Source organism: Streptomyces sp. NPDC002088, from assembly GCF_040296605.1.
Lineage (GTDB): Bacteria > Actinomycetota > Actinomycetes > Streptomycetales > Streptomycetaceae > Streptomyces.
In genome coordinates this window covers 1-56358 of sequence record NZ_JBEOXO010000038.1, presented here as the reverse complement: position 1 = coordinate 56358, position 56358 = coordinate 1, and the positions used below count along the sequence as shown (strand labels likewise).

Genomic DNA, 56358 nt, shown 5'->3' with positions numbered 1-56358 from the left:
CACCGTCACCGGTTCGAAGCGGCGGATCGCGCGGGCGACCGACGCCCAGGCGATGCGGGAGGCGGCGAGGTCGTCGGGGTCGTCGAAGGTGGGGTTGGGGCCGGGCCACGCCATCCAGGTGCGCTCGTGCGGGGTCCATTCGGCGGGCATGCGGAAGCCGTCGGCGGCGGGGGTCATGGGGAGTCCTTCGCTGAAAAGCGTGACACTTCTCTCGGATGTGTCACAGTTACAGAAAGTAGAGGCGGTTGAGGGAGACGGACTCGGCGGGCTCGGAGCGCAGCGGCTCTCCGTCCAGGGTGACCAGGCCGGTGCGCTGGTCGACATCGACCGCTCCGGTACGGGAGTTGCGGCGCAGGTCGGCCGGACCGATACCGCGAGTGCCCCGTACGGCGACCCTGCGTCGGCGGGTCGGCATCCTGTCGTTGCCCTGGTCGAGGGCGGCCCGGGCGACGAAGGCGACCGAGATGTCGGCGGGTGTCGTGCCGTGCGCGCCGAACTGCGGGCCCAGCACCAGGGGTTCGCAGGTGTCGGTGGCCGCGTTGGGGTCGCCGACCACGCCGTACGCCGGGAAGCCCGCCTTGAGGACGAGCTGCGGTTTGGCGCCGAAGTACTCCGGCCGCCACAGCACGATGTCGGCGAGCTTGCCGGTCTCGATCGAGCCGACCTCGTCCGCGAGGCCGTGCGCGATGGCGGGGTTGATGGTCAGCTTGGCGATATAGCGCAGGACTCGTTCGTTGTCGTGGTCCTCGGGGGCGCCGAACTCGGCCTTCATCTTCCCGGCCATCGCGAACGTACGGCGCACGGTCTCGCCCGCTCGCCCCATTCCCTGCGCGTCCGACGAGGTGATGCCTATCGCGCCCAGGTCGTGCAGCACGTCCTCGGCGCCCATGGTCCCGGCGCGGATGCGGTCGCGGGCCATGGCGGCGTCGCCGGGCAGGTCGGTCTTGAGGTCGTGGACGGAGACGATCATGCCGTAGTGCTCGGCGACCGCGTCCCGGCCGAAGGGGAGGGTGGGGTTGGTGGAGGAGCCGATGACGTTGGCGACTCCCGCCATCTTCAGCACGTTCGGCACATGACCGCCGCCGCAGCCCTCGATGTGGAAGGCGTGGATGGTGCGGCCCTCCAGGACCCGGAGGGTGTCCTCGACCGACAGGCACTCGTTCAGCCCGTCGCTGTGCAGGGCGACCTGGACGTCGTGCTCCTCGGCGACACGCAGCGCCGTGTCCAGCGCCCGGGTGTGGGCGCCCATGTCCTCGTGCACCTTGAAGCCGGACGCGCCGCCCTCGGCGAGGGCCTCGACCAGCGGGGCCGCGTCGGAGGAGGAGCCCCGGCCCAGGAAGCCGATGTTGACCGGCCAGGCGTCGAACGCGTTGAACGCGTGCCGCAGCGCCCACGGCGAGTTGACACCGACGCCCCACACCGGCCCGAACTCCTGCCCGATGATCGTGGTCACGCCGGAGGCGAGCGAGGCCTCCATGATGCGCGGGGACAGCAGGTGGACATGCGTGTCGACGGCCCCGGCGGTGGCGATGAGCCCCTCGCCGGACACGATCGACGTACCCGTGCCGACCACGACGTCGACCCCGTCGAGGGTGTCGGGGTTCCCGGCCCGTCCGATCGCGCAGATCCGGCCCTCCCGGATGCCGATGGAGACCTTCCGGATCCCCTGCACGGCGTCGATCACGACGACATTGCTGATCACGACGTCACACGTGTCGCGCACGGCGGCCGCCTTGAGGTGGAGGCCGTCGCGGGCGGTCTTGCCGAAGCCGGCGAGGAACTCGTCGCCGTACTTCTGGGCGTCGGATTCGACGCGTATGGTCAGCCCGGAGTCGCCGAGGCGGACGCGGTCGCCGGCGCGCGGGCCGTGGGTGGCGGCGTACTCGTACGGATTCATGCCTCTGCTCCCAGATATCCGCAGGCGGCGGCCCTGCGCAGGGCCTCTTCCCGCGCCCCCGGCGCGTCCAGCGCCCCGTCGACCAGACCGGCGAAGCCGATCGCGATCCGGTCGCCCCCGATCGGCACGAGCCCGACCTCGGCGCTCTCCCCCGGCCCGAAGCGCACCGAGGATCCGGCCGGGACGGCCAGCCGCATCCCGTAGGCCCGTTCGCGTGCGAAGTCCAGGCGCGGGTTGGCCTCGAAGAAGTGGAAGTGGGAGGTGACGGAGACCGGGACGGTCGCCGTGTTGGTCACCGTCAGTCGTACGGCCGCCTCGGGCTCGGCGTGCTCGGGCCCCGGCAGCAGCGCGCCCGGGGCCCGGTCGCCCAGCCCGCCGCCCCCGATGGGATCGCCGACGATCGCGAGGCGCGCGCCGTCGTCGAAGACAGCCTCGACGTGCACCTCGGTGACGACGTCGGCGACGCCCGGCAGCACGTCGTGCGGGCCGAGCACGGACCGGGCGGCGGCGATGGCCTCCGCGAGCCGTTTCCCGTCCCGGGCGGCCTCGCAGACGGTGTCCGCGATGAGCGCGGTCGCCTCCGGCACGTTCAGCCTCAGGCCGCGGGCCCGGCGGGCGCGGGCCAGTTCGGCGGCTCCGAACAGCAGCAGCCGGTCACGTTCGGTGGGGGTCAGCCTCACGACGCGGCACCTCCTTGTCTTCGTCTCTTTAGAGCATCACTCTAAAGTGTGGTTTCGCGCAACCGAGGTACTTCCGACCGATGCGTGAGCACGCCACATTGAATGTCACTCAAATCACGTCGAAGGACACCGACCGGGTGTGGACGGCCGGGGCGGTACGCGACAGGGCCGCCGCGGACACGGAGTCCGGGGCGGCCCTGAACGTGATGAGCGGCGAGGCTCAGCCCAGCTCGTGCATCCAGCCGTGCTTGTCCTCGGCCGTGCCGCGCTGGATGTCCAGCAGGGCCTGGCGCAGCTTCAGAGTGACCTCGCCGGGCTCGCCACCCGACTGCTGCCACTCGGCACCCGTGCTCCGCTTGACCAGGCCGACCGGGGTGATGACGGCGGCCGTGCCGCAGGCAAAGACCTCGGTGAGGGTGCCGTTCTCGGAGTCGCACTGCCACTGGTCGACGGAGACGCGGCCCTCCTCGGCCTCGTAGCCGAGGTCACGGGCGACGGTCAGGAGGCTGTCGCGGGTGACGCCCTCCAGGATGGAGCCGGTGAGGGTCGGGGTGACGATCTTGTTCCCATAGACGAAGTACAGGTTCATGCCGCCGAGTTCCTCGATCCACTTGCGCTCGACCGCGTCGAGGTAGCAGACCTGGGCGCAGCCCTCGGCCGCGGCCTGGGCCTGGGCGAGCAGGGACGCGGCGTAGTTGCCGCCGGTCTTGGCGTCGCCCATGCCGCCCGGCACGGCGCGGACGGTGTCCTCGGAGACCCAGATGGAGACGGGCTTGACGCCGCCCGGGAAGTAGGCGCCGGCCGGGGAGGCGATGACCAGGAAGAGGTATTCGTTGGCGGGCTTCACGCCCAGGCCGACCTCGGTAGCGATCATGAAGGGGCGCAGGTAGAGGGACTCCTCGCCGCCGTGCGCGGGCACCCAGTCCTTGTCCTGCTGGACCAGGAGGTCGCACGCCTCGATGAAGGTCTCGACCGGCAGCTCGGGCATCGCGAGGCGGCGGGCGGAGCGCTGGAAGCGCTTGGCGTTCTGGTCCGGGCGGAAGGTGGCGACGGAGCCGTCGGGACGACGGTAGGCCTTCAGGCCCTCGAAGATCTCCTGGGCGTAGTGCAGGACGTTGGTGGCCGGGTCGAGCGGGATCGCCGCGTACGGAACGAGCTGGCCGTCGTGCCAGCCCCGGCCCTCGGTCCACTTGATCGTCACCATGTGGTCGGTGAAGTGGCGGCCGAACCCGGGGGCCGCCAGGATCGCGTCGCGCTCCCTGGCGGAGAGCGGGTTGGCGGAGGGCTTCAGCTCGATCGTGGGCGTCGTCATGAGTAGGTGTCCTTCACCGGTTGTAGTGACGGGCCGCGCTCACGCCCGCACGGCCAGTGGCCAGTGTTAGGACGTCCGAGCATTCCCTCATACCGCGGCTCCGCGTTCGATTATCGCGCGGGGCATGCGGCGGAAGAAAACGGGGTGAATGCGGCCCAGTGGTTGATGGTGGCACCCGGCGAGGCATACGAAAAGCCGCCGGGTGCGGATGCGACCCGGCGGCTTCGAAAGGGTTCGAGGTGCGCGGCGGGTCAGCCGGCTACTCGTACGGAGAGGGCGTCACCGATCTCGGTGGTGCTGCGGGCGGGCAGCGCGCCGCGCTCCGCGAGGTCGGCGGAGACCGCGTCCTCGATCCGGGTCGCCTCGGCCTCGTAGCCGAGGTGGCGCAGGAGGAGGGCGACGGACAGGACCGTGGCGGTGGGGTCGGCCTTGCCCTGGCCTGCGATGTCCGGGGCCGAGCCGTGGACCGGCTCGAACATGGACGGGAAGTCGCCGGACGGGTTGATGTTCCCGCTCGCGGCGACGCCGATACCGCCGGAGACCGCCGCGGCGAGGTCGGTGATGATGTCGCCGAAGAGGTTGTCGGTGACGATGACGTCGAACCGCTCGGGCTGCGTGACCAGGTAGATGGTCGCCGCGTCCACGTGCATGTACTCGGTGGTGACCTCGGGGAACTCCGCGGCCACCTTGTTGAAGACATTGGTCCACAGGTGACCCGCGAAGGTCAGCACGTTGTTCTTGTGGATCAGCGCGAGCTTCTTGCGCGGGCGGGCCTGGGCACGGGCGAAGGCGTCGCGGACCACGCGCTCCACACCGAAGGCCGTGTTCACGGAGACCTCGGTGGCGACCTCGTGCTCGGTGCCCTTGCGGATGGTGCCGCCGTTGCCGGTGTACGGGCCCTCGGTGCCCTCGCGGACCACGACGAAGTCGATCTGCGGCTGGCCGGCGAGCGGGGTGGCCACGCCCGGGAGCAGCTTGGACGGACGCAGGTTGACGTGGTGGTCGAAGGCGAAGCGGAGCTTGAGCAGGAAGCCGCGCTCCAGGACGCCGGACGGCACCGACGGGTCGCCGATCGCGCCGAGCAGGATGGCGTCGTGCTTCTTGAGGGCGTCGATGTCGGCGTCGGTGAGGGTCTCACCGGTGGCGTGGTAGCGCCTGGCGCCGAAGTCGTACTCCTCGGTCTCCAGCTTCACATCCTGCGGAAGGACTGCGGAGAGGACCTTGAGACCCTCGGCCACGACCTCCTGGCCGATGCCGTCACCGGGAATCACTGCGAGATTGATGCTGCGAGACATGTCCGGCACCCTACTCCTCGTCCCATGGAATGACACACGACGTCCGCCATACGGACAGCTTGTCGACCATTTCGAGGTGCGGCGCGGGGCGTAGGGCCCCGCACCGCACCCCGGCGGGTGCGGCTCCCGGTACTAGGGGTTCGGTGCAGGGGTCGATACAGGGCGTTCGGTACAGAGGTTCGGCTCAGTGGCCGGTCTCGCCGCCGTTGTCCCGGCGGTCGAGGGCACGCTGGAGAGCGGCTGCGGCGTTCTTGCGGTCGGACTCGCTCATGCGGGAGACGTGACGGACTCGGCGGCGGACGGTCGTCTCGGCCATGGGAAATCGACTCCTTCGAAACCGGGAGTGCGGAACGGGTTACGAGACGCCGGAAGGGGCGGGGAGCGGAGCCGCAGGGGTTGCCTGCACGGGGCCCGGCTCACGACCGCCATTCGCTTGATCGAGCGAGACGTTCGGCTCCTACAAAGCTAAGCGAGGAGCGCGCTCCTGTCTCTACAATTACTCGGACTTCCTACTATCTGAGACGGCGGCTGCGGGACGACGGGCCCGCAGCTCCCTGATCAGGGCGCGCACGGCTGCCGTGGCGGCGAGTTCGGGGGTGGTGACGTAGCCCACCTGGCGGGTGGGGCGCTCCGTTCCGAGGTCGGTGATCCCGACCGAGAGCGGCGCTCCGGTGAGGGAGAGCGCGGGCATGATGGCCATGCCGAGACCACTGCTCACCATCGAGAGCACCGCTCCGTCGTCCTCGGCGCGCACGGTCGCCGCGGGGATCCAGTCCTGCGCCGCCCACCACTGGCGCGTGTAGGAGGAGCAGTTCTCGGTCCAGTCGACCAGGGGCAGGGCGCGCGGGTCCGGGTGACCGGCCGGGTGCACCAGGGCGTACGGCTCCTCCAGCAGTACGTCGCCGATCAGTTCCGGCGGGATCGGTGAGCTGGTGCCGATGGTGGCGATCCCCAGGTCGGCCCGCCCCGCGGTCACCTCGCCCGCCGTACCGGGGCCCACCTCACGCACCACGGTGACTTCCGCCTCGATCCCTGGGTGCCGCGCGGCAAGCCGCTCCAGCACGGGCGGCAGCAGGTACAGGGCGGCACTGCGGAAGGCGGCGATCCGCAACGGGCCGGCGACCTCCCCGGCCGCCACGCCCCGCGTCTCGGCGACCAGCACCTCCAGCATCCGCAGGACCCGGCGGGCGTGGGCCACGGCCCGGGTGCCGGCGGCGGTGGGCCGGGCGCCGTACCGTCCCCGCTCGAACAGCACGACGCCCAGTTTGCGTTCGATGCCGCGCACCGCGTGCGAGACCGCGGACTGGGTGGTCCCGAGCCGGACGGCCGCCGCCGAGAAGCCTCCCTCGCCGGCCACCGCCACCAGGGTCCGCAACTCCCGCGGCGCAAGATCGACCGTGTCCACGCCCGGCTCCCACCTGCCACTATGAGGACGCTTCATGGATCGCCCCGTTCCATGAGCGCAACCCCCTGCCCACCCCGCGCATTCCTCCCTACGGTCCCGTCCCATGACCGACACCGCGCTCACCGTGCACCAGACCGCCCGCCCGGCCGGCTTCCCCACCCCCGCCCACTTCCGCTTCGCCGAGTCCCCCGTCCCCGAACCGGCCGCCGGCACAGCCCTGGTCGAGAACCTCTACTGGTCCGTCGACCCGTACCACCGCGAAATGATGGACGGTGACTTCGAGTTGGACGCCCCGCTGGAGGGCCGCACGCTCGGCCGGATCATCGCCTCGCGCGACCCGGCCCTCCCGGAGGGCGAGATCGTCTTCCACCGCCGGGGCTGGCGCACCCACGCGGTCGTCCGCCCCGAGGAGGTCAGGCGCCTCCCCCACCACGACGGGGTGCCGCTGTCCGCGTACCTGAGCGTGCTCGGCGGTACGGGCCTGACGGCGTACGTCGGCCTCACCCGGATCGCCCGGCTGCGCGAGGGCGACGACCTGTTCGTCTCCGCCGCGGCCGGCGGCGTCGGCACCGCGACCGGCCGGTTCGCCCGGCTGCTGGGCGCCGGCCGGTTGGTCGGCAGCGCGGGCACGGCGGCCAAGGTCCGTCACCTGACCGAACAGGTCGGCTACGACGCGGCCTTCGACTACCACGAGGGCCGGGTCTCCGACCTCCTCGCCGAGGCCGCCCCCGGCGGCATCGACGTGTTCGTCGACAACGTGGGCGGCGACCATCTCGGCGCGGCGGTCGGCGCGCTACGGGAGCGCGGGCGGGTGGTGCGGATCGGCACGGTCGGGCAGTACAACACGCCGGACGCACCGCCGGTGCTCTTCAACCACGCCGACGTGGTGGAGAAGAGTCTGCGCATCGAGGGTTTCCTCGTGCGCGACTACGTCGACGTACAGGAGGAGTTGTACGAGTTCGCCGTACCGCATCTGCTGAGCGGGGCCCTGGCGCTCGACGAGACGGTGGTGGAGGGCTTCGAGCGGATCGTGGAGGCGTTCCTGTTGATGCTGCGGGGCGGCAACACGGGCAAGATCCTGGTGCGGGCCGCTACCTGACGGCCGTCACCCGACGGCCATCACCCGGTGATCCGTCACAGCACGTCGCCGTCCCGCCAGTCGAAGACCAGCTCGTGGGCGGGGTCGAGCGACCCGGCGAGCGCGGGACGCACGAAGGTGCTGCCCTCATCCTCCGGCAGGCGCACCACGCCGTCCGGGCCGTGGGCGGCGATCCGGCCCGCCCACACCTGCCAGCCGCGCGCCGCGTACAGGCGCGCCCCGGCGTCGCTCGCCGAGACCGCGCCGACGTCGTAGGCCCGGTCGACCACCCGTTCCAGGGCGCCCATGACCCGGCCGCCCAGGCCGGTCCGGCGCGCGTCGGCCCGTACGGCGACGGCCTCGACGTACCCCACCCGCAGCCAGCGCCCCCGGTGCCGCACCCGCCGCATGATCACCGCCCCGTGGGCCGCGAGCCCGGCCCCGTCGTACACCAGGGCGTGCACACCGCCGAGGCAGTGGTCGTAGTCCTCGTCGCTGAAGTCCCCGTCGAAGGCGACGTCCAGGAGATCACGGACAGCACGGAGTCCGGCGGGGGCGAGGTCGGCGGTGTGGGCGATGCGTAGACGCGGGGCGCGGAGAGGGGGAATGCGGGGGCGCGGGGTCACCGCAGCAGTATCACGCTCAGCCGCTCAGAACGCCCTCGCGACCGCTTCTCGGAAGCCTTTCGGGTCATTGGTCCAGACCATATGCCCGGCCTCCGGAAGGGTCACCCTGCGTACGTTCGGCAGGGCCCGTTCCAGGGAGTCCACGGCGGTGCGGGGCCGGATGTCCCGGGCTCCGTCGACGATCGTCACGGGCACGTCCAGGGAGCGACAGGCGGCGTACAGCTCCGGGGTGCCCCACACACGCTTCCGCTCGGCGTTGAGGGCCTTGTTGCACTCGTCGTTGATCGCGAACCACGGGTCGGCCATCCGTCCGGCGTACTCCAGCGCCCGCTCGCGGTCCTCGAACTCGACCGACCACTGGAGTACGGCCCGTTCCCGGTCCTCCGCCTCGGTCCGCCGCGGACGGTTCGTCAACTCCTGCCAGCGGGCAAGCCGCTCGGGGTGGTCGCCGAGCCGGGCGCGGAAATTCTCCACGAAAGCTTCGTGCCAGTCGGCGTCCGGCCCGATGCCCGTCCCGGCCACGTAGACCAGCGCGCTCACCCGCTCCGGATGCGCGAGCGCGTAACTCAGCGCCAGCTGCGCGCCCCAGGAGTGGCCGAGCAGCGCCATGCGGTCGAGCGCGAAGTGCCGTCGTACCGCGTCCAGGTCGGCCACGAACCGCTCGCTCGTCCACGGCCCCGCGCACCGCTGCGACCGCCCGCATCCGCGCTGGTCCCAGCGGACCACCGTGGCCAGGTCGGCGAGCAGTCCGGCCGCGTCACCGAACATGTCCCACAGACCGGGGCCGCCGTGGCACAGCACCAGCGGCTCGCCCGCGCCCGACCGCGACGCCCACAGGACCACCCCGTCGTCGGCCGTCACGGCAACCGTCTCCGTCTCGCTCTCCGTCCAGGTCATGGGAAGGAGTCTGCCCGCACATCCGCCCGTACGCCCGTACGCCCGTCCGTGCGGACACGCGAACGGGCCGGGTCGACGAAGACCCGGCCCGGCCCGTTCCACGGGGGGGGTGTCAGCCCATGTGCGGGTACGTGTAGTCGGTCGGCGGGACCAGCGTCTCCTTGATGGCGCGGGTCAGCGTCCAGCGCATCAGGTTCTGCGGGGCGCCGGCCTTGTCGTTGGTGCCGGAGGCACGGCCGCCGCCGAAGGGCTGCTGGCCGACGACGGCGCCGGTCGACTTGTCGTTGATGTAGAAGTTGCCGGCCGCGTAGCGCAGCTTCTCCATCGTGTACGCGGCCGCCGCGCGGTCGCCCGCGATGACCGAGCCGGTCAGCGCGTAGTCGGAGGCGGACTCCATCTGGGTCAGCATCTCGTCGTACTTGTCGTCCTCGTAGACGTGCACGGCGAGGACAGGGCCGAAGTACTCGGTCGTGAAGACCTCGTTCTCCGGGTCGGTGCACTCGATGACGGTCGGGCGGACGAAGTAGCCCACCGAGTTGTCGTACGAGCCGCCCGCGACGATCGTGCAGGCCGGGTCGTCCTGCGCCCGGTCGATCGCCGCCTTGTTCTTGGCGAAGGCACGCTCGTCGATGACCGCGCCGATGAAGTTCGAGAAGTCGGTGACGTCACCCATCGTGAGGTAGTCGACCTCGGCGGCGAACTCCTCCTTGAACCCGGAGTTCCAGATCGACGCCGGGATGTACGCCCGGGAGGTCGCGCTGCACTTCTGGCCCTGGTACTCGAAGGCACCGCGGGTCAGCGCCGTCTTCAGGACCGCGCGGTCGGCGCTCGGGTGGGCGACGAGGAAGTCCTTGCCGCCGGTCTCGCCGACCAGGCGCGGGTAGGAGCGGTACTTCTCGATGTTGGTGCCGACCGTCTTCCACAGGTACTGGAAGGTCTTGGTCGAGCCGGTGAAGTGGATGCCGGCGAGGTCGCGGTGGACCAGGGCGACCTTGGAGACCTCGATGCCGTCGCCGGTGACGAGGTTGATGACGCCCTTGGGCAGACCGGCCTCCTCCAGCAGCTGCATCAGCAGCACGGCGGCGTGGGTCTGGGTCGGGGACGGCTTCCACACGACGACGTTGCCCATGAGCGCGGGGGCGGTGGGCAGGTTGCCCGCGATCGCCGTGAAGTTGAACGGCGTGATCGCGTAGACGAAGCCCTCGAGCGGGCGGTGGTCGAGGCGGTTCCAGACGCCCGGGGAGTTCGCCGGGGGCTGCTCGGCGAGCAGGTCACGGGCGTACTTGACGTTGAAGCGCCAGAAGTCGACGAGCTCGCAGGGGGTGTCGATCTCAGCCTGCTGGGCGGTCTTGGACTGGCCGAGCATGGTGGAGGCGGCGAGGGTCTCGCGCCAGGGGCCGGCCAGCAGCTCGGCGGCGCGCAGGATGATCGCCGCACGGTCGTCGAAGGACATCGCGCGCCAGGCGGGCGCCGCGGCGAGGGCCGCGTCGATCGCGTCCTGCGCGTCCTGCTGAGTGGCGTTGCGGTACGTACCGATGACGGCCTTGTGGTTGTGCGGCTGCACGACCTGGAAAGCCTCGCCGCCGCCCATCCGCTTCTCGCCGCCGATGGTCATCGGCAGGTCGGCGGGGTTCTCGGCAAGCTCCTTGAGCTTGACCTCGAGGCGGGCGCGTTCGGGCGAGCCGGGGGCGTAGCCGTGCACCGGCTCGTTGACGGGGGTGGGGACCTGGGTCACAGCGTCCATGAGTTCCGTAACTCCTTAGTGAGCGGTGTTGTCGAGCGGTGTGGGCGGGCTCAGCCCTTGCTGACCATCGATCGGACGAAGAAGCGCAGGTTCGCCGGCTTCTCCGCGAGACGGCGCATGAAGTAGCCGTACCAGTCAGTGCCGTAGGCGGTGTAGACGCGCATGCGGTGGCCTTCGGCGGCCAGGCGCAGGTGCTCGTCGCTCCTGATCCCGTACAGCATCTGGAACTCGTACTCGTCGAGCTTGCGCCCGGCCAGCCGGGCGAGCTCCTGGGCGATGCTGATCAGCCGCGGGTCGTGGGACCCGATCATCGGGTACCCGTCGCCCTCCATCAGGGTCCTCAGGATCCGGACGTACGCCTTGTCGATCTCGTGCTTCTGCTGGTACGCGACCTCGGCGGGCTCCTTGTAGGCGCCCTTGACGAGGCGTACGCGGCTGCCGGCCTCGGCGAGGCGGCGGGCGTCGGCCTCGGTGCGGAAGAGGTAGGCCTGGATGACGCAGCCGGTCTGCGGGAAGTCCTTCCGCAGCTCCTCGTGGATGGCGAACATCGAGTCGAGGGTGGTGTGGTCCTCGGCGTCGAGCGTGACCGTCGTACCGATGGCGGCGGCGGCCTCGACGACGGGGCGGACGTTGGCGAGCGCGAGCTCGTGGCCGCCCTGGAATGCAGAGGCGGGCCCGGAGGGCCCTCGGTTGAGGGTGGTGGTGGGAGACGGGAGGGCCTGGCCGAACATCGACAGCTTGACCGACATCTCGACCTTCTCGCCGAGTCCGAGCTCCTGGAGCCGGCCGACCAGCTCCAGGTAGGCGTCCCGCGCGGCGGCGGCCTGCTCCGGGGTGGTGATGTCCTCGCCGACGACGTCCATGGTCAGCTCGAGACCCTTGGCGGTCAGGTCCTCGATGATCGGGACGATGTCCTCGACGGCCTCGCCGGGGATGAAGCGGTCGACGACCTGCTTCGTCACCGGGGCCGCCGAGATCAGGCGTCGCATCCGGTCGCTGCGCGACGCGGCGAGAATCACGGGACCCAGCACGGGGCACCTCCACAGAAAAGCACCAGAACGGCCGCTGCCCGACGATTCGGGAACGGCACGGAGAACCACCGTGAAACCTAAGGATCCCTCCGATCCTCGGCCATCGACAGCTGTCACGCATCCGTGCCCGGGATCTCAGACAGATGTATGAAGGGCTCTCGGAAATGCGGGAGAATGCCCGGGTGACGTCCGAATACAAGGGTGATTACCAGGAGCTGGTGGACGAGATCTCGGAGCTGCTGGACGCCCCGGCGACCCTGGAGAACCGCAACTTCGAGCTGATCGCCTTCGGGGCCTACGACAGCGAGGGCGACCTCGATCCCTCGGCACTGGACCCGGTGCGCACCCGTTCGATCCTGACCCGGCGTTCCACGGCAGCGGTCCGGACCTGGTTCGAGGGCTTCGGCATCACCCGGGCGACCAGCCCGGTCCGCATCCCGCCCACTCCCGAAGCGGGGGTCTACCGGGGGCGCATCTGCCTTCCCGTACGCCATCGGGGTGTCGTTCTCGGTTACGTCTGGCTCCTGGACGACGATCCGGGCCCGAGCGAGCGGCAGCTGGCGTCGGCGATGGCGGTCACCGGACGGATCGGCGCGCTGCTGGCGGACGAGGCCGCGGCCGGCGCGGACCTCACCCGGGAGCTGCGGGCGGTGCTGACGGCCGAGGGGGGCTGGCAGCACGACATGGCGGTGGCCGAGCTGCGCACCGCCCTCGGCAACCGCGCCGACGGTCCCCACACGGTGGTGTGCGTGACCCCCTGGCCCTCGGCCGACCCCGACGACGCACCCTCCGTGCGTACGCTGCCGGGCGCGACGGCGCTGTGCACGGTGCCGTGGGGATCAACGGCCCAGTCGCTGGCGCTGCTGGTACGGCTGCGGTCGACGGAGACGGTGACGCCGGCGGTGTCGGCGGCGGGGCGGTTGCTGGAGCGGGCGGGTGGCAGGCCGGTTTCCGCCGCCGGGATCGCCGCCCCGCGACTGGGACTCGCCGAGCTGAGGACGGCCTGGCAGGAGGCGACCGGGGCTGCGCTGGCGGCGCTGGCGGAGCCGCGGTTCGGCCCGGTCGCCGAGTGGGCGCGGATCGGCCCGTACCGGCTGCTGACCTCACTCCCGCGGCAGGCGGCCCACGACCCTGCCGTGGCCCCGCTGCTCACTGCGGCCCACCAGGAACTGGCCCGCACCGCCGAGGCCTATCTCGACTGCGCCGGCCAGGCGGGCCGCACGGCCGCCCTGCTGGGCATCCACCGCCAGACCCTCTACTACCGGCTGTCGCGCGTGGAACAGCTGACGGGCCTGGACCTGGACGACGGGGAGGACCGGCTGCTGCTCCACATGGCGCTCAAGAGGGCGCGGCTGTGAGGAGGTTCGCCGTGGACATCGCCTGGCGCCGAGGCGAGGAGTGGGACTTCCCGCTGCCGGGAGCCTGGCCGGGGCGGCCGCACGTGCGGAACGGGGAAGCTCCACCGCCCGGGTTCAGCCGGCCGCCTCCGCCCCCGCGATGACCCGGCGCAGCCCCTCGGTGAGCTGGTCGGCGTCGGTGGCGGTGCCGGGGTCGAAGAGCCACTGGACCATGAGGCCCTGGAGGAGGGTCTGGTAGAGGCGGCCCTCGGTGTCCACGGTCTCGGGGTCGACCTCGGCCTCGGGGATGTCGGTGAAGAGGGGGATGATCCCGGACCGGCCCTCCTCCTGCGCCTCGGACAGCAGGGCGCGCACCTCGGACATCCGGTCCCCCTGGAGGACCAGTTCGAAGCTGAGCAGCCAGAGCGCGCGGGCCTCGGGAACGGTCCGGATGATGGCCGTCCAGACCTCGCGGAACCGCTCCAGCGACCCGGCCGGCGTGCGGCCCTGGCCTTCGGCGCCACCCTCCCCCGGCGGCGGACCGAAGGCGGCCCAGGTGTCCCCCATCTCCTCGATCAGGGAGACGTACGCCTGCACCAGCAGGGCGTCCTTGGAGCCGTAGTGGTAGCCGATGGAGCCGAGGTTGGTCGCTGACTCCTTGACGATGTCGCGCGCGGTGGTGCGCAGGAAGCCCTTCTCCAGCAGGCAGCGCTTGGCGCCTTCGAGCAGATCCTCACGGTGTCCCATGCCCGGGAGCCTACCCGGCCTCAGACAAGCGTCCTAGACAAACGATTTACACAATCGTCCTAGACAGGCGTGTAAGACGACCGTACATTGCGGTGCATGACGCAATCGACGCAACGCTCGTCCTCCCCCGCCGTCCGTGCGGGCCGCCGTGAATGGACCGCGCTCGTGGTGCTGATGCTCCCGCTGCTGCTGGTCTCGATGGATGTGTCCGTCCTCTACTTCGCCGCCCCCGCGATCAGCGCGGACCTCCACCCGACCGGCGTCCAGCAGCTGTGGATCTTCGACGTCTACGGCTTCGTACTGGCCGGACTGCTGATGACGATGGGCGCGCTCGGCGACCGCTTCGGGCGTCGCAGGCTGCTGCTGGCAGGCGCCGCCGCCTTCAGCGCCGCCTCGCTGGTGGCCGCGTATGCCGACAGCGCCCCCACCCTGATCGCGGCCCGCGCCGTCCTCGGCATCGGCGGCGCCACCCTGATGCCGTCCACGATGGCCCTGCTCCGCACGATGTTCACCGACCCGGGACAACGGGCGAAGGCGATCGGCCTGTGGTCCGGGGTGATGACCGGCGGGATCGCCCTCGGCTCGGTGCTGAGCGGCGTGCTGATCCACTTCTTCTGGTGGGGCTCGGTCTTCCTGGTCAACCTGCCCGCGATGGCCCTGCTGCTGGTGCTCGGGCCGGCGCTGCTGCCCGAGTCCCGGGACCCGCGTCCGGGCGGCTTCGACTGGCCGAGCGTGCCGCTGTCCCTGGCGGCCGTCCTGCCCGTGGTCTACGGCCTGAAGGAGATCCCCTCGGAGGGCTGGCACGCCCGGTACGTCGTCCCGGTCGCCGTCGGTCTGGTCTTCGTGGCCTTCTTCGTCCGGCGCCAGCGCACCGCCGCCGCTCCGATGATCTCCCCCGCGCTGCTGCGCGGCCGGGGCTTCACGCCCGCCGTCGTCCTCAACCTGGTCGCCTCGTTCGGCGTGATGGGGTCGGCGATCTTCACCACCCAGTACCTCCAGGCCGTCCTCGGTAAGAGCGCCCTGGAAGCGGCCCTGTGGGCGCTGCTGCCCTCGGTGCCGATCGGCGCCGCCGCGCCGCTCGCGACGACGCTGGTGCGGCGGGGCGTGCACCGGGCGTACCTGGTGACGGCGGGGTTCGCGGTCGCCGCCGCCGGATACGGGCTGCTGACGTTGGCCGGCACCGACGCGCTGTGGACGGTGCTGACCGCCGCCGCCGTGCTCGCCTGCGGACTGGTCGTGGTGGTCTCCCAGATGACCGACCTGGCGCTCGGGGCGGCGCCGGTGGAACGAGCGGGCGCCGCGTCCTCCCTGCTGGAGACGGGCGCGGAACTCGGCGGCGCCCTGGGGATGGCGATCCTCGGCGCCGTCGGCGCGGCGGTCTACCGGCGGGGCGTCCCTGCCGGTACGCCGGACGAGGCCAAGGAGACCCTGGGCGCGGCGCTGGCCGTGGCCGGCCGACTGCCGGGGCGCGCGGGAGACGCCCTGGCGGAGGCGGCCCGGTCCGCGTTCACCGACGGGATGCACGCGGCGGGGATCGCGGGGGCGGTCGTCCTGGCGGGGGCGGCGGTGGCCTCGGCGCTGACCCTGCGGCGGATCCACGTCCGGGAGGAGGAGGCCTCGGCGCCGGACCTCGCCGCGTGAGACGTGAGAGACGGGAACGCCGGGCGGCCCCTGAAGGCAGGGCCGCCCGGCGCGCCGCGTGTCAGTAGCGGTCTACGGCGGTGAGATCGATGTCGATCGGGAAGGGCACCTTCAGCTCCAGGCGCTCGTGGTGGATGCCCGTGGGTACGTACACGTGGTTGGCGTTGTCCAGTTCGTAGACGTACACCGTGGGGCGGCGCTTCTCGGCGCGCTCGACCCGCCAGAAGTGGGGGATGCCCGCGCGCGCGTAAAGCTGCGGCTTGCGGTCCCGGTCCCGGTCCTCGGACTCGGGCGAGACGACCTCGACCACGAGGAGGGCGTCGGCCGCCGTATATCCGGTCTCCTGCCCGTCGTGCGGGTCGGAGGCCTCGGCGCGAATGACCGTGAGGTCGGGCTCGGGGCGGTTGCGCGGTCCGAGGGTCACCGTCATCTCGCGGCGGACCAGCAGTCCCTCAGGGGTCTGCGTGTACAAGGCGTGTTCCAGAACGAACAGCACCGCTGCGTGAAAGCTGCTCTGCGGCGTCACGAAGACCAGGCTCCCGTCGATCAGTTCCGTGTGCGGCGGGAGTTCCGGGATACGGTCGAGGTCGTCCGCGGTGAATCCGCCCGGCGGCGGAAAGGCCCAGGTCGGCAGCGATTCGGCAGTCATGGTTCCTCCCATGGGCGCAGTCAACCCGGATGACCCACTGTAACGGGGCGGTCTCGTCCATCTTGCCCCGAAAGAATGAACAAGGCGCCGGGCGCCCGACGTGAGTCGGGGGCCCGGCGCCTTTCCGCGGCTGCGGGGTGGATCAGACCAGGTTCACCGATCGGGCCGACGTCGCACCGATCTCCGCCGCGACCTCACCCAGCACCCCGGAGGACACCGTGTCGTCCACGGTCAGCACCGCCAGTGCCTCGCCACCGGCCACCGCACGGGAGACCTGCATGCCGGCGATGTTGATCCCGGCCTCGCCGAGGATGCGGCCGACCGTGCCGACGACGCCCGGACGGTCCTCGTAGCGCAGCACCACCATGTGGTCGGCGAGCGCGAGATCGACGTCGTACTCGCCGACCGCGACGATCTTCTGAAGGTGCTTCGGGCCGGCCAGCGTGCCGGAGACCGAGACCTCCTCGCCGTTGCCGAGCGTGCCACGCACGGTGACGACGTTGCGGTGGTCGGGCGACTCGGAGCTGGTGGTCAGGCGCACCTCGACGCCACGCTCCTGAGCGAACAGCGGGGCGTTCACATAGGAGACCGTCTCGGCGACGACGTCCTCGAAGACGCCCTTGAGCGCCGACAGCTCCAGCACCTTCACGTCGTGCTGGGTGATCTCGCCGTACACCTCGACGTCCAGGCGGACCGCGACCTCACCGGCGAGCGCGGTGAAGATGCGGCCGAGGCGCTCGGCGAGCGGCAGACCCGGCTTGACGTCCTCGGCGATGACTCCGCCCTGCACGTTCACCGCATCCGGCACGAGCTCTCCGGCGAGGGCGAGGCGCACGGACCGGGCGACCGCGATGCCCGCCTTCTCCTGCGCCTCGTCGGTCGACGCGCCGAGGTGCGGGGTGGCCACGACCTGGTCGAACTCGAACAGCGGGGAGTCCGTGCAGGGCTCCTTCGCGTACACGTCGAGACCGGCACCGGCGACCCGGCCCTCCTTGAGGGCGGAGTACAGCGCCTCCTCGTCGACGATGCCACCGCGCGCGGCGTTGACGATGCGCACGCTCGGCTTGACCTTGCGCAGCGCCTCGTCGCCGATCAGACCGACCGTCTCGGGGGTCTTGGGCAGGTGGACGGTGATGAAGTCGGAGACCTCGAGCAGCTCGTCCAACGGCAGGACCTTGACGCCCATCTGCGCGGCCCGCGCGGGCTGCACGTAGGGGTCGTAGGCGACGACCTTCATGCCGAAGCCGGACATGCGCTGAGCGACAAGCGCACCGATCCGCCCCAGACCCACGACACCCAGGGTCTTCTCGGCGAGCTCGACGCCCGTGTACTTGCTGCGCTTCCACTCGCCGTTCTTCAGCGCGGCGTTGGCCTGCGGGATGTGGCGGGCGGTGGCGACGATGAGACCGCAGGCCAGCTCGGCGGCGGTCACGATGTTCGAGGTGGGGGCGTTGACGACCATCACGCCGGCCTTGGTGGCGGCGGAGACGTCGACGTTGTCCAGGCCGACGCCGGCTCGTGCGACGACCTTCAGCTTCTTCGCAGCGGCGATCGCCTCGGCGTCGACCTTGGTGGCCGAGCGGATCAGGATCGCGTCGACGTCGGCGATGGCCGGGAGCAGTTCGGCTCGGTCCGCTCCGTTGCAGTGCCGGATCTCGAAGTCCGGGCCAAGCGCCTCCACGGTCGCGGGCGACAGCTCTTCAGCGATGAGTACGACAGGTTTCGAGCTCACGTGAGTCCTCACAAGTCCAATGCGTGCGGACGGCCGTCCCGACGGCCGCAGGCGGAGGAGGGTACTGGCCGCGTGGAAGACGCACGACGCTGTGGGCCTGACGCGTATGTAATGCAGAAGTCTAGTGGCGCGGCGGAGATCCTCTTGCGCCTCTGCGGAAGGATCACCCATCCGTGGCTGGACGGGTTGGACAACACCCTATTACCTGGTGTTACCCGTGGTTTGCCGGAGGGGCCGGAGCGTCCTGCCCCGGCCCCTCGGCCGGGAGGCTTACGCCTCCTCGTCGACCCAGCTCATCAGCTTGCGCAGCTTCTTGCCGGTGGTCTCCAGCAGGTGCTCGGAGTCCTGCTGCTTGTACTCGTTGTACTTCTTCAGACCGCCGTGGTACTCGTCCATCCAGTTCTTGGCGAACGTGCCGTCCTGGATCTCGGCGAGGACCTTCTTCATCTCCGCCTTGGTGGCGTCGGTGATGATGCGCGGGCCGGTGACGTAGTCGCCCCACTCGGCGGTCTCGGAGATGGACCAGCGCATCTTCTCCAGGCCACCCTCGTACATGAGGTCCACGATCAGCTTCAGCTCGTGCAGGCACTCGAAGTAGGCGATCTCCGGCTGGTAGCCGGCCTCGGTCAGGGTCTCGAAGCCCGCCTTGACCAGGGCCGCGGTGCCACCGCACAGGACGGCCTGCTCACCGAACAGGTCGGTCTCGGTCTCCTCGGTGAAGGTCGTCTTGATGACGCCGGCGCGGGTGCCGCCGATGCCCTTGGCGTAGGACAGGGCCAGCGCGAAGGCGTTACCGGTGGCGTCCTGCTCGACGGCGGCGATGCAGGGAACGCCGCGGCCCTCCTCGTACTGGCGGCGGACCAGGTGGCCCGGGCCCTTCGGGGCGACCATGCAGACGTCGACGCCGGCCGGGGGCTTGATGAAGCCGTAGCGGATGTTCAGGCCGTGGCCGAAGAACAGCGCGTCGCCGTCCTTCAGGTTCGCGGCGATGGACTCCTCGTAGACCTGGGCCTGGATCGGGTCCGGGACCAGGATCATGATGACGTCGGCCTCGGCGGCGGCCTCGGCCGGGGTCACCACGCGCAGGCCCTGCTCCTCGGCCTTCGCCTTGGACTTGGAGCCCTCGTGCAGACCCACCCGGACGTCGACACCCGAGTCACGCAGCGACAGGGCGTGCGCGTGGCCCTGGCTGCCGTATCCGATGACCGCGACCTTGCGGCCCTGGATGATGGACAGGTCGGCGTCAGCGTCGTAGAACAGCTCGGCCACTTTGGGTTCTCTCCTTGGTGTGCAGGTGTGCTTCCCACCGTATGACGGTGGGGGGAAAGGAAGTTTTGCGGTCTCGGTATACGGGCGGCCGACGACCATCGGCCGCCCATACCCAGACTTACGCAGATCGGTCCAGCGCGCGCAGCGACCGGTCCGTGATCGAACGGGCGCCGCGGCCGATGGCGATCGTGCCGGACTGGACAAGCTCCTTGATGCCGTACGGCTCCAGCATCTTGAGCATGGCCGACAGCTTGTCGTTGCTACCGGTGGCCTCGATGGTGACGGCGTCCGGGGAGACGTCGACGGTCTTGGCTCGGAACAGCTGGACGATCTCGACGATCTGGGAGCGCGTCTCGTTGTCGGCGCGCACCTTCACCAGAACGAGTTCGCGCTGAACGGCCGAACCCGGCTCCAGCTCGACGATCTTCAGCACGTTGACGAGCTTGTTGAGCTGCTTCGTGACCTGTTCGAGCGGCAGGTCCTCGACCTGCACCACGATGGTGATACGGGAGATGTCGGGGTGCTCGGTGACGCCGACCGCGAGCGAGTCGATGTTGAAGCCGCGGCGGGAGAACAGCGCGGTGATCCGGGCCAGGACACCGGGCTTGTTCTCGACCAGGACGGAGAGCGTGTGCTTGGACATGTCGATGGTCTCTCTGTCTCTCTCGCTCAGTCGTCTTCGTTGTCGCCGAAGTCGGGGCGGACGTCCCGAGCGGCCATGATCTCGTCGTTGGAGGTACCGGCGGCGACCATCGGCCACACCATGGCGTCCTCGTGGACGATGAAGTCGATCACGACCGGGCGGTCGTTGATCGAGTTCGCCTCCTCGATGCACTTGTCGAGGTCCTCGAGACGCTCACAGCGGATCGCGTAGCAGCCCATCGCCTCGGACAGCTTCACGAAGTCCGGGACGCGCGTGCCCTTGTTGGGCGGGGTCTCGCCCTCCGGGCCCGCGTGCAGCACGGTGTTGGAGTAGCGCTGGTTGTAGAACAGCGTCTGCCACTGGCGGACCATCCCGAGCGCGCCGTTGTTGATGACGGCGACCTTGATCGGGATGTTGTTCAGGGCGCAGGTGGTCAGCTCCTGATTGGTCATCTGGAAGCAGCCGTCGCCGTCGATGGCCCAGACGGTCCGGTCCGGGGCCCCGGCCTTGGCGCCCATCGCGGCGGGCACCGCGTAGCCCATGGTCCCGGCGCCGCCGGAGTTGAGCCAGGTCGCCGGCTTCTCGTACTCGATGAAGTGCGCGGCCCACATCTGGTGCTGGCCGACGCCCGCCGCGAAGATCGTGCCCTCCGGGGCGAGTTGACCGATCCGCTCGATGACCTGCTGCGGGGCGAGCGAGCCGTCCTCGGGGTGGTCGTAGCCGAGCGGGTACGTCTCGCGCCAGCGGTCGAGGTCCTTCCACCAGGCGCTGTAGTCACCGGTGTGGCCCTCGCTGTGCTCCTTCTGCACGGCCTGGACCAGGTCGGCGATGACCTCGCGGGCGTCCCCGACGATCGGCACGTCGGCGGCGCGGTTCTTGCCGATCTCCGCGGGATCGATATCGGCGTGGACGATCTTCGCGTACGGGGCGAAGCTGTCCAGCTTGCCGGTGACGCGGTCGTCGAAACGGGCTCCGAGGGCGACGATCAGGTCGGCCTTCTGCAGCGCGGTGACGGCGGTGACCGCACCGTGCATGCCCGGCATTCCCACGTGCAGCGGGTGACTGTCGGGGAACGCGCCGAGCGCCATCAGGGTGGTGGTGACGGGCGCTCCGGTGAGCTCGGCGAGGACCTTGAGCTCGGCGGTGGCATGCGCCTTCAGGACGCCGCCACCCACGTACAGGACGGGCCGCTTCGCACTCGTGATCAGCTTCGCGGCCTCGCGGATCTGCTTGGCGTGCGGCTTGGTCACGGGGCGGTAGCCGGGCAGGTCGGTCTGCGGCGGCCACGAGAACGTCGTCTGCGTTTGCAGCACGTCCTTGGGGATGTCCACGAGGACCGGGCCCGGACGGCCGGTGGAGGCGATGTGGAACGCCTCGGCGATCACCTTCGGGATGTCCTCGGGCTTGGTGACCAGGAAGCTGTGCTTGGTGATCGGCATCGTGATGCCGACGATGTCCGCCTCCTGGAAGGCGTCCGTGCCGATCGCCTTGGAGACGACCTGGCCGGTGATCGCGACCAGCGGCACCGAGTCCATGTTCGCGTCCGCGATCGGCGTGACCAGGTTCGTCGCACCCGGGCCGCTCGTCGCCATGCACACCCCGACCTTGCCGGTGGCCTGCGCGTAGCCGGTGGCCGCGTGCCCCGCGCCCTGCTCGTGACGGACGAGCACGTGGCGCACCCGGCTCGAGTCCATCATCGGGTCGTACGCCGGAAGGATCGTACCGCCGGGAATGCCGAATACGGTGTCGACCCCGACCTCCTCAAGCGAGCGGATGAGGGACTTTGCACCCGTGACGTGCTCGACGGGCGCGGACTGCTGTCCTCCGGATCGGGGCCGCGGCTGCGGATGGTGGGCCCCGGTGGCCTGCTCGGTCATCGGCATTCTCTTCTCGATGCTGAGGGTTTTTGCGAAGTTCGTGCGGTGTGCGGCTGTTGTACGCCAGGTGCCTGTGCAACAAAAAACCCCTCGTGCCGGAAGGCAAGCGAGGGGAGCGCGCCGGTGAGGTCGCTGGGGATTCCGGATCGTCCTCCGGTGGGTCCCAGCTCAGCCGACGCGCTGTCCAAGTACGAGAATTCGGGTGCGCATGGCACTGACCCTCCTCCCGGCACACACCCAGTGTCAAGCGGGTGGGACAGGAGTCTCATTATGTGAGCGGAGGGCCGCTCCGCCTCCGAGGACAGCGGGCACACCACCTGTGTACACCCCCGCACTGCCGCCCGCGAACGCCGGTTCGGCCGGTCCGTGCGGTACCGGATAGTGGCCGGAACCGAGCGCCCGGCGCAGTCGGTACTCATCCAGCGGGCCGGAGAACGCCATGCCCTGGCCATGGGTGCAGCCCATCGCGCGCAGGGCGACGACCTGCTCCGGCAGGTCCACGCCGTCGGCCACGGACTGCAGCCCGAGGTCGTTGGCGATACGCAGCAGCCCACTGGTGATCTTGTGCAGCCGTGCGGACTCCACGACCCCCTCGACAAGCGAGCGGTCGAGCTTCAGTACGTCGACGGGCAGCTTTCTGAGCGCCGTGATGGCCGCATAGCCGCTGCCGAAGCCGTCCAGGGCGATCCGGACGCCGAGGCGCCGCAGGGCGCTCAGGCGGCGCTCCAGCTCGTCCAGCGACACCCTGGGCTCGGCGTCGGCCAGCTCTATCACCAGGGACCCCGACGGCAGTCCGTGCCGGGTGAGCAGGGCCTCCACGGAGCCGAGCGGCATCGACCGTTCGAGGAGCCGGCGGGCGCCCACCCGCACGACGACGGGCACGGCGAGGCCGGCCGTGGCACGCTCGGCGGCCTGCTCGACGGCCTCCTCCAGGACCCAGCGGCCGAGCTCGGCGGTCTTGTCGCTGTCCTCCGCCACCCGCAGGAACTCGGCGGGCGTGAAGAGCACGCCCTGGGAGGAGCGCCAGCGGGCCTGGGCGGTGACCGAGGTGATCCGGCCGCCCTCCAGGCAGACCACGGGCTGGTGCAGCAGCGCGAACTCACCGTCGTGCAGCGCGGCACGCAGCCGTGTGGCCAGCTCCGCCTTCCGTACGACGTCCTGCTGCATCTGTGGCTTGTACAGCTCGACCCGGCCCTTGCCGCTCGCCTTGGCGCGGTACATGGCGAGGTCGGCGTTGCGCAGCAGTTCGCCCGTGCCGAGGCCGGGTTCGGCGAAGGCGACGCCGATGGACGCGGCGACCCGGACGTCGTTGCCGTCGATCACGTACGGCTGCGAGAGCGTGACCCTGAGGCGGTCGGCGAGCTCCAGGATGTTGCGTTCGCGAGCAGTACGGTCACGGCTGCCGTCGCCGACGATCAGGGCCGCGAACTCGTCGCCGCCCAGCCGGGACGCCGTGTCCCCGTGCCGGACCGCGTCCTGGAGTCTGCGGGCGGCCTGGACGAGCAGCTGGTCCCCGGCCTGGTGCCCGATCGTGTCGTTGACGGCCTTGAAACCGTCCAGGTCGATGAAGAGAACGGCCGTGCCCCGCAGGGCGGCCCCGCGGTCGGAGGAACGGCGGCCGGACAGCGCCTGCTGCACTCGCTTGGTGAACAGCGCGCGGTTGGGCAGGTCGGTGAGCGGGTCGTGCTCGGCGTTGTGCTGGAGCTGCGCCTGCAGCCGCACCCGTTCGGTCACGTCCCGGCTGTTGAAGATCAGGCCGCCCTGGTGGCGGTTGACAGTGGACTCGACGTTCAGCCAGCCGCCGTCGCCGGACCTGAAGCGGCACTCGATGCGGGTGGTGGGCTCTTCGAGGGGGCTGGCGGCGACGAAGCGGCGCACTTCGTGCACCACGCAGCCCAGATCCTCCGGGTGGATGAGAGCGGCCAGTTCCGTTCCGACGAGATCCTCCGCGGGCCGTCCGTAGACCCCGGCGGCGGCCGGGGAGACGTACCGGAGGATGCCGTTGGGCGCGGCGATCATGATGACGTCGCTGGAGCCCTGTACCAGGGAGCGGAAGTGGTTCTCCTTCTGCGCCAGCTCCTGGGTGAGGGTGATGTTGTCGAGCAGCATGATGCCCTGGCGCACCACGAGGGCGAGCACGACCGTGCCACCGGTGAGGAGCACCACGCGGTCGACGCTGTGTCCGTTGAGGACGTTGTAGAGGATGCCCAGGGGGCAGACGGCGGCGGCGAGGTAGGGCGTGAGGGCGGCCAGGGAGCCGGTGATGGGTCGGGTGGTCGGATACCGGCCGCGGTCACCTTCCTGCGGCGGCCCCTGCGGCGGCGCGGGATGGTGGCCGCCGGCGCGCTGCCCGGGCAGGTGCTCGCGCACCACGCGCGTGTGCCCTTCGTCGTCCGTCGGCCCGTGCCGACGGGAAGCGGCCCAGGGGGCGTACGCGAGGAGCAGCGAGCCGGCGAACCAGCCCGCGTCGAGCAGCTGGCCGGAGTGGTAGTTGTTGTGCAGCAGTGGCGAGGTGAACAGGGCGTCGCACATCACGGTCAGGGCGAGCGCGCAGATCGCGGTGTTGACCGCGGCGCGGTTGACCGCCGAACGTCGGAAGTGCAGCGCGAGCACCATGCTGACCAGGGCGATGTCGAGCAGCGGGTAGGCCAGCGACAGCGCGGTGTGCGCCACGCTCGGCCCGTCGAGCTTCGCGGCCTGGGCGAGCGCGAGGCTCCAGGACAGCGTGAGCAGCGAGCCGCCGATCAGCCAGGCGTCCAGCGCCAGGCAGACCCAGCCCGCCTTCGTCACGGGCCGCTTGGCCAGCACCAGCAGCCCCACGATCGCGGGCGGCGCGAAGCACAGGAAGAACAGGTCGGCGTAGCTGGGGCTGGGCACGGGCCGCTCCAGGACGACCTCGTACCACCCCCACACGCCGTTGCCCAGGGCCGCCATCGTCGAGGAGAGGGTGAACAGCAGCCAGGCGGATCGAAAGCGGACGTGGCGGGTGTGCGCGTAGCGGTAGCACGACACGGCGGCCGTGGCCGCCGCGGCGCTCAGGCCGAAGTCGCCCATGATCAGCGCGACTTCGCTCGAGCCCCAGCCGAACGCGGAACCGACGGCGTATCCCGCGCACACCAGGGCCAGTACGATTTGGGGGACCATGCTCGGTCCGCCGCCGGGGACCGGCCGGCGGAACAGCGGCGCCTGCGATGGAGGCTGTGCCCGCAGCGCTCCGTCGAGGGTGGTCACGGAAGGCGGGGGCGAGCTCACCGGGCCCTCCCGGTCCGCGCCGTTCCCACGTCCCGCGGGTCCAGGTGCGCTGGGTGCGCGTGCCTCCTGTGGCAGCTGTGCCTGCGGTGATGATGGCTCTGATGACCGCCGTGATCGGCGTGATGACCGTGTCTGCGCGCGGCCGCGCGCCAGGGCCGCCGCCGGTGGCCCCGACGCGTCGGGTCGTTCGTCCATAGGCCGTGCATCGCCCGTCGCCCCCCTCACAAGTCTCAAATGTCCGTCCCCGGCGCCGAACGGTGCGCGGCGCAGCCCCTTTCGGGACGATACACCAGTCTCGTCACTCAGGGACATAGGGTCTCTACGCTCCGTGACCGCCCAGGCGGGCGTGAGCACGCATAGCGTCCGGAAGACTGCGGAGGGTACTCGAACCGGATTACACGTCTGTTGCGCCCGTCGTACGGGTCACGTGCCGCAGCGGCTCCCGGTTCACGAAACGCCCCAACTGGTCCACCAGCAGCCGCTTCGCGCGCGGCAGGAACGCGGACGTCGGACCGCCGACGTGCGGGCTGATCAGCACGCCCGGCGCGTGCCACAACGGGTGTCCCTGGGGCAGCGGTTCGGGGTCCACGACGTCCAGGGCGGCGGTGATGCGGCCGCTCTCCAGCTCGGCGAGCAGGGCCTTGGTGTCGACGACGGGCCCGCGGGCCACATTGACCAGCAGCGCACCGTCCTTCATGCGTGCCAGGAAGCCGCCGTCGACGAGGCCGCGCGTGCTGTCCGTCAGGGGCGTGGAGAGGATGACCACGTCCGCCTCCGGGAGCAGGGAGGGCAGTTCGGTGAGCGGATGCACTGGACCGCGCGCTGTGGTGCGCTCGGAGCGCGCGACGCGCGCCACCCGCGCTACCTCGAACGGAACGAGCCGGTCCTCGATGGCCTCGCCGATGGCCCCGTAGCCGACGACGAGGACGGTCTTGTCGGCCAGCGCCGGCCGGAACCCACCGAGCCACCGGCCCTTGTCCTGAGCCCGTACGAAGTCGGGGATGCCCCGCAGCGAGGCGAGGATCAGGGCCAGCGTGAGCTCGGCGGTGCTCGCGTCGTGCACACCGCGCGCGTTGCACAACCGCACCCCGGGGCGCAGGTACTTGAGTCCGGGCTCCACGCTGTCGGTGCCGGCGGACAGCGTCTGGACCACTTCCACGGAGCTCATCTCCGGCAGGGGGCGCAGGCCGACCTCGCTGGGCTTCATGTACGGCACGACGTAGAAGGCGCAGTCGGCCGGGTCTGCGGGAAACTCCGGGGCACCATCCCAGAACAGGTAGTTGGGACCCTGCGGAAGCCCCTCGATCTCGTCCGGCGGGATGGGAAGCCACACGTCAGCACTCATGGTCAGGAGGCTATGTCAGGGCGGCTGAGAGGCAGAGGTTAGGTTGGGGGTCAGGAGAGGGAGGTTCACGAGCAGGTGGAGCGCAGGACGATCGGCGCCGGGGCGCTCGCGATGGGGGCCGTCGGACTCGGGTGCATGCCGATGAGCTGGGCGTACAGCGGGTCGCGGCAGCGGGGCGACGAGTCGCTCAGGGCGGTGCACCGGGCCCTGGACCTGGGCTCGACGCTGCTGGACACGGCCGACATGTACGGCCCGTTCACCAACGAACTCTTGGTGGGGCGGGCGTTGAAGGAGCGGCGCGAGGACGCGTTCGTGTCCACGAAGGTCGGCCTGCTGGTGGGCGAGCAGCACATCGTGGCCAATGGGCGCCCCGGTTATGTGAAGCGGGCGTGCGACGCCTCGCTGCGGCGCCTCCAGACGGACGTGATCGACCTCTACCAGCTGCACCGGGCCGACCCCGAGGTCCCCGTCGAGGAGACCTGGGGCGCGATGGCGGAGCTCGTGCGGGCCGGGAAGGTACGGGCGCTCGGGCTGTGCGCGGTGGGCGCGCGGGGCGGACGACGGTCCGGGGCTCGGCTGCACGACGGGACGATCCGGCAGCTGCAGCGGGTGCAGCAGGTCTTCCCCGTGAGCGCGGTGGAGGCCGAACTGTCCGTGTGGTCGCCGGAGGCCCTGGACGCCCTGCTGCCGTGGTGCGAGGCGCGCGGCGTCGGCTTCCTGGCGGCCATGCCCCTCGGCAACGGCTTCCTGACCGGCACGCTGACACCCGGCGAGGGCTTCGAACCGGACGACATGCGCGCCCGCCACCCCCGCTTCACCGCCGAGATGATGGCCGCGAACCAGCCGATCGTCGCCGGCCTGCGCCGGGTGGCCCGACGACACGGCGAGGACGTCACGGCGGCCCAGGTGGCACTGGCATGGGTCCTGGCCCAGGGCCGCCACGTGGTCCCGGTGCCGGGGGCCAAGCAGGAGCGCTGGGTGGCGGAGAACGCGGCAGCGGCCGGACTGCACCTGACGGCACAGGACCTGACGGAGGTGGCGGCGCTGCCGGGGGCGGTGGGGTCTTGGGACTGACGGGGGTGTGGGCTCGGGTAGACAAGGGCGCGGCGCGGGACTGAGGGGGGTGCGGACGCCGACGGACTCGTGCGCCGTCGGAAGCGCGTAGCCGTCGGAGGCGCGTAGCCGTAGCCGTCGGAGGCGTCGGTACTGACGGGGTTGACCGACGGACCCGGGGGTCGGCATACCCGCGGGCCGACAGACCCGGTGCCCGCCGACTCGTTCCCGCATCGGGTGTCTGTGATCGGGAACCCGTGAGGCGCGAGCGGTGTAAGACAAGTAGAACCCGCCGCGTCGAAGGGACCATGATCGTGCAACGTCGAGCTGTGACGGCCGTGTTGGCTGCGGGCGCGCTTCTGTGGATGGCCGGCTGCTCCTCCGACGGCGGAGGCTCACCGAGCGATGAAGGAAGCACGTCACCAAGTCGTACGAGCGCTCAGGCGTCCCCTTCCGAGCAGGCGACTGAAGAGACCCCGCCCGCGAAGGGGTCGGTGAAGGTGCTGCGCACGGTCACCGAGGACCTGAAGACTCCCTGGGGCCTGGCCCCGCTCGCCGACGGTGGTCTGCTCGTCTCCTCCCGGGACGAGGGGACGATCACCCGGGTCGACGAGCAGACCGGCAAGAAGACGGAACTGGGCGAGGTGCCGGGGGTGTCCGCGGCCGGCGAGGGCGGCCTCCTGGGCATCGCGCTCTCCCCGGACTACGCCTCGGACCACATGATCTACGCGTACTTCACCTCGGCCTCGGACAACCGCATCGTCCGCATGCTCTACGACGACAAGAAGCCCGCAGGCGAGCAGCTGGGCGCGCCCGACACAGTCTTCAAGGGCATTCCCAAGGGCGTGATCCACAACGGTGGCCGGATCGCCTTCGGTCCGGACCGGATGCTCTACGTCGGCACGGGCGAGAGCGGTGACGGCAACCTGTCCCAGGACAAGAAGTCCCTGGGCGGCAAGATTCTCCGCCTGACCCCGGAGGGCGAACCGGCGCCTGGGAACCCGTTCCCCGACTCCCCGGTGTACTCGTACGGCCACCGGAACGTCCAGGGCCTGGCCTGGGACTCCAAACAGCGCCTGTTCGCCTCGGAGTTCGGCCAGGACACCTGGGACGAGCTGAACGCGATCAAGCCGGGCGACGACTACGGCTGGCCGAATGCCGAAGGCAAGTCCTCCAACCCGAAGTACCACAACCCGATAGCCCAGTGGCGCACGGACGACGCCTCCCCCAGCGGTATCGCCTATGCCGAGGGCTCCATCTGGATGGCGGGCCTGAAGGGACAGCGCCTGTGGCGCATCCCGCTGAAGGGCACGGAGGCGTCGGCGACCCCGCAGGCATTCCTCACCGGCGAATACGGCCGCCTGCGCACCGTGGTGTCGGCGGGTGGAGACAAACTGTGGCTGGTCACGAGCAACACGGACGGCCGAGGGAACCCGAAGCAGGGGGACGACCGGATCCTGGAACTGGAAGTGAGCTGAGCACGGCGCTCACTCCGCATCGGAGTCGGACCCGCCGGACTCCCCGGACTCCTCTACAGCCGCCGACTGGGGCGGACGTACGACGACCTTCCCGGACGCGAGATCTATCGGCCCGCGTCCGGGGTCGCTGTCCCCGGTGTCCTCCCGGGTCAGCTCCAGTCGGTTCTGCTCGTCGCGGGTGTGTTTGCGGCCTGGTGCGAAGAGTTCCTCGAAGGCGTTGAACACAGGTCCTCCTCCTGCCGGTCCCCCTACAGCGTACGGCTCATGTCCGCCGTCCCGGAGGAGAACTCGTCGGACGGGAACAGCCCCATCCGATGCGCCACTGCCGCCGCCTCCCCCCTTCCCGAGACACCGAGCTTGCCCAGGATGTTGGAGACATGGACGCTGGCCGTCTTCGGGGAGATGAAGAGTTCCTCGGCTATCTGGCGGTTGGTGCGGCCGATGGAGACCAGGCGCAGGACGTCCCGTTCCCGGCTGGTGAGACCGAGGGCTTCGGCAGGGTCGGTCGTCCGCTCCGGGGCGCGGGTCAGGGAGAGGCGGGCGCGCTGGGCGAGCAGGCTGACTGCGTCGGCGAGGTTGCGGGCGCCGAGGTGTTCGGCGACGGCGTGGGCCAGGCGGAGCAGCTCGGTGGCGCGGGCGCGCTCGTCCTCGCCGCCGGTGACGAGGAGGGCCTCGGCAAGCCGGTGCCGGATGCGGGCGAGGTCGTAGGGGCGCTCCAGCTGTTCGAAGGCGGTGACCACCTCCGACCAGGTGTCGGCGGTGGCCCGGCCCTCGGCTCGGTGCAGTTCGGCACGGACCCACTTCTCGTGCGCGAGCCAGACAGGTGCGTCCGTGGTGAGGTTCTTGACCGACTCCAGGATGCGCTCCAGGACCTGCCGGCGACCCTGCTGCGCGGCGGGCAGGGCGCGGGCGTCGGCCTCGGCGGTGGCGGCGGCCAGCAGCAGGGGCCAGGCGTAGCTCTGAGTGCCGGGTGAGAAGCCGGCGTCGAGGGTGCGGTCGAGCGCCGCGCGGGCGTCGAGGAGGCGGCCTTCGGCGGCGGTGACTCCGATGGTGACGCAGGCCAGCGGAATCGACTGCTGGGGTGTGGCGTCGCGGGAACCGATGTGTACGTTCGCCGCGGCCAACCGGCGTCCGGCTTCGGTCAGGTCACCCCGGGACAGGGCGAGTTGGGCCAGACGGAGGGCGCCGGCGCTCGACGACCTGGTGTCCTGTCCGCGCCGTATCGCGTTCTGCGCCGTATCGGCGGCGGCGTCCCAGCGGCCGAGCGAGTACAGCGATTCGGAGAGGTTGCCCCACACCCAGCCCTCGGAGTCCACGAGGCCGAACTTCCGGGTGTAGTCGGCGCCCTCCTCAAGCAGCGAGACGGCTTCCTGGGAGCGGCCTATGGCCTCCAGCTTCGCGGGCAGGTTCACGTAGGCGCGGCCGCCGACGTAGGCGATGCCGAGGTCGAGCGCCCGCTCCTTGACCTCGTACATCTGAGCGAGTCCGGCGTCGAGGTCTCCGGCGTCGACCATGAGGCCGCCGAGGGTGAGGCGGGCGTTCAGTTCGATCTCGCCGGCGCCCACCATGCGTGCGTACTCCACGGCGCGCTCGGCGGCCGAGAGGGCCTCGGGTCCGGGCTCGTGCGCCATCAGCCAGGCGGCCACGTTGCCCAGCACCTCGGCGTGCACCTCCGAGGGCGGCAGACCGCGCACGAGTTCCTGGGCGGTGGCCAGTTCCGCCCAGCCGTCACCGCGGGCCAGTGCCTGCACCAGACGGGAGCGCTGGCCCCAGAACCAGGCGGCGCGCAGGGGATCGTCCTCGTCGTCCAGCAGGCGCAGCGCCCGCTTGGTGATCTGCAGGGCGCGTTCGCGTTCGCCGCAGAAGCGGCCCGCGACGGCCGCCTCGGCCATCAGGTCGAGGAAACGCAGGGAGGTGGAGGCGGGTTCGCAGCCGTAGGGAGGGTAGGCCGTCGCGTAGTCGAGGGGGCGCAGCCCGGCCCGTATGTCCTCGGGGGCGCCGTCCCACAGTTCCATCGCACGTTCGAGCAGCCGCAGCTGCTCGCTGTAGGCGTGCCGGCGGCGGGCCGTGGCGGAGGCGTCGAGGACGGCGGGCAGGGCCTTGGCCGGGTCGTGGGAGTGGTACCAGTAGCTGGCCAGGCGCATGACGCGGTCGGCGGCGGGGACGAGCGTCGGGTCGGTCTCCAGGGCCTCGGCGTAGCGGCGGTTGAGGCGGGAGCGTTCGCCGGGGAGCAGGTCGTCGCTGACGGCCTCGCGGACCAGGGAGTGACGGAAGCGGTAGCCGTCGCCGATCGGGGTGGCGAGCAGGATGTGGGCGTTCACGGCGGCGCGCAGCGCCTCGATGAGGTCGTCCTCGGTGAGCCGGGCGACCGCGGCGAGCAGCCGGTACTCGACGGTGGAGCCGCCCTCCGCGACGATCCGGGCGACGTTCTGGGCGCTCTCGGGCAGGCTCTCGACGCGGACCAGTAGCAGGTCGCGCAGTGAGTCGGTGAGGCCGGTACGGCAGCCCTCGCCGGCGGCGACGGCGAGTTCCTCGACGAAGAAGGCGTTGCCGTCGGAGCGTTCGAAGATGTCGTCGACCTGGGCGGGGTCCGGTTCGGTGGCGAGGATGCCGGCGATCTGGCGGCCCACCTCGGCCCGGTTGAAGCGGGCGAGTTCGAGGCGGCGAACCGTGCGCAGCCGGTCGAGTTCGGCGAGCAGGGGCCGGAGCGGGTGGCGGCGGTGAATGTCGTCGGCGCGGTAGGTGGCGAGGACGACGAGGCGGCCGGTGCGCAGGGTGCGGAAGAGGTAGGCGAGGAGGTGGCGGGTGGAGGCGTCAGCCCAGTGCAGGTCTTCCAGGGCGACGACGACGGTGCGGTCGGCGGCGACCCGCTCCAGCAGCCGTGCGGTGAGTTCGAAGAGGCGGGCCATGCCCTCCTCGTCGTGCCGCCCGGAGCCGCTCTCGCCGAGTTCCGGCAGCAGCCTGGCCAGTTCCTCCTCCTGCCCGGCGGCCGCGGCGGCCAGTTCGTCGGGCAGTTCGCGGCGCAGGGCGCGCAGGGCGGTGGAGAACGGGGCGAAGGGCAGACCGTCGGCGCCGATCTCGACACAGCCGCCCAGCGCGACGACGGCGCCCCGGCGGCAGGCGGCGGTCGCGAACTCCTCGACGAGCCGGGTCTTGCCGACCCCGGCCTCCCCGCCGATCAGCAACGCCTGCGGCTCGCCCGCGGCGGCACGGGCGAGCGCGTCGTCCAGCGCGCCCAGCTCCTCGGCACGGCCCACGAACACGGGGCTGACGGACCTGTTCTCCACAGGCCCGAGCATCGCACAGCGGTCGGACAGCGCCCCAACGGTTATCGGAAGCGCGACGGCGGTCCCGGCCGGTGTCCCGGCCGGTGCCCCGCGATCCGGCGGGACGGGTCGGCCGACCCCCGTACGGCCGGCCCCATCCGGCGGGACCGGCCGACCGACCCTCACACGGCCGGCCCCCGTACGGCCATCCCCTCGCGTCTCGAGGCCCCCGGCCGGGGCATCCTGCTGTGGGGCGCCGTCCGCCCGCGCCCCTCCGCCGCTCACGCGGCGCGTGTCAGCCAGTGCCGGCGAGGGCGGTGGGTATGCGATTCGCTCTCCGTGGTCCGTTCGGCGGCCTCGCGGCGGGCGGCGCGGCGGCTTCGGACGACCGCGCGAGCCAGCCGCTCCTGCTCGGCCTGGCGGATCCGCTCGGCGGAACGGATCTGCTGGAGTTCGTACTCGTACATGGTGTGCCCCCTGTGAGGTGAGAGTCGGGCTGGTGCCATCGCTCGCTGCGATGTCTCAACCTTCGTCTCCCAGGGGGGTCCGCCACATCGGGAGAGTTCCGCATCTTCCGCGGGCGGCGGGGCCTTAGACGTGCGTAAGGGGTCTTAGGGCATCCGTAAGTGCCTTACGGATGCCCTAAGACCCCTTGGGGACCTGCGGGGATGGCCTGTGGCTCAGCTCGCGGAGGGCAGGCCGAGCAGGACGTCCGTGTACTTGAGGACGGCCAGGAGGAGGCCGATGACGCCCAGCGAGACACCGGCCCAGGCGACCGACTTGATCCACGGGGCCTGCGGCTTGGCGGGGGCTCCGAAGGCGGGCCGGGCGAGGACCACGACGCCGACGATCAGCGCGGCCAGCGCGAACAGGCCGCCCCACAGCGCGGTGGTGTGCCAGGCGTCGCCGTAGACCTCCTTGATCTGCGTAGCGACGCTCGCCGTCGACGAGGTCTGGAGCTGGCCGACGAGCGTCTCGCGCGCGGCGGCCACGGTGGAGATCCAGCCGCCGGTGAGCGAGACGACACCGAGCCCGGCGGAGACCACGGCACCGGCGCCCTGGCCGACCCCGGAGGGGCCCTCCGCCTGTGCCTCGGTGTCCGCCTCGAACAGCTCGTCGCCGTCCTCGGCCTCGGTCTCGGTCTCGGTCTCGGTCTCCGTCACCTCGTCCGGGGCGTCGGTCTTGGTGACGTCCACCTTCTCCTCGTCGGTCGTCGCCTCGGCGCCCGTCTCGGCACCGGTCTCGTCAACAGTCTTCGTTCCCATGCCCCGCACCGTACGGACGGAGTCTGAGAGCGCCCTTAATGATCGTTGTGACCGGTACGCGCGCGTGCCTCGCGCCACTCGGGGGCGAGGACGGACCACACCTCGAGGTCGTGCCGTACGCCGCGGTGGGGGTGGGCCTGCCGGTGCACGCCGTCCCGGGTCATGCCCAGCCTGCGGGCGACGTTCAGGCTCGGCTGGTTGCCCGCGGCGGCGACCCACTCGACCCGGTGGATCCCGCGCTGCTCGACGGCGAAGTCGATGAGCACCCGCATCGCGCGCGTGATCAGCCCGCGCCCCGTGCCGGCGGGTTCCAGCCAGCAGCCGACCTCGCAGTTGCCGTTGGCGGCGTCGAAGTTCAGGAAGAGCACCCCGCCCACGAGCTTCCCGTTCAGCCACAGGCCGTGCAGGGACCCGGTGTCGGCGGCGCGCATGTCGGCGTAGCGCTGGAGCATGGCCCGCGTGGACGCGACGTCCGTCTCCTTCGACCCGAAGGCGATGAACTGCCCGATGAACTCCCTCCCCCGGTCCAGATGCGCCAGGAACTCCTCGGCGTGCCAGGGCTCCAGCGGCCGCAGCTCGGCCCCGTCGTCACCCAGCGATATCGCGTACATTCTGCTCCCTCCCCTGCTCCGGTACGTCCGTGATGTCCGCGAGCCTCTCATGGGCGGCGCGGCACTCGGGCGGTTCGATGCTGATGCGCGGCAGGCCGCGGTCGAGCCAGCGGGGCAGCCACCAGTTGGCGCCGCCGAGCAGGTGCATCAGGGCGGGCACGAGCAGGGTGCGCAGGACGAAGGCGTCGACGGCGACGGCGGAGGCCAGCGCGATGCCGAACATGGCGATCACGCGGTCGCCGCTGAGCACGAAGGCGAGGAAGACGGAGATCATGATGACCGCGGCGGAGTTGATCACCCGGCTGGTCTCGGCGAGGCCGACGCGGACGGCCCGGCGGTTGTCGCCGGTCTCCAGCCACTCCTCGTACATCCGGCTGACCAGGAAGACCTGGTAGTCCATCGACAGTCCGAAGAGCACCGACACCATGATCACGGGAAGGAAGGGCTCGATCGGGCCCGCGCGGCCCAGGCCGAGCAGTTCGCTGCCCCAGCCCCACTGGAAGACCGCGACGACGATGCCGAAGGCGGCGGCGACGGCTGCCACGTTCATCACGGCGGCCTTGAGCGGGATGCCGAGGGAGCGGAAGGCGAGCAGGAGCAGTACGCAGCCGAGCCCGATGACGACCCCGACGAACAGCGGCAGCTTGCCGACGATCACGCCCGCGAAGTCGTCGTAGGAGGCTGTCACCCCACCGACCCGCACGTCGAGGGAGGTGCCCGCCTCGGCGCGTGGCAGTACCTCGGTGCGCAATCGGTCGACGAGGTCGCTGGTCCTTCGGGACTGCGGCGCGGAGTCGGGGACGACGGTGAAGTACGCGGTGCGGCTGAGGGAGTCGTACGTCACCGGCGTCACCGACGCGACGCCCTCGGCGGTGCGCAGCGTGGCGTCGAGGTTGTCGAGGGCGAGCCTGTCCTCGGCCCCGTCGACCCTGGTGACGAGGGTGAGGGGGCCGTTGACGCCGGGGCCGAAGCCGTCCGCGAGGAGGTCGTACGCCTGGCGCGTGGTGGCGGACTTCGGGTCGTTGCCCTGGTCGGAGGTGCCCAGTCGCAGGGAGAACGTGGGCAGCGCGAGGACGGCGATGACGACGACTGCGACGGTGCCGAGCAGCTTGGGGTGGCGCTCGACGAACGCCGACCAGTGGGCGGCGAACCCGGTCGGCAGTTCCGGCTCGGGCCCGTGGTCGACCAGCCGGCGTCGCTCGCGGCGGCTCAGGGCACGCATGCCGATGAAGGACAGCAAGGCGGGCAGCAGGGTCACCGAGGCCGCGACCGTCAGCACGACGGTGAGTGAGGCGGCTATCGCGACGCCGTTGAGGAAGTTCAGCCGCAGGATCAGCATCCCCAGCAGGGCGATGCAGACGGTGGCACCGGCGAAGACGACCGCACGTCCGGTGGTGGCGACGGCGTTGGTGACCGCCTCGGCGACCGGCAGACCACGTTTCAGACCACGCCGGTGCCGGGTGACGATGAACAGGGCGTAGTCGATGCCGACGCCCAGCCCGATCAGCATGCCGAGCATGGGGGCGAAGTCGGCGACGGTCATGGTGTGCCCGAGCAGCACGATTCCGGCGTACGCGGTGCCCACGCCCACCAGGGCGGTGGCGATGGGCAGCAGTGAGGCGGCGAGCGAGCCGAAGGCGAGGAACAGCACGACCGCGGCCACGACCACGCCGACCACCTCGGAGAGGTGCCCGCCCGACGACTCGGTGAGCGCGATGGCGCTGCCGCCCAGCTCCACCTGGAGCCCGCCGCTCTCGGCCGCCTTGGCGGCGTCGACCACGGCCTGCGCCTCGGACTTCGTGATCTCCTCGGCCGGGTCGTCGAAGGTGACGGTGGCGTACGCCGTACGTCCGTCGTCGCTGATCCGGCTCGTGCCCTGGACGTCGCCGTACGGGCCGGCCACGGAGGCGACGCCGGGCAGGTCCGTGATCTTCTCCAGGACGCGGGTCATCGTCTGTTCGACGTCGGCGGCGTGGACGGTGCCGGACCCGGTGTGCCAGACGACCGTGTCGCTGTCGCCGCCGAGGCCCGGGAAGCCGTCCTCGAGCAGCTGGGTGGCGCGGCCCGACTCGGTGCCGGGGACCTCGTAGTCGTTGGAGTACGCGGAGCCGGTGACGGCGGCGGCCGCGATCATCCCGCCGAAAGCGAGGAGCCACAGCACAACGACGACGAGGCGGCGTTGGACACACCAGCGCGCAAGGGCTGCCACGAACGTACTCCCGGGACGACTATGTGTGGATCTTTGACCGGGAACAGTCGTCTATTAACTGAACAGCCCTCAAAGAACGCATGAGCAATGTGACGTCACTCTTTCAGGCGTAACTGATCGTTTGTCGCTTTCGTGGGCTTATTCACAAGAGTGGGAGGCGCCTCGCAGGACAGTTCCATGAACTCTGTCGCGCCGGCGGGTACTTCAGACGAATTCAGTCGAATTGGTCGCCGATCGCCATCACCATCACTCCGGCGATCAGAAGCCACAGGGCCCGCCGGGTGTGTCCCCGAAAACCCAGGACCGCCGCGAGCGCGCAGACGGCGGCGCCGAGGGCGTAGGCCGCCGGGGCGAGGGCGGGAACGGAACCGGCGCAACGGAGCAGTGCCGCGGCCAGGCCCGCCAGGGTGAGCAGGGTTCCGGTACCGGTCGCCGTCCAGCGGGCCCGGCGCGCGTCCTCGGCCTGGTCCTCCACCTCGTGCGCCTCGGCTATGTCGGCATCCCTCTCGGCATCCGTCTCGGAATCAGTACGACCACTCATGGCGGGCGAGCGTAGTCCCTCCGGCTGAGAAAACCGGCTGCGGGGAGTGTCGCCGACTGCTAGGACAGGTCCTAGAGCGTCCCGGCCGTCCGCAACCCCGGCACATCGCCGCCGACCCGAGCAGGTGCATTGTTTGAAGGTCCGACCGAGCTCCTACGCCATCCCCTCTTCCAAGGACCCAAGGAGCCCGTTCACCGATGCCCGACACCACACCCGACATCACTCAGAGGACCTCGACAGACGCCCTCACTAGCCGCCTGACCCAGTCCCGCTACCCGCGCAGCAACCGCTACGACGTCCGCTGGACCATCGAGAACCAGATGGGCCCGCACGCGCTGTGGCTGCTGGAGTGGCTGGCCCCCGCCCTCGGCCTGGACACCCTGCGCCCCGGCGCACGCGTCCTCGACCTGGGGTGCGGCCGCGCCATGACCTCCGTCTTCCTCGCGAAGGAGTACGACGTCCAGGTCACCGCGGCCGATCTGTGGGTGAAGCCCGACGAGAACGCCGCGCGCATCGCCGAGGCAGGCGTCGCCGACCGGGTCCTGCCCGTGTTCGCGGAGGCGCACGACCTGCCGTTCGGCGAGGGCACGTTCGACGCGATCGTCTCCATCGACGCGTACCAGTACTTCGGCACCAACGACCTGTATCTGCCCACGCTGACCCGGCTGCTCAAGCCCGGCGGGCGGATCGGTGTCGTCGTACCCGCGCTGCGGGAGGAGCCGGAGGGCGCCGAGCCGCCGGAGCATCTGAAGCCGTTCTGGGACCCCGGCTTCTGGGCCTTCCACTCCGCTGCCTGGTGGCGGCGCCACTGGACCCGCAGCGGCGCCGTGGCGGTCGAGACCGCCGAGTGGCAGCCCGACGGCTGGAAGGACTGGCTGCTGTGGAGCGAGGCGTGCGCCGAGGAGAGCCCGAGCGAGTTCATGGCCGGCATGGCCCGTGAGTCGGTCGGGCTGATGCGCGCCGACGAAGGCCGCGCGCTCGGCTTCGTACGAGTGGTCGGTCGCCGCCTCTGAGCACAGGCGATCACCTGCGATCACATGCCTGGGGGGATGCATCGGTGTCGATGCATCCCCCCAGGGTTCACAGAAACGGGACTCAGCCCTCGCTGACGCCCAGCTTCTCCAGGATCAGCTCCTTGACGCGGGCCGCGTCGGCCTGGCCGCGCGTGGCCTTCATGACCGCGCCGACCAGGGCGCCGGCCGCGGCCACCTTGCCGCCACGGATCTTGTCCGCGACGCCCGGGTTGCCGGCGATGGCCTCCTCGACGGCGGCCGTCAGCGCGCCCTCGTCGGAGACGACCTTCAGACCGCGCTTCTCGACGACCTCGTCCGGGGTGCCCTCGCCCGCGAGAACGCCCTCGATGACCTGACGCGCCAGCTTGTCGTTCAGGTCACCGGAGGCGACCAGCTTGGTCACCCGGGCGACCTGCTCCGGCGTGATGGCCAGCTCGTCGAGCGTCCTGCCCGACTCGTTGGCGCTGCGGGCGAGTTCGCCCATCCACCACTTGCGGGCGGAGGCGGCGTCGGCACCGGCGTCGATCGTGGCGACGATCGGGTCCAGGGCGCCGGCGTTGAGGATCGACTGCATGTCGGTCGCCGAGATCCCCCACTCCTCGAGGAGCCGGTTGCGGCGGACCAGCGGCAGCTCGGGCAGGCCGGAACGGATCTCCTCGACCCACTCGCGGGACGGGGCCACCGGCACCAGGTCCGGCTCCGGGAAGTACCGGTAGTCCTCGGCCTCCTCCTTCACGCGGCCCGAGGTCGTCGACCCGGTGTCCTCGTGGAAGTGGCGGGTCTCCTGGATGATCGTGCCGCCGCTGCTCAGCACGGCCGCGTGCCGCTGGATCTCGAAGCGGGCCGCGCGCTCGACGGACCGCAGCGAGTTGACGTTCTTGGTCTCGCTCCGCGTGCCGAACTTCTCGCGGCCGTGCGGGCGCAGCGACAGGTTCACGTCGCAGCGCATCTGGCCCATCTCCATGCGGGCCTCGGAGACGCCGAGCGCCTTGATGACCTCGCGCAGCTCACGGACGTACGCCTTCGCGACCTCGGGGGCACGCTCGCCGGCACCTTCGATCGGCTTGGTGACGATCTCGATGAGCGGGATGCCCGCGCGGTTGTAGTCGAGCAGGGAGTGGGACGCGCCGTGGATACGGCCGGTGGCGCCGCCGACGTGCGTCGACTTGCCGGTGTCCTCCTCCATGTGGGCGCGCTCGATCTCCACGCGGAAGGTCTCGCCGTCCTCCAGCTGTACGTCGAGGTAGCCGTTGAAGGCGATCGGCTCGTCGTACTGGGAGGTCTGGAAGTTCTTCGGCATGTCCGGATAGAAGTAGTTCTTCCGGGCGAAGCGGCACCACTCGGCGATCTCACAGTTGAGCGCGAGACCGATCTTGATCGCGGACTCGACGCCGGTCGCGTTGACGACCGGGAGCGAGCCGGGCATGCCGAGGCAGGTCGGGCAGGTCTGCGAGTTGGGCTCGGCGCCCAGCTCCGTGGAACACCCGCAGAACATCTTGGTCTTGGTGCCGAGTTCGACATGGACCTCGAGGCCCATGACGGGGTCGTAGGACGCCAGCGCGTCCTCGTACGACACCAGGTCGGTCGTGGTGGTCACGGTGAAACTTCCCTCTCAGCCCAGCAGGACGTCGTCGTCGCCCAGCCGCTTCAGCTCGCGGTAAAGGATGGCGAGGCCGGTGACGATCGCGACGGCCGACACCGTGGCGTCGATCAGGCGCAGCGTGTCGTGCTCGGCGCGGGCCTTCTTGATCTGCTTGGCGACACCCATCGCGCCGAAGGCGGTGGTGGCCATGGACAGGTACGTACCGGACTTGGACTTCTTGAAGCCCTTGGCCTTGGACAGTGCCTTACTCACAGCGACGGAGCCTCCTCGATCAGCGGGTGCCCCCACCTTTCCACGAAGGCGGCCTCGACGGCGGCGCCGACCTTGTAAAGACGGTCGTCCTTCAGCGCCGGGGCGATGATCTGCAGGCCGACCGGGAGGTTGTCCTCCGGGGCGAGACCGCAGGGCAGCGACATGGCCGCGTTGCCCGCCAGGTTGGTGGGGATGGTGCACAGGTCCGCGAGGTACATCGCCATCGGGTCGTCGGCGCGCTCGCCGATCGCGAAGGCGGTGGTGGGCGTCGTCGGCGAGACGATCACGTCGACCTGCTCGAAGGCCTTCTCGAAGTCGCGCGTGATGAGCGTGCGGACCTTCTGGGCGGAGCCGTAGTACGCGTCGTAGTAGCCGGAGCTGAGCGCGTACGTACCGAGCATGATGCGGCGCTTCACCTCGGGGCCGAAGCCCGCCTCGCGGGTGAGGGAGGTGACCTCCTCCGCGGAGTGCGTGCCGTCGTCGCCGGTGCGCAGGCCGTAGCGCAGGCCGTCGAAGCGGGCGAGGTTGGACGAGCACTCGGACGGCGCGATCAGGTAGTACGCCGACAGGGCCAGGTCGAAGGACGGGCAGTCCAGCTCGACGATCTCGGCGCCCAGCTCCTTGAGGAGGGCGACGGACTCGTCGAAGCGCTGGATGACACCGGCCTGGTAGCCCTCGCCGCGGAACTGCTTGACGACGCCGACACGCATCCCGGCGACGCTGCCGTTGCGGGCGGCCTCGACGACCGGCGGGACCGGGGCGTCGATGGAGGTGGAGTCGAGCGGGTCGTGCCCGGCGATGACCTCGTGCAGCAGCGCCGCGTCCAGGACCGTACGGGCGCAGGGGCCGCCCTGGTCGAGGGAGGACGAGAAGGCGACCATGCCGTAGCGGGAGACCGCGCCGTACGTCGGCTTCACGCCGACCGTGCCGGTGACGGCGGCCGGCTGGCGGATGGAGCCGCCGGTGTCGGTGCCGATGGCCAGCGGAGCCTGGAAGGAGGCCAGGGCGGCACTCGAACCGCCGCCGGAGCCGCCGGGGATCTTGGTCAGGTCCCACGGGTTGCCGGTCGGGCCGTAGGCGCTGTTCTCCGTCGACGACCCCATGGCGAACTCGTCCATGTTGGTCTTGCCGAGGATGACGACGTCGGCGGCCTTCAGCTTCTTGGTGAGGGTCGCGTCGTACGGCGGGATCCAGCCCTCGAGGATCTTCGAACCGACGGTCGTCGGGACGCCCTCGGTGGTGAAGATGTCCTTCAGCGCGAGCGGGACGCCGGCCAGCGGGCCGAGCTTCTCGCCGCGCTCGCGCTTCTCGTCGACAGCGCGGGCCTGCGCGAGGGCACCCTCGCGGTCGACGTACAGGAAGGCGTGCACCTTCTCGTCGACGGCCTCGATACGGGCCAGGTGGGCCTCGGTGACCTCGACGGCCGTGAGCTCGCCGGAGGCGATCTTCGCGGCGGTCTCGGCGGCGGTGAGCTTGATGATGTCCGTCATGATGGTCTTAGTCCTCCCCCAGGATCTGCGGCACCTTGAAACGCTGCTGCTCCTGGGCCGGGGCGCCGGACAGCGCCTGCTCGGGGGTGAGCGACGGACGGACCTCGTCCGCCCGCATGACGTTCGTCAGCGGAAGCGGGTGAGAGGTCGGCGGTACGTCTTGGTCGGCGACCTCACTGACGCGGGCCACCGCGCCGATGATGTCGTCCAGCTGGCCGGCGAAGTGCTCGAGCTCTTCGGGCTTCAGCTCCAGACGCGCCAGCCGAGCGAGGTGGGCGACCTCCTCGCGCGTGATGCCAGGCATGCAGCGTTCCTCTGGGGTGAGTGTGTGTGGTTTGGGCCCAATCCTAGGGGGCCGGGCCCTGTGCACGTGAAACGGTTTCCCCTGGACCGCCCGGAAGGCCCTGCTCAGCGGCGGCCGTCCCAGGCCGCGCTCTGCAGGAAGTGGTTGTCGTAGAGCTCCTGGACCTCCAGCAGGCTCTCCGGGCCGACCTCACCCAGGCGGATGCGCTGAAGGTGGCGGAAGTACTCGAAGCGCTCGACGCCCGGGGTAATGACGATGAGGATGTCGGCGGCGGTCCCGGGAGCGGCAGCGAAGGCGTGCGGCTTGCCCGGCGGGACGATGACCAGGTCGCCGCGCTCCGCGGTGACGATGTCGTCGCCGGAGAGGAGCTCCGCGGCACCGTCGAGCATGAAGAACATCTCGGCGGAGTTGTGGTGCAGGTGCGGGTAGGCACCGTCGGCGCCCTCCGCGAGGGTGACCCGCACGGTGGACAGCGCCCCTCCGGACGCGCTGCTGTCGGCCAGCAGCCTGACGGCGACGGGATCATCGCCGATCTTCTCGGCCTCCGCTTCACGGACGACCACGGACGAGTCGAACTTCGGCACGAACAGCGACATTTCCAAACCCCCTTGTGACTGTTACGGACACTCTCAGGCCGCGAAGAGCAGCCCGGCACTGATCAGGACAACCACGGCCGTGGCGAAGTGGATCCCGAAGGCGACGGCTTTCGTACCGCCGTGGCGCAGCACTGTCAGGGTGTCGCCGAGCGGCACGATCGCCACGGCGAGCATGAACCACGCCTCGGCGGTGGCACCGGCGAATACGAGAAGAGCCAGCCCCAGCAGGCCGAGGGTGCCGTCGCGCAGGCCCTTGATCGTGAGGTAGGCGGCGGCGTCTCCGTCCGCCTTGGCGGGCACGCCGTAGCCGGTGGCGGCGGGGCCGGGCTGGAGCAGGAAGCGGGCCCCGATGAACAGGACGAGCAGGTCGAGCACGACGGCCAGGGTGTAGGCGGTGGCGGTCACGTCAGATCTCCTTGCTAGCAGCGCTAGAGACAAGAGCGAAGCTATCAGATCGACGACAGGAAGGCTAGCATTGCTAGAATCACGGTCATGTCGATCCAGACGCGCCGGGAGCGCGAACGAGCGGAACGCGAGCGGCTGATCGTCACGGCCGCGCGGGAACTGGCGGAAGCCGAGGGCTGGGACGCGGTCACCACACGGCGGCTGGCCGCCGAGATCGAGTACAGCCAGCCCGTCCTCTACAGCCACTTCAAGGGCAAGGACGCCATCATGGCCGCGGTCGCGGTGCAGGGCTTCGCGGAGCTGGCCACCGAGCTGCGTACGGCGCCTACGGCCGCGGAGGGCGTCCGGGAGGCGCTGGCGGCGGTGGGCGAGACGTACACCGCCTTCGCACGGCGGCGGCCCGCCCTGTACGACGCGATGTTCACGCACACGCTGGACCTGCCGTTCGCCACGGCACAGGCTCCGGCGGCGCTCCAGGAGGCCTTCGGGGAGCTGCACGCCGCTGTGGGCCCGATCACGGCCGACGGCGACGAACCGGGCCTGCTCACGGAGACGTACTGGGCAGGCCTGCACGGACTGGTGACCCTGATGCGCAGCGGACGCCTACCGGCGGAAGGACACGCGCGCCGACTGGCCCTGCTGATCGGACATTTCACGGCGGGGGCGAGCCGAAAGGCAACCGCCTGACCCGCCTCGGACCGGACCGACCGCACCCACGGTCACCGAACCCCGCCGACGGGGACGCGGCCGCCGGCAGCGGGCCGCCTCCACGGGAGAGGTTCACCCGGCATCCGGGCTGAACGAGCGGGCGGGTGGGCGCGTGGGAAAGTCACTCGTCGGACGCCGCCGCAGGCAAGGCCGCCGCCGGTCGCTGCCAGCCCCTGGACCCCCGCGCCCGCAGCCACGCCGTCGTCTCCTCGGGAGGCATCGCGGCGGCGACCAGCCAGCCCTGTACGGCGTCGCAGCCCAGGTCACGCAGGCGCTCCCAGGTCTCGTCGTCCTCGACGCCCTCGGCGACCACGAGGAGGCCCAGGGAATGGGCGAGGTCGACCGTGCAGCGCACGATCTCCGCGTCCTCCGTGTCCACGGCCAGCCGGGCCACGAACGAGCGGTCGATCTTCAGCTCGCTGACGGGCAGCCGGCGCAGGTGCACCAACGAGGAGTAGCCGGTGCCGAAGTCGTCCAGGGACATCTTCACGCCGTGCCCCGTCAGCCCGGCAAGGGTGTCGGCGGCACGCTGTGGTTCCTCGAGGAGGACGTGTTCCGTTATCTCCAGCTGGAGCGACCCGGCAGGGACACCGTGCCGGGCGAGGCGAGCGGCGACGGAGCCCGCGAAGCCGGGCGTGTGGACGTCGCGCGGGGAGACGTTGACCGCGACCGGTACGTACAGGCCCTGGGCGCGCCACCGGGCCACCTGGGCCAGCGCCGTGTCCAGGACGTACTCCGTCAGGTGGGGCATCAGCCCGGAGGACTCGGCGATCGCTATGAACTCGTCCGGCGGGACCTTGCCGCGTTCGGGGTGCACCCAGCGCACCAGGGCCTCGAGGCCGGCGACCTGTCCGTCGAAGCGGACCTTGGGCTGGTAGTGCAGCTGGACCTCGTGGGCGTCGAGGGCCCGGCGCAGATCGCCGAGCAGTCCGAGCCGGTCTGGGGTGTTCGAGTCGCGCTTGGACTCGTAGACCTCCACCCCCGTACGGTCCCGTTTGGCCTGGTACATCGCGACGTCCGCCCGGCGCAGCATCCCTTCGGCGTCCAAGGCGTGGTCGGGGAAGACGGCGACGCCCGCGCTGGCCTCCAGGACGAGGGTGAGTCCGTCGAGGTCGAGCGGGGAGCTGAGGGCGGCGACCAGGCCGCGGGCGATGCGGGTCGCGGACGTCGTGGAGTCGGCGACCGGCAGTAAGACGGCGAACTCGTCTCCGCCGAGCCGCGCGGCCTCCGCCCCGCGCGGCAGGGCCAGGCGCAGCCGGTCGGCTATCTGGAGGAGCAGCCGGTCGCCGGCGAGATGACCGAGGGTGTCGTTGACCGAACGGAAGCGGTCAAGGTCGATCAGCATCAGGGCGGCGCGGGCGCCGATGCGTTCGGCGTCGTCCAGGGCCGTCCATATCCGTTCCAGCAGCCACTGGCGGTTGGGCAGGCCGGTGAGCGGGTCGCGCAACTGCTCCTCGGCGCGGGCCCGGGCTATCCACAGGGTGGAGTCGAGGGCGACGAGCGGGATGGAGAACAGCGGCAGCAGGATGGGCTCGGCGGCGGCGACCACGCAGACCAGGGGCGCGATGCCGAGCAGCGCGACCGCGACCAGGCCCTGTCTGACCAGGGCGGTGCGGGCGACGGTGGGCAGTCCGCCGTCGCGGGGGGCGTAGAGGTACCACAGCAGGGTGCGGGTCACCGCGAGGTAGGCGGCTGCGACCAGCACCACCTGGGGGGCGGTGTAGAGGGTCCAGGTGTCGGGGTTCCAGGGGTTCTCGACGGACGGCAGGCGTCCGAAGGCCGCGAGTACCAGGGCCCCGGCGCCGATGCCGAGGATGTCCACCGCGCCGTGCAGGACGCCCGGCCGCCAGCGGTGGCGCCGGGCTATGCCGACCAGGACGACGACGGTGAGGCTGACCATTCCGGCGGGCGCCCAGCCGTACAGCAGCAGCACGGCGAGGGTGAGGGCGGCACCGGATCCGGTGCCGCCCCACCAGCGGGCGCGGCCCAGCATGACGAGGTGACCGACGATGAGGCCGGCCAGCACGGCCAGCGACCAGCCGACGGTGCCGGCCGGGAAGAGCGCGTGGCTGCCGGTGAACGCCCGGTAGAAGCCGGCGCCCAGGACGAACCCGGCCGCCGCGACGACCCCCGCGGGCAGCGCGGGCAGCGGGGGCCAGGACAGGTGCCGTTCGGACTCGGTGCCGAGCAGGCCGGTCGCGTGCTCGGCGTTGAGGCGGGCGTGGCCGAGGCCGTCAGCCACGAGGGCCCGGGCGGAACCGTGGCCGTCCACGGTGGTGCGACGGCCGGCGGCGCGCCCCTCCGTGCCACCACGCGCCGAAGCACGCGTCCCCCAGCGGCTGTCCCGCCAGGCGCCGGTGACCCGGCGCAGGCGCAGCCGTGAGTCCGGGTCGGCGCTCTCGGTCGGTTCCATTCCCGTCCCTCTCACAGCCGGCGGTGCCCACGCCACGCGGCCCGATGCCCGACAACCATCAACGGCGCCGCGTTGGAAAACCCTTTCCCCTGCCCACCAGGGGCACGGGGATGCCCCGACCGCAGCTGGGCACGGCAGGCGCACACCTCAACAGTAGGCCGCAGAAGGCTTCCACGGGCAGCGGTCGTCGACGGTTGCCCGTTTGCGCCCCGGCCACCCGTATGCATCTGGTATGCGCCGATCGGGTGGCCTTCAACCGCTACTCCTCGGTCGGAAGGGCGACTTCGGCCGCCGCCTCCGGCCCCTGTTCCAGCAGGACGTTGAAGCCGTCCTCGTTCAGAACCGGCACCTTGAGCTGCATCGCCTTGTCGTACTTCGATCCGGGATTGTCACCCACAACGACGAATGACGTCTTTTTCGAAACCGAACCGGTCACCTTCGCTCCGCGGCTCTGCAACGCCTCCTTGGCGCCGTCACGGGTGAAGTGCTCGAGGGTGCCGGTGACCACGACGGTCAGGCCTTCGAGCGGACGCGGGCCCTCGTCCTCGCCGGAACCCTCCTCCTCCATGCGGACGCCGGCGGCCTTCCACTTGCGGAGGATCTCCTGGTGCCACCCCTCGGCGAACCACTCCTTGAGGGAGGCGGCGATGATCGCTCCGACGCCGTCGGTGTTCGCCAACTCCTCTTCGGTGGCCTGCTCGATGCGGTCGATGGAGCGGAACTCGCGAGCCAGCGCCTCGGCCGCCACCGGGCCCACATGACGGATCGACAGGCCGGTGAGGACGCGGGCGAGCGGGCGCTCCTTGGCGGCCGCGATGTTCTCCAGCATGGCGAGCGCGTTCTTCTTCGGCTCGCCCTGCTGGTTGGCGAAGACGGTGGCGACCTTCTCCTCGCCGGTCTTCGGATCGCGCTTGGGCAGGCCGCTGTCCTGGTCGAGCACGTACGCCTTGATGGGCAGCAGTTGCTCGATGGTGAGGTCGAACAGGTCACCCTCGTCCGTCAGCGGCGGGTCGGCGGGCTCCAGCGGCTTGGTCAGGGCCGCGGCCGCGACGTATCCGAAGTGCTCGATGTCCAGCGCCTTGCGACCCGCGAGATAGAACAGACGTTCACGCAACTGGGCAGGGCAGGTGCGGGCGTTCGGGCAGCGCAGGTCGACGTCGCCCTCCTTCATCGGCCTGAGCGGCGTACCGCACTCGGGACACTCGGCCGGCATCACGAACTCACGCTCGCTGCCGTCGCGCAGGTCGACGACCGGACCGAGGATCTCCGGGATCACGTCTCCGGCCTTGCGCAGCACCACGGTGTCCCCGATGAGGACACCCTTGGCCTTGACCACGTCCTGGTTGTGCAGGGTCGCGAACTCGACCTCCGAACCGGCCACCGTGACCGGCTCGACCTGGGCGTACGGCGTCACCCGGCCCGTGCGGCCCACACCCACACGGATGTTGACGAGCTTGGTGTTGACCTCCTCCGGCGCGTACTTGTACGCGATCGCCCAGCGCGGCGCCCGGGCCGTGGACCCCAGCCGGCCCTGGAGGCGGATCTCGTCGAGCTTGACGACGACACCGTCGATCTCGTGCTCCACGGAGTGCCGGTTCTCGCCGTAGTACGTGATGAACTCCCGTACGCCGTCGAGGTCGTCGACCACCTTGTTGTGCCGGGAGGTGGGCAGGCCCCAGGTCTTGAGAAGGTCATAGGCCTGCGAGAGGCGGGTAAGGCCTTCGTAGCCCTCCAGGGCGCCGATGCCGTGGACGACCATGTGAAGCGGCCTGGTCGCGGTGACCCGCGGGTCCTTCTGGCGCAGCGAACCAGCCGCCGCGTTGCGCGGGTTGGCGAAGGGCTTGTCTCCGGCCTCGACCAGGCGGGCGTTGAGCTCCTCGAACTTCTCCATCGGGAAGTAGACCTCGCCGCGGATCTCCACGAGGTCCGGGACGCGGTCGGCGGTCAGGCGGTCCGGAATCTCCGCGATCGTACGGACATTGGGCGTGATGTCCTCGCCGGTGCGGCCGTCGCCGCGGGTCGCCGCGCGCGTGAGGCGACCGCGCTCGTAGGTGAGGTTGACGGCGAGGCCGTCGACCTTCAGCTCGCACAGGAAGTGATGGTCGGAGGTGCCCACGTCCTTGGCCACGCGCTCCGCCCAGGCGGCCAGCTCCTCGTCGCTGAAGGCGTTGTCGAGGGAAAGCATGCGCGAGCGGTGCTCGACCGACGTGAACTCCGTCGCGTACGCCCCCGCGACCTTCTGGGTCGGTGAGTCGGGCGTGCGCAGTTCGGGATACTCCCCCTCCAGCGCTTCCAGGGAGCGCAGGAGCTTGTCGAACTCCGCATCACTGATGACGGGAGCGTCCTTCACGTAGTACCGGAAGCGGTGCTCCTCGATCTGCTCAGCGAGCTGCGCGTGCTTCTCCCGTGCCTCGACGGGCACCGTCGTCTCCGCTTGCTTGTCGCCGGCCACCGTGTTGTCCTCCCGTTACTCTGGGTTGTCCGCGAGGGATCTCGCCGCCAGGACGCAGTGGGCGAGTGCCCTGCGCGCGTACTCGGGGGAAGCCCCCGCGAGTCCGCACGACGGGGTGACCGTGACCGCCGCCGCGAGAAGCCCCGGTTGCAGTCCCAGCCTGCGCCACAGCGTCCTGACCCCCATGACGCTACCGGCAGGGTCTGACAACCGGCCGTCCGTGCCGGGGACCACACCCGCGAACAGCCGTGTCCCGCCTTCCACCGCCTCGCCGATCGCGTCGTCGTCACGCTCGGTGAGAAGCGAGAAGTCGAACGACACCGCCGCCGCGCCCGCCCTGCGCAGCAGGGCGAACGGGACGTCCGGTGCGCAGGAGTGGACCACGACGGGACCGTCGCCGTGAACCCCGGCGACGTCCCGGAGCGTGGCCTCGACGACCTGCCGGTCGACGGCGCGGTGGGTGCGGTAGCCGCTCGCGGACTTCACCTGGCCGCGCAGGACGGCGGTGAGGGAGGGTTCGTCGAGCTGGAGGACGAGCCGGGCGCCGGGGATGCGGCGCTGCACCTCGGCGAGGTGCAGCCGGAGCCCCTCGGCGAGGGAGGCGGCGAGGTCGCGGCAGGCGCCGGGGTCGGAGAGGGCCGCCTCGCCGTTCCGCAGTTCCAGGGCGGCGGCGAGGGTCCAGGGACCCACCGCCTGTACCTTCAGCGGCCCCTCGTACTCCTGCGTGAACTCCTCCAGCGCGTCCAGGTCCTGACCCAGCCACGACCTGGCCCGCTTGGTGTCCCGCCCCGGCCGGTCCCCGAGTCGCCACCCGCTGGGCTCCACGCGCGCGTACAGCTCGACGAGCATCCCGGCGGTCCGTCCGATCATGTCCGCGCCGGGTCCGCGGGCCGGCAGCTCGGGCAGGAACGGGAAGTCCTCGAAGGACCCGGTGGCGGTCTTGGCGGCCTCGCGGGCGTCACCGCCGGGGAGGGAGCCGACGCCGGTCGCGGGACCGAAGCTGAACTGCTTGTCTTCACTCACCCCGGAAGCGTACGGCCCTGGCGGTGGGGCTGGTTTTCAGCGTCCCGGTCGCACCGTCAGGTCGTTGACCTCCGCGTCCCTCGGCAGGTCGATGGCCATCAGGATCGTCGTCGCGACCGACTCGGGGTCGATCCACTTCGCCGGGTCGTATTCCTTGCCCTCCTGCTGGTGGACCTTGGCCTGCATCGGGCTGGCCGTGCGGCCGGGGTAGACGGAGGTGACGCGGACGCCGTTCGCGTGCTCCTCGTGGCGGAGGGAGTCGGCGAGGGCCTTCAGGCCGTGCTTCGAGGCCGCGTACGCCGACCAGTCGGCGTGGGCGTTCAGGCCCGCGCCGGAGTTCACGAACACCACGTGGCCGCTTGCGACGCGCAGCTGGGGCAGGAAGTGGCGGGTCAGCTCGGCGGGGGCGATCAGGTTGACGTTGAGCTGGTGGCGCCAGGACTTCGGGGTCAGCTCCCCCACCGGGCCCAGGTCGACGACGCCCGCGATGTGCAGCAGGGAGTCCACCCGGTCCGGAAGGGTCTGGTGGGAGAACGCCCAGCTCAGCTTGTCGGGGTCCGCCAGGTCACCGACCAGGGTCCGCGCCCCGGGGAACTCGGCCGCCAGTTCCTTCGCACGCCCGGCGTCGCGCGCGTGCAGCACGAGTTCGTCCCCGCGCGCGTGCAGGCGGCGGGCGACGGCCGCGCCGATGCCGGAACCCGCCCCGGTGATCACATGAGTAGCCATGCCTGCCATGCTCGCATCACTCGATGCCCTGACCCGCGGCGGGAGCCGCTGGTGTCGCGGTCTCCAGGTAGGCCAGCGCGCCGACCGGCTCCTCCGCGAAGAACACCAGGTCGGTGAGCGGGATGGGCAGGAAGCCCTCGTCGTCCATGCGCCGGAACTGCTCCTTCAGGCCGTCGTAGAAGCCCGCGCTGTTGAGCAGCACGACCGGCTTGTCGGTGTGCCCGTGCTTCTTCAGCTCGAGGATCTCCGTGGCCTCGTCGAGCGTCCCGGTGCCGCCGACCATGATCACGACGGCGTCGGCCTTCTCCAGGAGCAGCTTCTTGCGCTCGGCGAGGTCCCGCGCGATCACCATCTCGTCGGCGCCCGGACGGGCCTTCGCCGCCAGGAAGTCCACGGAGACCCCGCAGAGCCGCCCGCCCGCCTCCTGCACCCCGTCGGCGACCACCTTCATCAGACCGACGTCCGAACCGCCCCACACGAGCGTGTGCCCGCCCTTGCCCAGTAGCTCCGCGAACTCGCGTGCGGGGCGGGTGTAGCGGTCGTCGAGGTCGGCGGCGGAGAGGAAGACACAAATACGCATGCGGCAACCGTACGCGGGAAGAACCGAGGCCCCATAAGCGCTCTCCTGGTATGGCCGAAGGACACACGATCACCATCGAGCAGGGCACACAGCGCGTCCGCGTCGTCCACGGCGACCGGACACTGGCGGAGAGCGACCGCCCCCTCGTACTGCGCGAGACGGGCTGTCCCGTGCGGTACTACATCCCCGCCGAGGACGTACGGCTCGACCTGCTGACGCCCTCCGACACCCACACGCACTGCCCCTTCAAGGGCACCGCCTCGTACTGGTCGCTGCCCGACGCGGCGGACCTCGTCTGGGCCTATCCCGATCCCAAGCCGGACGTCGCCGAGATCAAGGACCACTTCTGCTTCTACGAAGTAGAAGTGTCGTGACCGATTAGTCCGGTGCCGGATGGCAGTCTGGACAAGCATGGACAAGAAGACCATCTCGCGCGACGGCACCCCCATCGCATACCAACGCACCGGCCAGGGCCCGGCGGTCGTCCTGGTGAGCGGCGCGATGTCCGCGGGCGGCACGGTGGCACCTCTGGCCGGGCCTCTCGCGGACCGCTTCAGCGTCATCGCGTACGACCGCCGGGGCCGCGGCGAGAGCGGCGACACGGCGCCGTACGCGGTGGCCCGTGAGGTCGAGGACATCGCCGCGCTCGTCGAGGTGGCCGGCGGTGACGCGGCGCTGTACGGCATCTCGTCGGGCGGCGCGCTGGCACTGCAGGCGGCAGCCGCCGGACTGCCGGTCCGTCAGGTCGCCGTGTACGAGACGCCGTTCGCCGACTACGGGGGCGGCGCGAAGGTGCGCGCCGAGTACACCGAGAACCTGGACCGGGCGCTCGCCGACGGGCGGCGCGGGGACGCGGTCGAGCTGTTCCTCCGTCTCACCGGCCTGGCCGAGGAGATGATCCAGCGCGCCCGCCAGTCCCCCATGTGGCCCCCGATGGAGGCGATCGCCCCGACCCTGGCCTACGACAACGCGGTCATGGGCGACGGCCTCGTCCCCCGGGACCGGCTGGCGTCGATCACCGTCCCCGTCCTGGCCGTCGCGGGCGGCGCGAGCCCCAAGTGGCTGCGTGAGGCGACCAGGGCGGTCGCGGAGTCCGCGCCCCAGGGCACATACCGCATCTTGGAGGGCCAGGCCCACATGGTGGACCCGAACGCGCTCGCGCCGGTGCTGGCGGAGTTCTTCACTGCCTGAGCGCTCCGCTGGAAGCGCGATGACGAACCCGCGGGCCGGTGAGGGCTGGTCGCGCCGGCGGAGCCGCATACCGACACAGCCCCGCGCCCCTTACGGGCGCGATACCGCACCGGACTCCGTCAAGGCTGCTCAGCACGCGCGCGTGCGTAGGCGGCTCAGGCCACCCCCGCCGTCGCCCGCACCGTAGAAGCGATGGTCGCCGACCCCACCACGCGCGTGCCGTCGTACAGCACGATCGCCTGGCCGGGGGCCACACCCCGCACCGGCTCCGCGAACCGCACCTGGAGGGAGCCGTCGACCAGCTCCGCTGTCACCTCGGTCTCGCCGCCGTGGGCGCGCAGCTGGGCGGTGTAGGTACCCGGGGCGGTCGGGGCGGCGCCGCACCAGCGGGGCTTGATGGCGGTCAGGCCCGTCACGTCCAGAGCGGCCGCCGGGCCCACCGTCACCGTGTTGTCGACCGGCGAGATGTCGAGCACGTAGCGCGGCTTGCCGTCCGCGGCCGGAGTGCCGATGCGCAGCCCCTTGCGCTGGCCGATGGTGAAGCCGTACGCGCCCTCGTGCGTGCCCACCTTGGTGCCGGACTCGTCGACGATGTCGCCCTCCGCCTTGCCCAGGCGGGAGGCCAGGAAGCCCTGGGTGTCGCCGTCGGCGATGAAGCAGATGTCGTGCGAGTCCGGCTTCTTGGCCACGGCCAGGCCCCTGCGCTCGGCCTCCGCGCGGATCTCGTCCTTCGTGGTGAGCGTGTCGCCCAGCGGGAACAGGGCGTGCGCCAGCTGCCTGTCGTCCAGGACGCCGAGGACGTACGACTGGTCCTTGGCCATGTCGGAGGCCCGGTGCAGCTCGCGCGTGCCGTCCTCCCGGACCAGCACCTTCGCGTAGTGGCCCGTGCACACCGCGTCGAAGCCCAGCGCCAGCGCCTTGTCCAGCAGGGCGGCGAACTTGATCTTCTCGTTGCAGCGCAGGCACGGGTTCGGGGTGCGCCCTGCCTCGTACTCGGCGACGAAGTCCTCGACCACGTCCTCGCGGAAGCGGTCGGCGAGGTCCCAGACGTAGAACGGGATGCCGATGACGTCCGCGGCGCGGCGGGCGTCGCGCGAGTCCTCGATGGTGCAACAGCCCCGCGCGCCCGTGCGGAACGACTGCGGGTTCGCGGAGAGCGCGAGGTGGACACCGGTCACGTCGTGGCCGGCTTCCGCCGCGCGGGCGGCGGCGACGGCGGAGTCGACCCCGCCCGACATGGCGGCGAGGACGCGGAGGGGGCGGGAGCGCTGCGGGGTGTCAGTCATAGCCCTTCAAGAGTAAGGGGGCCGGGGAACCGAAGCTCGCGAGTATCCGTTCACGATCACATGGGGGAGATTCAGGCGGGCGCGAAGAAGAGCGACTCGGACCGGCGGATCGGGCGGCGCGCCCTGCTGGTGGGCGGGGTGGCGGCCGCCGTCGGCACCGCCGCGCTGGCGCGCGACGAGCTGGCGCACCTGTGGTGGCGGCTGCCGGGCGTGGAGAAGTCGAGGGTGGCGGGGGCGGTCGACTTCCGGGGTGCGCAGTGGGTGGCCGCGTCCCAGGCGAACTTCCGGCGGGCGGACCGGCCGGACGACTACTCGGTCGACATGGTGGTCATCCATGTCACCCAGGGCAGCTTCGACAGCGCGGTGAAGGTCTTCCAGGATCCGGGGCACGGGGCCGCGGCGCACTACGTCGTCCGCAAGGACGGGCACGTCACACAGATGATCCGCGAACTGGACGTGGCGTTCCATGCGGGGAACCGGGAGTACAACGAGCGGAGCGTCGGCATCGAGCACGAGGGCTTCGTGGAGCGCGCCTCGTCGTTCACCGACGCGATGTACGCCGCCTCGGCCCGCCTGACGGCGGGGATATGCGCGCGGTACGGCATACCCGTCGACCGTGAGCACATCATCGGGCACGTGGAGGTGCCGGGGACGGATCACACGGACCCGGGGAAGTACTGGGACTGGGACCGGTACATGCGGCTCGTGCGGGAGGCGGGCGCCCCTCCCGCGTAGCCGCGACGCGGTCCTGGACCGCCGGCAGGGCGCGTGCCGGATGCGGTGCGCGCCCTCGCGTCAGTGGTGCCGCTACGTCAGCCCCGCCGCCCGCGCCCGCTCCACCGCCGGGCCGATCGCCTTGGCGACCGCTTCGACATCGGCCTCCGTGGAGGTGTGGCCGAGGGAGAAGCGGAGGGTGCCGCGGGCCAGGTCCGGATCGGTGCCGGTGGCGAGGAGGACATGGCTGGGCTGGGCGACGCCGGCGGTGCAGGCGGAGCCGGTGGAGCACTCGATGCCCTGGGCGTCCAGCAGCAGGAGCAGGGAGTCGCCCTCGCAGCCCGGGAAGGTGAAGTGGGCGTTCGCCGGCAGGCGGCCGGCCGGGGAGGGGTCGCCGCCCAGGATCGCGTCGGGCACCGCCGTACGGACCCTGGTGATCAGGTCGTCGCGCAGGGCGCCGATCTCCCGGGCGAACCACTCACGCTGCTCGGCCGCCAGCCGGCCCGCGACGCCGAAGGAGGCGATCGCCGGAACGTCGAGGGTGCCGGAGCGGACGTGACGCTCCTGGCCGCCGCCGTGCAGGACGGGTACGGGGGTGTACTCGCGGCCGAGGAGGAGGGCGCCGATGCCGTAGGGGCCGCCGATCTTGTGGCCCGAGACCGTCATCGCGGCGAGGCCGGAGGCGGCGAAGTCGACGGGGACCTGACCGAAGGCCTGGACCGCGTCGGCGTGCAACGGGATGCCGAACTCCCCTGCCACGTCGGCGAGTTCGCGAACCGGCAGGATCGTGCCGATCTCGTTGTTGGCCCACATCACGGTGGCCAGGGCGACATCGTCGGGGTCGCGGGCGATGGCCTCGCGCAGGGCCTCGGGGTGGACTCGGCCGTAGGAGTCGACCGGGAGGTACTCGACCGTGGCGCCCTCGTGTTCGCCCAGCCAGTGGACGGCGTCGAGGACCGCGTGGTGCTCGACGGGACTGGCGAGTACCCGGGTGCGGCGCGGGTCGGCGGCGCGGCGGGACCAGTACAGGCCCTTGACGGCGAGGTTGTCGGCCTCGGTGCCGCCGGAGGTGAAGACGACCTCACTGGGACGGGCGCCGAGCGCTTCCGCGAGGGTTTCGCGGGACTCCTCGACCGTACGGCGGGCCTTGCGGCCGGATGCGTGAAGGGAGGACGCGTTGCCGGTGACGCCCAGCTGGGCCGTCAGGGCCTCTGCCGCCTCCGGGAGCATCGGGGTGGTCGCGGCGTGGTCGAGGTATGCCATGGTGAGCCCGATTCTACGGGCCCCCGTGACCGGGCCGAGGTCGCGGGCGCCCCACCCGCGGCCGGTACCGGCGTCAGCCGCGCCTCGCCCTCAGAAGTTCCACGACACCGTGCTGTCCGCCTGCATGAACGCCACCAGCACCAGCAGGTCGGCGACCCCCAGCCCCAGACCCAGGTAGGCGCGGCCGCGGCGGGCCGTGCCGCGCCACAGGGCCACTGCCGCCAGGACGATGGCGATCGGGCCGAGGAAGAGGTTGAGGACGAGGATGCCGAGCAGGCCGAGGATGAAGGACGCGACGGCCATGCCGTCGGCATCGCGCGTACCCGCGTCGCGTGTGCCGGTGGGGCGCGTAGCCGGTGCGGTGAGTTGCATGAGGGTCAGCTCCCGAGGGTCGGACGAGCGGAAGAGTGAGCGGAAGGACGAGCGGAAGAAGGTCAGTTCGTCGACGCGCCGCGCCGGCGGCCGTGCCGCTCGCGCAGCGCGAAGATGCCGAGCCAGGCCGCGATCACGGCGGCGGCGACGACAGTGAAGGTCAGCGGCGCGTGGGCCACGGTGCCCATGACAACGCCCAGCAGAAGGAGTGCGGCGACGAGGAACAGCATGGGATCGGATCCCCCTCCGAGATACCTCTCGCGGATACCTCTCGTGACATTTCGGTGAACGGTTGTAGTTACACTTGTTCACTGACTTCTGAGTCTAGCGCGCCCGACGGCTTTTCAATTCCGGAGAACAGTTGTTAACTGGGTGTCATGAGTCACACCCTCGGCATCCGGCAGGCCCAGAAGCAGAAGACCCGGCAGTCGCTCCTGGAAGCGGCGTTGGGCCTCCTGGAGGAGCAGAGCCTGAGCAGTCTCGGCCTGCGCGAGGTCACCCGCGCCGTCGGCGTCGCACCGACGGCCTTCTACCGGCACTTCCGCTCCACCGCGGATCTCGGCGTGGCCCTGGTCGAGGAGGCGCTCGGCAGCCTGCACCCGATGATCCGGACGACGGTCACCGACGCCGGCACCAGCGAGGAACGCATAGCCCGTGCCGTCCAGTTGATCGCCCGCCATGTGGACGCGTACCCCGCCCATGTCCGCTTCATCGCCCGCGAGCGCCACGGCGGGGTGCAGCCGGTGCGGGAGGCCATCCGGGACCAACTGGTCCGGTTCGCCGAGGAAGTGCGGGACGAGCTGGCCAAGGACCCCGAGTCCGAGGGGTGGAGCGACGACGACCTGCTGATGCTCGCCCACCTCTACGTCGACCAGATGCTCATCACCGCCTCGCTCTTCCTGGAGGCCCTGGAGGCACCGGAGGAGGAGCGGGAGCGCGTCGCGCAGGTCGCGACCCGGCAGATGCGGCTCATCAGCATCGGCCGGCACCACTGGCTCAAGTGATCGGCGGGGCCCGGGAACACACAGGGGCGGGGGGGGGGGGGGGGGCCGGGGGGGCGGCGCCCCCCGGCTGCGGGGGGGCCGAA

General features: G+C 71.0%; 52 protein-coding genes (1 of these 52 only partly in view). 11 read left to right on the top strand and 41 right to left on the bottom strand.

The genetic code is table 11. From position 1 onward, the window contains the following. From ABT114_RS44925 to ABT114_RS44895, 7 genes are all read right to left on the bottom strand, one after another. Positions 1 to 177, bottom strand: the 5' end (the start) of a protein-coding gene (locus ABT114_RS44925; protein WP_351151549.1) for an agmatine deiminase family protein. The gene continues 867 nt to the left of window position 1, outside the view; 177 of the gene's 1044 nt are visible here — the first part of the coding sequence; the start codon lies at positions 175 to 177; its stop codon lies beyond the left edge, outside the window. Positions 178 to 226: 49 nt separating this feature from the next. After that, positions 227 to 1897 carry an urease subunit alpha gene (locus tag ABT114_RS44920; RefSeq protein ID WP_351151546.1) on the bottom strand — a complete coding sequence of 557 codons (1671 nt, stop codon included), beginning with the start codon at positions 1895 to 1897 and terminating at the stop codon, positions 227 to 229. Then, positions 1894 to 2577, bottom strand: coding sequence for an urease subunit gamma (ureA, locus tag ABT114_RS44915; protein WP_351151544.1), 684 nt, complete (start codon positions 2575 to 2577; stop codon positions 1894 to 1896). The genes ABT114_RS44920 and ureA overlap by 4 nt, the downstream gene beginning before the upstream one ends. 220 nt (positions 2578 to 2797) lie before the next feature. Next, complete coding sequence (locus tag ABT114_RS44910; RefSeq protein WP_351151541.1) at positions 2798 to 3889, bottom strand: branched-chain amino acid aminotransferase; 1092 nt, start codon at positions 3887 to 3889, stop codon at positions 2798 to 2800. Positions 3890 to 4140: 251 nt separating this feature from the next. Then, positions 4141 to 5184, bottom strand: a complete 1044-nt coding sequence (locus tag ABT114_RS44905; RefSeq protein WP_351151538.1) for a 3-isopropylmalate dehydrogenase — start codon at positions 5182 to 5184, stop codon at positions 4141 to 4143. A 184-nt stretch (positions 5185 to 5368) separates the two neighbouring features. Continuing rightward, entirely contained in the window at positions 5369 to 5500 is a 132-nt protein-coding gene (locus ABT114_RS44900; protein ID WP_327318063.1) for a hypothetical protein, read from the bottom strand. 180 nt (positions 5501 to 5680) lie between these two features. Then, positions 5681 to 6589, bottom strand: coding sequence for a LysR family transcriptional regulator (locus tag ABT114_RS44895; protein ID WP_351151534.1), 909 nt, complete (start codon positions 6587 to 6589; stop codon positions 5681 to 5683). 103 nt (positions 6590 to 6692) lie between these two features. Between ABT114_RS44895 and ABT114_RS44890 the strand changes: the two genes are divergently transcribed. Continuing rightward, positions 6693 to 7688 carry an NADP-dependent oxidoreductase gene (locus ABT114_RS44890; RefSeq protein ID WP_351151531.1) on the top strand — a complete coding sequence of 332 codons (996 nt, stop codon included), beginning with the start codon at positions 6693 to 6695 and terminating at the stop codon, positions 7686 to 7688. 35 nt (positions 7689 to 7723) lie between these two features. Here ABT114_RS44890 and ABT114_RS44885 read toward each other — a convergent pair whose 3' ends face one another. From ABT114_RS44885 to ABT114_RS44870, 4 genes are all read right to left on the bottom strand, one after another. Further along, positions 7724 to 8293 (bottom strand): GNAT family N-acetyltransferase, encoded by a 570-nt coding sequence (locus ABT114_RS44885; protein WP_351151529.1) that lies wholly within the window; start codon positions 8291 to 8293, stop codon positions 7724 to 7726. Between the two features lie 24 nt (positions 8294 to 8317). Continuing rightward, positions 8318 to 9190 carry an alpha/beta fold hydrolase gene (locus tag ABT114_RS44880; protein WP_351151526.1) on the bottom strand — a complete coding sequence of 291 codons (873 nt, stop codon included), beginning with the start codon at positions 9188 to 9190 and terminating at the stop codon, positions 8318 to 8320. 112 nt (positions 9191 to 9302) lie between these two features. Beyond that, a complete protein-coding gene (pruA, locus tag ABT114_RS44875) occupies positions 9303 to 10934 on the bottom strand; it encodes an L-glutamate gamma-semialdehyde dehydrogenase (protein WP_351151523.1) in 1632 nt (543 codons plus the stop codon). Positions 10935 to 10984: 50 nt separating this feature from the next. After that, complete coding sequence (locus ABT114_RS44870) at positions 10985 to 11965, bottom strand: proline dehydrogenase family protein (protein ID WP_351151520.1); 981 nt, start codon at positions 11963 to 11965, stop codon at positions 10985 to 10987. 164 nt (positions 11966 to 12129) lie between these two features. Between ABT114_RS44870 and ABT114_RS44865 the strand changes: the two genes are divergently transcribed. Beyond that, positions 12130 to 13323: a PucR family transcriptional regulator gene (locus ABT114_RS44865; protein WP_351151518.1), complete on the top strand. Its 1194-nt coding sequence runs from the start codon at positions 12130 to 12132 to the stop codon at positions 13321 to 13323. 114 nt (positions 13324 to 13437) lie between these two features. Here the strand turns inward: ABT114_RS44865 and ABT114_RS44860 are convergent, their stop codons facing one another. Further along, positions 13438 to 14049 carry a TetR/AcrR family transcriptional regulator gene (locus ABT114_RS44860; protein WP_351151515.1) on the bottom strand — a complete coding sequence of 204 codons (612 nt, stop codon included), beginning with the start codon at positions 14047 to 14049 and terminating at the stop codon, positions 13438 to 13440. A gap of 96 nt (positions 14050 to 14145) precedes the next feature. Here ABT114_RS44860 and ABT114_RS44855 point away from each other — a divergent pair, with 96 nt between their 5' ends. Next, complete coding sequence (locus tag ABT114_RS44855; protein ID WP_351151512.1) at positions 14146 to 15690, top strand: MFS transporter; 1545 nt, start codon at positions 14146 to 14148, stop codon at positions 15688 to 15690. Positions 15691 to 15751: 61 nt separating this feature from the next. Here ABT114_RS44855 and ABT114_RS44850 read toward each other — a convergent pair whose 3' ends face one another. The 7 genes from ABT114_RS44850 to ABT114_RS44820 form a co-directional block, all read right to left on the bottom strand. After that, positions 15752 to 16339, bottom strand: coding sequence for a Uma2 family endonuclease (locus ABT114_RS44850; protein ID WP_351151509.1), 588 nt, complete (start codon positions 16337 to 16339; stop codon positions 15752 to 15754). 142 nt (positions 16340 to 16481) lie between these two features. Further along, positions 16482 to 18071, bottom strand: a complete 1590-nt coding sequence (serA, locus tag ABT114_RS44845; RefSeq protein WP_351151506.1) for a phosphoglycerate dehydrogenase — start codon at positions 18069 to 18071, stop codon at positions 16482 to 16484. Positions 18072 to 18341: 270 nt separating this feature from the next. After that, positions 18342 to 19340, bottom strand: a complete 999-nt coding sequence (gene ilvC, locus ABT114_RS44840) for a ketol-acid reductoisomerase (RefSeq protein WP_351151505.1) — start codon at positions 19338 to 19340, stop codon at positions 18342 to 18344. 118 nt (positions 19341 to 19458) lie between these two features. Continuing rightward, positions 19459 to 19983 (bottom strand): acetolactate synthase small subunit, encoded by a 525-nt coding sequence (gene ilvN / locus ABT114_RS44835; protein ID WP_351151503.1) that lies wholly within the window; start codon positions 19981 to 19983, stop codon positions 19459 to 19461. A 26-nt stretch (positions 19984 to 20009) separates the two neighbouring features. Further along, positions 20010 to 21860, bottom strand: coding sequence for an acetolactate synthase large subunit (locus ABT114_RS44830; protein WP_351151500.1), 1851 nt, complete (start codon positions 21858 to 21860; stop codon positions 20010 to 20012). Between the two features lie 243 nt (positions 21861 to 22103). Beyond that, positions 22104 to 25112, bottom strand: a complete 3009-nt coding sequence (locus ABT114_RS44825) for a putative bifunctional diguanylate cyclase/phosphodiesterase (protein ID WP_351151497.1) — start codon at positions 25110 to 25112, stop codon at positions 22104 to 22106. 394 nt (positions 25113 to 25506) lie between these two features. After that, entirely contained in the window at positions 25507 to 26457 is a 951-nt protein-coding gene (locus tag ABT114_RS44820) for a 2-hydroxyacid dehydrogenase (RefSeq protein ID WP_351151495.1), read from the bottom strand. A 75-nt stretch (positions 26458 to 26532) separates the two neighbouring features. On the opposite strand from ABT114_RS44820, the gene ABT114_RS44815 reads away from it, so the two are divergent. Both ABT114_RS44815 and ABT114_RS44810 read left to right on the top strand, forming a co-directional pair. Further along, complete coding sequence (locus ABT114_RS44815; protein WP_351151493.1) at positions 26533 to 27531, top strand: aldo/keto reductase; 999 nt, start codon at positions 26533 to 26535, stop codon at positions 27529 to 27531. A 287-nt stretch (positions 27532 to 27818) separates the two neighbouring features. Then, the gene (locus tag ABT114_RS44810; RefSeq protein WP_351151489.1) at positions 27819 to 28988 is read left to right on the top strand and encodes a PQQ-dependent sugar dehydrogenase; all 1170 of its coding nucleotides are present in this window, start codon (positions 27819 to 27821) and stop codon (positions 28986 to 28988) included. Between the two features lie 9 nt (positions 28989 to 28997). Here the strand turns inward: ABT114_RS44810 and ABT114_RS44805 are convergent, their stop codons facing one another. The 7 genes from ABT114_RS44805 to ABT114_RS44775 all read right to left on the bottom strand — a co-directional run bounded on the left by ABT114_RS44805 (position 28998) and on the right by ABT114_RS44775 (position 36880). Continuing rightward, positions 28998 to 29213 (bottom strand): DUF6191 domain-containing protein, encoded by a 216-nt coding sequence (locus tag ABT114_RS44805; protein WP_351151486.1) that lies wholly within the window; start codon positions 29211 to 29213, stop codon positions 28998 to 29000. 23 nt (positions 29214 to 29236) lie between these two features. Beyond that, a complete protein-coding gene (locus tag ABT114_RS44800; protein ID WP_351151483.1) occupies positions 29237 to 32287 on the bottom strand; it encodes a helix-turn-helix transcriptional regulator in 3051 nt (1016 codons plus the stop codon). 248 nt (positions 32288 to 32535) lie between these two features. Further along, positions 32536 to 32721 carry a hypothetical protein gene (locus tag ABT114_RS44795; protein WP_351151480.1) on the bottom strand — a complete coding sequence of 62 codons (186 nt, stop codon included), beginning with the start codon at positions 32719 to 32721 and terminating at the stop codon, positions 32536 to 32538. A gap of 213 nt (positions 32722 to 32934) precedes the next feature. Then, a complete protein-coding gene (locus ABT114_RS44790; protein WP_351151477.1) occupies positions 32935 to 33519 on the bottom strand; it encodes a hypothetical protein in 585 nt (194 codons plus the stop codon). Between the two features lie 35 nt (positions 33520 to 33554). Beyond that, positions 33555 to 34130, bottom strand: coding sequence for a GNAT family N-acetyltransferase (locus ABT114_RS44785; protein WP_351151475.1), 576 nt, complete (start codon positions 34128 to 34130; stop codon positions 33555 to 33557). Beyond that, on the bottom strand, positions 34108 to 36339 hold the full coding sequence (locus tag ABT114_RS44780; protein WP_351151473.1) for an MMPL family transporter: 2232 nt from the start codon (positions 36337 to 36339) through the stop codon (positions 34108 to 34110). Before ABT114_RS44780 ends, ABT114_RS44785 begins: the two co-directional genes overlap by 23 nt. Before the next feature lie 214 nt (positions 36340 to 36553). Further along, entirely contained in the window at positions 36554 to 36880 is a 327-nt protein-coding gene (locus ABT114_RS44775; protein WP_351151470.1) for a hypothetical protein, read from the bottom strand. Positions 36881 to 37077: 197 nt separating this feature from the next. Here ABT114_RS44775 and ABT114_RS44770 point away from each other — a divergent pair, with 197 nt between their 5' ends. Beyond that, positions 37078 to 37893 carry an SAM-dependent methyltransferase gene (locus tag ABT114_RS44770; protein ID WP_351151468.1) on the top strand — a complete coding sequence of 272 codons (816 nt, stop codon included), beginning with the start codon at positions 37078 to 37080 and terminating at the stop codon, positions 37891 to 37893. Between the two features lie 82 nt (positions 37894 to 37975). Here the strand turns inward: ABT114_RS44770 and gatB are convergent, their stop codons facing one another. From gatB to ABT114_RS44740, 6 genes are all read right to left on the bottom strand, one after another. Next, positions 37976 to 39490, bottom strand: a complete 1515-nt coding sequence (gene gatB / locus ABT114_RS44765) for an Asp-tRNA(Asn)/Glu-tRNA(Gln) amidotransferase subunit GatB (RefSeq protein ID WP_351151466.1) — start codon at positions 39488 to 39490, stop codon at positions 37976 to 37978. Positions 39491 to 39505: 15 nt separating this feature from the next. Beyond that, on the bottom strand, positions 39506 to 39748 hold the full coding sequence (locus ABT114_RS44760) for a hypothetical protein (RefSeq protein ID WP_351151463.1): 243 nt from the start codon (positions 39746 to 39748) through the stop codon (positions 39506 to 39508). Then, complete coding sequence (gene gatA, locus ABT114_RS44755; protein WP_351151461.1) at positions 39745 to 41238, bottom strand: Asp-tRNA(Asn)/Glu-tRNA(Gln) amidotransferase subunit GatA; 1494 nt, start codon at positions 41236 to 41238, stop codon at positions 39745 to 39747. Before gatA ends, ABT114_RS44760 begins: the two co-directional genes overlap by 4 nt. 7 nt (positions 41239 to 41245) lie before the next feature. After that, positions 41246 to 41542: an Asp-tRNA(Asn)/Glu-tRNA(Gln) amidotransferase subunit GatC gene (gene gatC / locus ABT114_RS44750; RefSeq protein WP_007384860.1), complete on the bottom strand. Its 297-nt coding sequence runs from the start codon at positions 41540 to 41542 to the stop codon at positions 41246 to 41248. A gap of 104 nt (positions 41543 to 41646) precedes the next feature. Further along, complete coding sequence (locus ABT114_RS44745) at positions 41647 to 42138, bottom strand: cupin domain-containing protein (RefSeq protein ID WP_351151458.1); 492 nt, start codon at positions 42136 to 42138, stop codon at positions 41647 to 41649. Positions 42139 to 42171: 33 nt separating this feature from the next. Further along, positions 42172 to 42543: a DUF4267 domain-containing protein gene (locus ABT114_RS44740; RefSeq protein WP_351151456.1), complete on the bottom strand. Its 372-nt coding sequence runs from the start codon at positions 42541 to 42543 to the stop codon at positions 42172 to 42174. Between the two features lie 87 nt (positions 42544 to 42630). Here ABT114_RS44740 and ABT114_RS44735 point away from each other — a divergent pair, with 87 nt between their 5' ends. Next, positions 42631 to 43230 carry a TetR/AcrR family transcriptional regulator gene (locus tag ABT114_RS44735; RefSeq protein ID WP_351151453.1) on the top strand — a complete coding sequence of 200 codons (600 nt, stop codon included), beginning with the start codon at positions 42631 to 42633 and terminating at the stop codon, positions 43228 to 43230. A gap of 142 nt (positions 43231 to 43372) precedes the next feature. Here ABT114_RS44735 and ABT114_RS44730 read toward each other — a convergent pair whose 3' ends face one another. The 5 genes from ABT114_RS44730 to ABT114_RS44710 form a co-directional block, all read right to left on the bottom strand. Beyond that, positions 43373 to 45664 carry a putative bifunctional diguanylate cyclase/phosphodiesterase gene (locus tag ABT114_RS44730; protein WP_351151450.1) on the bottom strand — a complete coding sequence of 764 codons (2292 nt, stop codon included), beginning with the start codon at positions 45662 to 45664 and terminating at the stop codon, positions 43373 to 43375. Between the two features lie 259 nt (positions 45665 to 45923). Continuing rightward, positions 45924 to 48116 carry an NAD-dependent DNA ligase LigA gene (ligA, locus tag ABT114_RS44725; protein WP_351151448.1) on the bottom strand — a complete coding sequence of 731 codons (2193 nt, stop codon included), beginning with the start codon at positions 48114 to 48116 and terminating at the stop codon, positions 45924 to 45926. Between the two features lie 15 nt (positions 48117 to 48131). Then, complete coding sequence (locus ABT114_RS44720) at positions 48132 to 49139, bottom strand: methionine synthase (RefSeq protein WP_351151445.1); 1008 nt, start codon at positions 49137 to 49139, stop codon at positions 48132 to 48134. A 36-nt stretch (positions 49140 to 49175) separates the two neighbouring features. Next, positions 49176 to 49874: an SDR family oxidoreductase gene (locus tag ABT114_RS44715; protein WP_351151442.1), complete on the bottom strand. Its 699-nt coding sequence runs from the start codon at positions 49872 to 49874 to the stop codon at positions 49176 to 49178. 7 nt (positions 49875 to 49881) lie between these two features. Next, positions 49882 to 50445 carry an LOG family protein gene (locus tag ABT114_RS44710; RefSeq protein ID WP_351151439.1) on the bottom strand — a complete coding sequence of 188 codons (564 nt, stop codon included), beginning with the start codon at positions 50443 to 50445 and terminating at the stop codon, positions 49882 to 49884. Between the two features lie 50 nt (positions 50446 to 50495). Between ABT114_RS44710 and ABT114_RS44705 the strand changes: the two genes are divergently transcribed. Both ABT114_RS44705 and ABT114_RS44700 read left to right on the top strand, forming a co-directional pair. Continuing rightward, complete coding sequence (locus ABT114_RS44705; protein ID WP_351151436.1) at positions 50496 to 50819, top strand: DUF427 domain-containing protein; 324 nt, start codon at positions 50496 to 50498, stop codon at positions 50817 to 50819. 37 nt (positions 50820 to 50856) lie between these two features. After that, positions 50857 to 51636: an alpha/beta fold hydrolase gene (locus ABT114_RS44700; protein WP_351151433.1), complete on the top strand. Its 780-nt coding sequence runs from the start codon at positions 50857 to 50859 to the stop codon at positions 51634 to 51636. A 155-nt stretch (positions 51637 to 51791) separates the two neighbouring features. Here the strand turns inward: ABT114_RS44700 and mnmA are convergent, their stop codons facing one another. Beyond that, the gene (mnmA, locus tag ABT114_RS44695; protein WP_351151430.1) at positions 51792 to 52922 is read right to left on the bottom strand and encodes a tRNA 2-thiouridine(34) synthase MnmA; all 1131 of its coding nucleotides are present in this window, start codon (positions 52920 to 52922) and stop codon (positions 51792 to 51794) included. Between the two features lie 60 nt (positions 52923 to 52982). Between mnmA and ABT114_RS44690 the strand changes: the two genes are divergently transcribed. Next, a complete protein-coding gene (locus ABT114_RS44690; protein WP_351151427.1) occupies positions 52983 to 53657 on the top strand; it encodes an N-acetylmuramoyl-L-alanine amidase in 675 nt (224 codons plus the stop codon). A 72-nt stretch (positions 53658 to 53729) separates the two neighbouring features. Here the strand turns inward: ABT114_RS44690 and ABT114_RS44685 are convergent, their stop codons facing one another. The 3 genes from ABT114_RS44685 to ABT114_RS44675 all read right to left on the bottom strand — a co-directional run bounded on the left by ABT114_RS44685 (position 53730) and on the right by ABT114_RS44675 (position 55501). Then, positions 53730 to 54899, bottom strand: coding sequence for a cysteine desulfurase family protein (locus tag ABT114_RS44685; RefSeq protein WP_351151425.1), 1170 nt, complete (start codon positions 54897 to 54899; stop codon positions 53730 to 53732). Positions 54900 to 54989: 90 nt separating this feature from the next. After that, the gene (locus ABT114_RS44680) at positions 54990 to 55271 is read right to left on the bottom strand and encodes a DUF4190 domain-containing protein (protein ID WP_351151422.1); all 282 of its coding nucleotides are present in this window, start codon (positions 55269 to 55271) and stop codon (positions 54990 to 54992) included. 62 nt (positions 55272 to 55333) lie between these two features. Continuing rightward, the gene (locus ABT114_RS44675) at positions 55334 to 55501 is read right to left on the bottom strand and encodes a hypothetical protein (protein ID WP_351151419.1); all 168 of its coding nucleotides are present in this window, start codon (positions 55499 to 55501) and stop codon (positions 55334 to 55336) included. A gap of 147 nt (positions 55502 to 55648) precedes the next feature. Between ABT114_RS44675 and ABT114_RS44670 the strand changes: the two genes are divergently transcribed. Further along, on the top strand, positions 55649 to 56275 hold the full coding sequence (locus ABT114_RS44670) for a TetR family transcriptional regulator (protein WP_351151416.1): 627 nt from the start codon (positions 55649 to 55651) through the stop codon (positions 56273 to 56275). Positions 56276 to 56358: the final 83 nt, after the last annotated feature.

Excerpts from the sequence above, each read along its gene's own strand:
- ABT114_RS44690 (WP_351151427.1), top strand. The coding sequence starts at position 52,983 with ATGGGGGAGATTCAGGCGGGCGCGAAGAAGAGCGACTCGGACCGGCGG.
- ABT114_RS44860 (WP_351151515.1), bottom strand. The coding sequence starts at position 14,049 with ATGGGACACCGTGAGGATCTGCTCGAAGGCGCCAAGCGCTGCCTGCTG.
- ABT114_RS44855 (WP_351151512.1), top strand. The coding sequence starts at position 14,146 with ATGACGCAATCGACGCAACGCTCGTCCTCCCCCGCCGTCCGTGCGGGC.
- ABT114_RS44775 (WP_351151470.1), bottom strand. The coding sequence starts at position 36,880 with ATGAGTGGTCGTACTGATTCCGAGACGGATGCCGAGAGGGATGCCGAC.
- ABT114_RS44800 (WP_351151483.1), bottom strand. The coding sequence starts at position 32,287 with ATGCTCGGGCCTGTGGAGAACAGGTCCGTCAGCCCCGTGTTCGTGGGC.
- pruA (WP_351151523.1), bottom strand. The coding sequence starts at position 10,934 with ATGGACGCTGTGACCCAGGTCCCCACCCCCGTCAACGAGCCGGTGCAC.
- ABT114_RS44865 (WP_351151518.1), top strand. The coding sequence starts at position 12,130 with ATGCGGGAGAATGCCCGGGTGACGTCCGAATACAAGGGTGATTACCAG.
- ABT114_RS44700 (WP_351151433.1), top strand. The coding sequence starts at position 50,857 with ATGGACAAGAAGACCATCTCGCGCGACGGCACCCCCATCGCATACCAA.
- ABT114_RS44850 (WP_351151509.1), bottom strand. The coding sequence starts at position 16,339 with ATGACTGCCGAATCGCTGCCGACCTGGGCCTTTCCGCCGCCGGGCGGA.
- ABT114_RS44785 (WP_351151475.1), bottom strand. The coding sequence starts at position 34,130 with ATGTACGCGATATCGCTGGGTGACGACGGGGCCGAGCTGCGGCCGCTG.
- ABT114_RS44900 (WP_327318063.1), bottom strand. The coding sequence starts at position 5,500 with ATGGCCGAGACGACCGTCCGCCGCCGAGTCCGTCACGTCTCCCGCATG.
- mnmA (WP_351151430.1), bottom strand. The coding sequence starts at position 52,922 with ATGACTGACACCCCGCAGCGCTCCCGCCCCCTCCGCGTCCTCGCCGCC.
- ABT114_RS44670 (WP_351151416.1), top strand. The coding sequence starts at position 55,649 with ATGAGTCACACCCTCGGCATCCGGCAGGCCCAGAAGCAGAAGACCCGG.
- ABT114_RS44685 (WP_351151425.1), bottom strand. The coding sequence starts at position 54,899 with ATGGCATACCTCGACCACGCCGCGACCACCCCGATGCTCCCGGAGGCG.
- ABT114_RS44790 (WP_351151477.1), bottom strand. The coding sequence starts at position 33,519 with ATGGGAACGAAGACTGTTGACGAGACCGGTGCCGAGACGGGCGCCGAG.
- ilvN (WP_351151503.1), bottom strand. The coding sequence starts at position 19,983 with ATGTCCAAGCACACGCTCTCCGTCCTGGTCGAGAACAAGCCCGGTGTC.
- ABT114_RS44795 (WP_351151480.1), bottom strand. The coding sequence starts at position 32,721 with ATGTACGAGTACGAACTCCAGCAGATCCGTTCCGCCGAGCGGATCCGC.
- gatA (WP_351151461.1), bottom strand. The coding sequence starts at position 41,238 with ATGACGGACATCATCAAGCTCACCGCCGCCGAGACCGCCGCGAAGATC.
- ABT114_RS44735 (WP_351151453.1), top strand. The coding sequence starts at position 42,631 with ATGTCGATCCAGACGCGCCGGGAGCGCGAACGAGCGGAACGCGAGCGG.
- gatC (WP_007384860.1), bottom strand. The coding sequence starts at position 41,542 with ATGCCTGGCATCACGCGCGAGGAGGTCGCCCACCTCGCTCGGCTGGCG.
- ABT114_RS44880 (WP_351151526.1), bottom strand. The coding sequence starts at position 9,190 with ATGACCTGGACGGAGAGCGAGACGGAGACGGTTGCCGTGACGGCCGAC.
- ABT114_RS44680 (WP_351151422.1), bottom strand. The coding sequence starts at position 55,271 with ATGCAACTCACCGCACCGGCTACGCGCCCCACCGGCACACGCGACGCG.
- ABT114_RS44910 (WP_351151541.1), bottom strand. The coding sequence starts at position 3,889 with ATGACGACGCCCACGATCGAGCTGAAGCCCTCCGCCAACCCGCTCTCC.
- ABT114_RS44730 (WP_351151450.1), bottom strand. The coding sequence starts at position 45,664 with ATGGAACCGACCGAGAGCGCCGACCCGGACTCACGGCTGCGCCTGCGC.
- ABT114_RS44705 (WP_351151436.1), top strand. The coding sequence starts at position 50,496 with ATGGCCGAAGGACACACGATCACCATCGAGCAGGGCACACAGCGCGTC.
- ABT114_RS44810 (WP_351151489.1), top strand. The coding sequence starts at position 27,819 with ATGATCGTGCAACGTCGAGCTGTGACGGCCGTGTTGGCTGCGGGCGCG.
- ABT114_RS44905 (WP_351151538.1), bottom strand. The coding sequence starts at position 5,184 with ATGTCTCGCAGCATCAATCTCGCAGTGATTCCCGGTGACGGCATCGGC.
- ABT114_RS44675 (WP_351151419.1), bottom strand. The coding sequence starts at position 55,501 with ATGCTGTTCCTCGTCGCCGCACTCCTTCTGCTGGGCGTTGTCATGGGC.
- ABT114_RS44715 (WP_351151442.1), bottom strand. The coding sequence starts at position 49,874 with ATGGCAGGCATGGCTACTCATGTGATCACCGGGGCGGGTTCCGGCATC.
- ABT114_RS44770 (WP_351151468.1), top strand. The coding sequence starts at position 37,078 with ATGCCCGACACCACACCCGACATCACTCAGAGGACCTCGACAGACGCC.
- ABT114_RS44890 (WP_351151531.1), top strand. The coding sequence starts at position 6,693 with ATGACCGACACCGCGCTCACCGTGCACCAGACCGCCCGCCCGGCCGGC.
- ABT114_RS44820 (WP_351151495.1), bottom strand. The coding sequence starts at position 26,457 with ATGAGTGCTGACGTGTGGCTTCCCATCCCGCCGGACGAGATCGAGGGG.
- ABT114_RS44830 (WP_351151500.1), bottom strand. The coding sequence starts at position 21,860 with ATGACCGAGCAGGCCACCGGGGCCCACCATCCGCAGCCGCGGCCCCGA.
- ABT114_RS44920 (WP_351151546.1), bottom strand. The coding sequence starts at position 1,897 with ATGAATCCGTACGAGTACGCCGCCACCCACGGCCCGCGCGCCGGCGAC.
- ABT114_RS44710 (WP_351151439.1), bottom strand. The coding sequence starts at position 50,445 with ATGCGTATTTGTGTCTTCCTCTCCGCCGCCGACCTCGACGACCGCTAC.
- ABT114_RS44745 (WP_351151458.1), bottom strand. The coding sequence starts at position 42,138 with ATGTCGCTGTTCGTGCCGAAGTTCGACTCGTCCGTGGTCGTCCGTGAA.